Raw genomic sequence first — 57,671 nt, 5'->3', positions numbered from 1 at the left:
AGGAAGAGGGGCTGGGGGAGGTGTTCACCGCTGCAGGAGCGCAATGGCGCCAGGCAGGCTGCTCGATGTGTCTGGGAATGAATCCGGATCAGATTGCACCGGGAGAGCGCTCGGCCTCGACGTCGAACCGGAACTTCGAAGGTCGACAGGGCAAGGGGGGCCGGACGCACCTCGTCTCACCGTTGGTTGCGGCCGCCACCGCGGTTCGCGGAACTTTGTCGGCGCCGTCGGATCTGGTCTAGGTCCCGAGAACTTTAGGAGATATTTCGATGGAACCCTTCATTACGCACACAGGGATCGGTGTTCCGCTGCGACGCTCGAACGTCGATACCGACCAGATCATTCCGGCTGTCTACCTGAAAAGAGTGACACGCACCGGATTCGAGGACGGCCTGTTCGCCGCGTGGCGAGGCGATCCCGAGTTCATTCTCAACGTGGCGCCATACGACAAAGGCAGCGTTCTGGTTGCGGGCCCGGACTTCGGCACGGGGTCGTCGCGCGAGCATGCGGTGTGGGCGCTATCGGACTACGGCTTTCGGGTCGTGATCGCATCGCGGTTCGCCGACATCTTCCGTGGTAACGCAGGCAAGGCCGGTTTGCTCGCCGCGCAGGTGGACCAGTCGGACGTGGAACTGCTGTGGAAGTTGCTCGAAGAGCAGCCCGGCCTGGAATTGATTGTGAACCTCGAAGACCGGACTGTGACGGCCGGAACAACTGTGGTGCGCTTTAACATTGACGACTACACGAGGTGGCGTCTGCTGGAAGGGCTCGACGACATCGGTCTGACATTGCGCCAGGTAGACGCGATTTCCGAGTTCGAAAAGTCAAGGCCTTCTTGGAAACCAGAGACGTTGCCAGGGCGTACCACCGCGAACTGAATGGCTACACGCCATGTACCCGTGACTAATTGAGTCGATCAATTTCGCCGCGATGGCCAATGAGAATTGGCGTGGCACATAGACTCTTGACGTATACGGGTTTACCGTGGTTCGTAGTCGGTCCACAAAAGGACCATTAGTTTGCGGAGGAATTTCAATGAACAAGGCAGAGCTCATCGATGTTCTGACCGAGAAACTGGGGTCGGACAGGCGCACGGCGACGGATGCCGTCGAACACATTGTGGACACGATCGTCCGCGCGGTACATCGCGGCGACAGTGTGACGATCACCGGATTCGGTGTCTTCGAGCAGCGTCGTCGTGCTGCCCGTGTGGCCCGCAATCCGCGCACGGGTGAGACGGTGAAGGTCAAGCCGACTTCGGTACCTGCCTTCCGCCCCGGCGCACAGTTCAAGGCTGTAATCGCTGGCGGCCAGAAACTTCCGGCGTCCGGTCCTGCGGTGAAGCGTGGTGTGGCCACGCCGGCAAAGAAGGCCGCAGCCAAGAAGGCGGCGAAGAAGACTGCGGCAAAGAAGGCGCCAGCCAAGAAGACCACCGCGAAGAAGACGGCGGCCAAGGCGCCTGCCAAGAAGACCGCAACCAAGACTGCGGCAAAGAAGGCACCCGCCAAGAAGACCACCGCGAAGAAGACGGCGGCCAAGGCGCCTGCCAAGAAGACCGCAACCAAGACTGCGGCAAAGAAGGCACCCGCCAAGAAGACCACCGCGAAGAAGACGGCGGCCAAGAAGGCTCCCGCGCGGCGTAAGAAGTAGCCCGGCACCAGAGAAGATCCAGTGTCCTCGCTGGTTCGGATTTCTGTGAAGACGGTTTACGGCGTCTGTGACGAACATCGTCGCGGGCGCCGTAACCGTTCTCACGTACTGCTCGGGTGGAGCGTTGTCAGGGTGAGCGTTTCACGGGCAGCGGGCTGTCGATGTGGTCGGCTGCGCACAGTCGACCGCCGGACAGCGACAGCACCCACATGCTGGCTTTGCGGTTTCGCGCAGGTGGCAGCGTGATGCCGTCGGTTTCGGCCCACCACGCCAGCAGGTTGGGGATGACGCCACCTTGACTGGCGACGACCGGCACACCTCCGTTCGAAGCGATCTTGCGAACGAGAGTGTGGGCCCCGGTCGGGTCTTCTGCGTAGCCCTCCTCGGAAAGCCGGGAATCCGTGTGAATCTCGAGGTCTTCCGCATCTGCGAAGGGCTGCACGGTTTGGACGCAGCGGGTGCGATCGGCCGAAGTGATCGACGTGGCACCGTAGGCTTGCAAATGCCGAACCAACGACTGGGCTTGAATCAGCCCTTTGCTGTCGAGTGGTCGTTTGGTGTCGTCACCCTTGAAGCGCTTTTTCGACCCGGCCTTCGCATGTCGTACCAGGATCATGGTGGAAGTATCGGCGGGTAACGCTTCGAAGCGCCGCAGAATCTGCCGGTCCATCGGATAAGACAGGTGGTCGGCAACCTCGTCCACCGGAATCCATCGCAGAACATCCACTTCGCTGTTCGGAACGAATTGCCCCGACACCGCCTCTGCGTTCCAGTACTCGACGCGCTTCCTGAGCCGGTGCCCGGGAACAGGATAGGAAACCGAGCCGAGATGTCGGCCCATGCGTGCGTTCATTCCGGTTTCCTCGCGGACCTCGCGAACCGCTGCGACGAGTTCCGTCTCTGCGGATTCGAGTTTTCCCTTCGGAAATGTCCAGTCGTCGTACTTCGGACGGTGGACGATTGCGAGCTGCACCTCACCCGAGTTGTCCGGCGACTTACGCCACAGGACGGCACCGGCGGCGAATACATTGGCTTTGAACGGTTTATTCGTCGACATCGTCAGCGAATTCCTTCATCCCGCGTTGGTTCGACTACGCATCAGCGCTTCTTGGTGTTCGCGTACTTGCTCACCGCGCGCAGGGGCGGCGACCCATCCGCCTTCTGGCGCAAGGACCCAGCACCGCGTTGTCGGGTCGAGCGCCGAGTCGAAGATATCGGCCAGTTGCCCGGTCAATCTTCGATCTTTGACCTGCGCCATCACTTCTACGCGTCGATCGAGGTTGCGGTGCATCATATCGGCGCTGCCGATCCAGAATTCGTCGATGGCCTGGAAATGGAAAATTCGGGAATGTTCCAGGAAGCGGCCGAGAATGGAACGCACTTCGATGTTCTCACTGAGGCCTGGCACACCGGGTTTGAGTGCGCAGATGCCACGGACCACGATCTCGACCGGTACCCCGGCAATGGATGCCCGGTAAAGGGCATCGATGACTTGCTCGTCCACCAACGCGTTGGCTTTCAGTCGGATACGGGCGTCGCGACCCTCCGCCTTGGCCGCGACCTCCGACTCGATGCGTTCGATGATGCCTTTACGAACGCCGTACGGCGCAACCAGCAGGTTCCGGTAGTTCGACTTGCGGGAGTATCCGGTGAGCGAATTGAACAGATCGGTCAGGTCTGCGCCGATCTCCGGTGCGGCGGTGAGCAGGCCGACATCCTCGTACAGACGCGCTGTTTTCGGGTTGTAGTTGCCGGTTCCGATATGGCAGTACCGGCGGATCGTCGAGCCTTCCCTGCGGACGACGAGGCAAGTCTTGCAGTGAGTCTTGAGTCCCACCAGCCCGTAAACGACGTGGACACCTGCCTGTTCGAGCTTGCGTGCCCATTTGATGTTGGCCTGCTCGTCGAATCGTGCCTTGATCTCGACGAGTGCAACGACTTGCTTGCCGGCTTCGGCCGCGTCGACGAGCGCGTTGACGATCGGCGAATCGCCGGATGTTCGGTACAGAGTCTGTTTGATGGCGAGCACCTGGGGGTCGGCGGCCGCCTGCTCGATGAAGCGCTGAACGCTCGTGGAGAACGAATCGTATGGATGCTGCACGAGAACGTCTCCGTCGCGCAGAGTCGAGAACACACTCTTCGGCGTCTCCCGCTCACCGAACGCCGGGTGCGTTGCCGGGACGAACGGCGCGTCCTTGAGATTGGGGCGGTCCACCCCGTACACCTGCCAGAGGCACGACAGATCGAGTAGGCCGGACACCTGGATGACGTCGCCCGGATGCACGTCCAGTTCACGCAGGAGCAGGTCGAGCATGTGGTCGGTCATGTCGTCGGCGACCTCGAGGCGCACCGGTGAACCGAAGCGACGCCGCGCGAGCTCACGCTCGAGGGCTTGCAGAAGATCTTCGTCGCGGTCTTCCTCGACTTCGAAGTCCGCGTTGCGGGTGACTCGGAAAGCGTGGTGTTCGACGATCTCCATACCGGGAAACAAGACGTCGAGATGGGCCGAGATCAACTCTTCCATCGGCAGGAACGCGTCGATGGAAGACGGAGTGTCGTCACGTCGGACACGAACGAAGCGTCCGACGTTGTCGGGCACCTTCACCCGGGCGAAATGCTCGCCGCCCGTCGCGGCATCCTTCACCGTCACCGCGAGGTTCAGGCTCAGGCCGCTGATGTACGGAAAAGGATGCGCGTGATCGACAGCGAGTGGCGTGAGGACCGGGAACACCTGATCGATGAAATGCGCGGAAAGGCGTTCGTGGTCGTTCGAGGTCAGATCCTGCCAGCGGACGATGGAAATTCCTGCTTCCGCGAGGGCAGGGCGAACCGAGTCCATGAACACGCGGGCGTGCTTGCTCGACAGTTTCTGGGTCCGAGCAGTGATGAGTGCGAGCTGTTCGCGTGGGGACAGTCCGTCGGCAGACCGGACCGACAGCCCGGTCTCGTCGCGGCGTTTGAGTCCGGCGACGCGAACCATGAAGAATTCGTCGAGATTGGACGAGAAGATCGCGAGGAACTTCGCTCGCTCGAGCAGCGGGAGCGATGTGTCCTCGGCAAGCGCGAGCACTCGGGAATTGAAGTCCAGCCAACTCAGTTCGCGATTGAGGTATCGGCCTGGCGCCAGACTGTCGGGCACGGCGGTGACGTCGGCGGTCGCTGCAGGCGGTGCAGTGGGAATGGTTGTCGACGACTGGGAGCCGTTCGAGGACCCGACGTCGCCTGCGTCGGTGTCCGATGTTCGGTGGCTGGTGGATAGACCGAGTGCTTTGGCGTTGCTCACCACACGATCATCCCCCAAGAATTCGAACGTGGACAATCGAAGGATGAAACTCACTCGTGTCGGGTGCCGAGCGCTGCGAGGGCCGACAGCACCTGATCGGTCGCGGGTCCGACTCCCAGTGCCGCCGCTATCGTGATGTCGTCTTCGGTATCGACGTCGGTGCGCAGTCCCGGCCAGTTCCCGTCCAACAGGAAGGCGCCCGAATCGAGATGGCGTCGTGCCGAATCGGGGCCGAACGACGGTGCGAGAGAAGTGTTCGGGGCGCAGCTGAACAAGGCGGCCGTTCCGGTCCCGTGATGGTCGACGATCACCGACCGCGGATGCGACCGTGCCGCGGCGAATGCGGCAATCATTTCGTGAGTCCGCAAAGCCGGCAGGTCGGCTTGAAGTGCGAGGAGGTTCGCCGACTTGTCGGCGCGTCGCACATGCTCCGCTGCTGCGGCAAGCGCCGAGTTGAGCCCCTGCTCCGGTGCCGCAGTCCGCGTCGCCGCGGTGCGGGGAGCAGGGTCCGGGTACACACTCGCGCCGACCTCGCGTGCAACTCGCGCGACCACGTCGTCGGGGGTCACGACGGTGATACCCGCAACGGTGTCGACGGCGCGCACCACGGACAGTGTGTCCCGCAGCATGGCCAGGACGAGATCGGTACGGGCGTTGCCGCCGAGGACACCCGACAGGCGCGATTTCGCGACCGCCAGATTCTTCACCGCAACCAGCACATGGGTTGCGGTGTCGCCGGGTGTGCTCATGTTCGCAATCCTGCCAGGCGCATTTGCTGCGCTTGTACCGAGGCGGACGGCCCGCCGCTGTCGCCAACGCAGGCACAGGCCGTCGCGTTACTGTGGACGACATCAATCGGTGACGGACGAACGAGGGGACATCGTGACCAAAGCGGCGGTATTGGGGGCCGGTTCGTGGGGAACCGCATTTGCGAAGGTGCTGGCCGACGCCGGCACCGATGTCACGATGTGGGCGCGCCGCCCGGAGGTAGCCGACGCCATCAGTAGCAGACACGAGAACCCCGGCTATCTACCGGACGTCGTGCTGCCGCCGGGACTGTCCGCGACCTCTGATCACGTGGCAGCCCTCGACGGAGCAGATCTGGTGGTTCTCGCGGTTCCGTCCCAGTCGCTCCGAGCCAATCTCGAATCCTGGAAAGACGCCCTTCCTGCCGATGCGACCTTGCTGAGCCTGGCGAAGGGGATCGAGACCGAAACGCTGATGCGGATGAGTCAGGTCATCGCTCAGGTGAGCGGTGCGGATGCGAACCGGATCGCGGTCCTGTCCGGACCCAACCTCGCGCGTGAGATCGCGCTGGCGCAACCTTCGGCAACGGTGATCGCGTGCACGGACTCCACCCGGGCGTTGGCTATACAGAAGGCAAGTGCGACAGGTTACTTCCGTCCCTACACGAACTCGGACGTCATCGGTTGCGAGGTCGGCGGTGCATGCAAGAACGTCATCGCGCTGGCCTGCGGAATGGCTGCGGGTGTCGGCCTCGGTGAGAACACGATTGCCACGATCATCACCCGGGGCCTTGCCGAGGTCATCCGCCTGGGGGTCGCGCTCGGCGCGAAACCGGCGACACTGGCGGGGCTGGCAGGTGTCGGTGATCTCGTTGCCACCTGCACATCTCCGTTGTCGCGGAATCGGACATTCGGTGAACGTCTCGGCAGGGGCGGCTCACTCGAAAGCGCTCAGGCCGCGACCAACGGGCAGGTGGCCGAGGGCGTCAAGTCCTGCACATCGGTCCGCGCGCTGGCAGCCGGGTTCGATGTCGAGATGCCGCTGACCGAGGCCGTGCATCGCGTCTGCCACAACGGGCTCGAGGTGCAGGACGCGGTCGGCGAGTTGCTCGGGCGGCGGACGAAGCCGGAGTGAACGGGCTTGACATACTGTGTCGATCCCACCCGCACACGGTGTGTCCATCCCACCCTGACACACGGTGAACACATGGCCGGTACGGTCTGACTCGTGAATGAACCGCGTATCAGGGTCGCCGTCGTCTTCGGTGGACGCAGCAGTGAGCATTCCGTGTCGTGCGTTTCGGCGGGCAGTGTCCTGGCCAACCTCGATCCGGACCGCTTCGACGTGGTGCCCATCGGCATCACCCGTGACGGTGCCTGGGTGCTGGGGTCGACCGACCCGGAGTCCCTGTCCATCCGTGACCGGTCGATGCCGAGCGTGCAGCGCAGCGGCACCGAGCTCGCGCTGACGGCGGATCCGACGAAGCAAGGCGCATTGGTCGCATTGTCGGAGGGGGAAGCAGGCAAGGTTCTGGCGTCGGTCGACGTCGTCTTCCCCGTTCTGCACGGCGCGTACGGCGAGGACGGCACGGTTCAGGGTCTGCTCGAGCTCGCGGGCGTTCCCTACGTGGGGCCCGGTGTGCTCGCGAGCGCGGCAGGTATGGACAAAGAGTTCACGAAGAAGATGCTCGCTGCCGAAAACCTTCCGGTGGGTCACCAGGTTGTGCTGCGTCCCGGAACCGACACCTTGACCGACGAGGAGCGGAACGGTCTGGAATTGCCTGTGTTCGTGAAGCCTGCGAGGGGTGGCTCCTCCATCGGCATCACACGCGTGGCGGACTGGTCCGGGCTGGACAAGGCGATCGCGCATGCTCGTCGCCACGACCCCAAGGTGATCGTCGAATCGGGGATCGTGGGCCGCGAGGTGGAGTGCGGAGTGCTCGAGTTCCCCGACGGTTCGGTGCGTGCGAGTGTGGTCGCTGAAATCAGGATGCCGGAATCGGCGAGCAACGACCTCGATGCGTTCTACGACTTCGATACCAAATACCTCGACGACGTATGTGAATTCGACGTGCCGGCGAAACTCGACGAGGACGTCAGCGACGAGATTCGGCGGCTGGCCGTCGACGCTTTTCGTGCACTCGATTGTCAGGGACTGTCGCGCGTCGATTTCTTCGTCACGGACAACGGCCCGGTGATCAACGAGATCAACACGATGCCGGGATTCACCTCCATCTCGATGTACCCGCGCATGTGGGACGCCGCAGGAGTCGATTACGCCACGCTCGTGTCCACGTTGGTCGAGACGGCACTCGTCCGCGGAACCGGACTTCGGTAGCGCGTCAGGACCCAGGAACCGGCGCGGGGTCGAGGGGCCGTTGTTCGAGTGTGTTCGCGACCGTCTCGGAGATCTGTTGGATCGGAGTAGGCCCGACGGTGTCGGGCATGGTCAACGCCACGTACACGCCGCGATCCACGAGGTACCAGGTGCTCGAGTTCGATCCCATGTCCTCGCCCGAGACCTCGAACCACTGAACGCCGTCGATGACCTGCAACGGCGAAGCCTGATTGAATTCGAGTGGGCGGTCGAGTCCACACCGCAGGACAACAGGCTCGCCCTCGGCCGGTTGCCAGGCTGCGGCCGATTCGGGCGCGGGGTCCACGAGTTCGGCCCTCTCCATGTCGCCGAGGGGGTCCGGAAGAGCTTCCATCAGGGTGACGCACTCGGGTGAACCCGAGGCGGGGGCGGGTACCGCACCCAGTGACACCGGAGCAAGGACCGGATCGCGGCCCGCAAGGAAGGCTGCGACTAGGACGCCGACGACCAGCGCGACGGGAACTGCGATTGCCGTCGCGATCACCGCGGGGTGACGGTGGTGGTCGTGCTCGATCGTGGATGACTCGCCGGCGGAGGATTCGGTGTCGGGCATGCTCGGATCTTGTTTCGTCGTAGGGTCGGGGCCTGACGAATTTACCGCAGGAGGCACACCATCTCACCCACCGAGGCTCGGCCCGACCCTGTGAATCCGTCCCGACGCACCGTGGCGGAGGTGGGGGAGTTCGCGTTGATCGGACGCGCAGTAGCAGGGCGAAACCAGCCCGCGACCACCCTGCTCGGCCCGGGTGACGATGCCGCGATCGTACGGGCGTCGGACGGCCGCGTGGCCGTATCCACCGACATGTTGGTGCAGGGGCGTCACTTCCGGTTCGACTGGTCGAGCCCACATGACGTCGGAAGGAAAGCAGTGGCGCAGAACGCCGCCGATGTATTCGCGATGGGGGCGCGACCGACCGCCTTCCTGGTATCCCTCGGATGCCCGCCGGACACTCTCGTGAGTGTGGTGGAAGGGATCTCCGCCGGAATCGGCGAGGCTGCTGAGGCGCTCGGTGCGGGTGTGGTGGGTGGGGACCTCGTACAGGCCGATCACGTGATCGTGTCCGTCACCGTTCTCGGCGACCTCGAAGGACGAACCCCAGTGCTGCGGTCCGGTGCGGGCGCCGGTGACGTCGTGGCCGTCGCGGGTGAGATCGGGCGATCGGCTGCCGGGCTGGCGTTGTCGAGTGCCGGTGTCGATCACGACAACCCGCTCGTCGCAGCGCACCGAGTGCCGTCGCCGCCCTACGACAGTGCGCTGGCGGCCGCCCGAGGGTCGGACGGGCGCGCAACGTCGATGACCGACGTATCGGATGGGCTGCTGGCGGACCTCGGGCATATCTGCGAGGAATCTCGTGTCGGGATGGACCTGTCCGCAATAGCGCTCCGTGCCGACGCCGAGCTCGTCGCTGCGGCCGAGCGTATCGGTGTCGACCCGCAGGACTGGGTACTGACCGGCGGGGAGGATCATGCCTTCGCAGGAACGTTTCCTGCAGGCACCGCTCTACCGGCGGGATGGACGCAGATCGGGCTCGTGCGCGCCGGTTCCGGTATGTCGATCGACGGCACACCCGTCACGGGCGCCGTCGGCTGGCAGAGCTTCTCCGTATAGGTTGCACACATGGCTATCTATGCGCTCGGCGATCGGACCCCCGACATCCACCCCGACGCTTACGTCCATCCCGATGCCGTCGTGATAGGCGCGGTGACGCTGGCCGCAGGTGCCTCGGTGTGGCCGAACGCCGTTCTGCGTGGCGACTACGGCACCATTACGGTCGGGGAGCAGACCAACGTCCAGGACGGCACCGTGATTCACTGCACGCCCGTCGATCCCACCGTGATCGGCGCAGCCTGCGTCATCGGCCACAATGCGCACGTCGAGGGCGCCACCATCGGCGACAACTGTCTCGTTGCATCCGGCTCGGTGGTGTTGAACGGTTCTGTGATCGGGGATGGTGCGATCGTGGGGGCCGGTGCCGTCGTGCCCTTCAAGTTCGAAGTCCCGAGCCGGCGGATGGCGTTGGGTGTTCCGGCGAAGGTACGCGAGGGATACGAGGTGCCCGACGGGCACGTCGATCTCAACGTGAAGATGTATTCCGCCAACGCCGCCTACTACCGCGATGCATTGCGCAGGCTCGACTGATGCCAACTCGGGAGACCGTGATGGAAACGGGCTGGGCCGAGGCATTGGCGCCGGTGTCCGAACAGATCACGGCGATGGGCGACTTTCTCCGTGCGGAGAATGCAGCGGGGCGTGGGTATCTACCCAAGGGCGAGAACGTGCTGCGTGCGTTCACTCATCCGTTCGACGAGGTGAAAGTCCTCGTCGTGGGACAGGATCCGTACCCGACCCCGGGTCATGCAATGGGATTGAGTTTCTCGGTGGCGCCCGAGGTCGGTCCGGTTCCGCGCAGCCTGGCGAACATCTACAAGGAGTACACCGCGGACCTGGACTTGCCGACCCCCTCGAACGGAGACCTGACGCCATGGTCGCGCCAGGGAGTCATGCTGCTCAATCGTGTCCTGACGGTGTCGCCCGGTGAGGCAGCGTCGCACCGGCGCAAGGGCTGGGAAGCCGTCACCGAGCAGGCAATTCACGCGCTGGTCGCGCGCCCGAATCCGCTCGTGGCGATTCTGTGGGGACGCGATGCCGCCAGTGTGAAGCCCATGCTCGGCGACGTTCCCGTGATCGAATCGCCGCACCCGTCACCGCTGTCGGCATCCCGCGGATTCTTCGGCTCGCGGCCGTTCAGCCGTGCCAACACTCTTCTACAGGAACTGGGCGGCGAACCCGTCGACTGGCGTTTGCCGTAAGTCCAACTGCTCCGATACCTGCTGCCGATATGGTGGGACCGGCCCACCCGCGTCGGGGGCGGCGGAGGGATCGTTGCTGTGGAGGAGTGTCGATGTCGGTAGAGACAACAGTGAGATGGCACACCCGCGACGGCGCCGAGGTCGCCGATGTTCTGGGTGTCGATCTGCATCGAGGCCTCACCGACGACGAGGTCGAACAGCGTCGCGGCCGATACGGACCGAACCTCCTGGACGAGACGAAGAGCATCCCGGTCTGGCGCAAGGTTGCGTCTCTGCTCGCCGACAAGATGACACTCGTGCTGGTGGTGGCCGCCGTGGTCAGCGCGACCGTGTCACGTGAGTGGGAGACACCCGTCGTCATTTTCGCGGTCATTGCCCTCAACACCATCCTGAACTACGCGCAGGAATCTCGCGCTGAATCCAGCCTGCAGGCGCTGAAAAAGATGTCGGTGGCCACCACCGATGTGTTGCGCGACGGACGCAGTCGTGAAGTGCCGCGCGGTGACCTCGTCCCCGGCGATGTCGTGCACCTCGAAGCCGGTGACTCGGTGCCCGCGGACGGGCGTCTCGTCACCGCGGTGCGGCTGCAGGTCGCCGAGGCAGCACTGACAGGCGAGTCGCAACCCGTCGACAAATCCCTCGACACCGTCGACGATCCGCAGGCGCCGCTCGGTGACCGTCACGACATGCTCTTCATGAACACCGAGGTGACCCGTGGACGGGCCGCGATGGTCGTCACCGACACGGGCATGCGTACGGAAATGGGTGCCATCGCTGCGCTTCTGGGCGAGGCAGGTGTCGAACAGACTCCGCTGCAACGACGTATCGGTCAGCTAGCGCAAACTCTCACGATCATCGCCATCGTCGTGGTTGCGATCGTCTTTGTTCTGGGCTTGCTGCGCGGGCAGTCGTGGTCGGAGCTACTCGTCACGGCTGTGTCGCTCGCGGTGGCGACGATCCCCGAAGGTCTCACTGCCGTCGTCGCATTCACGCTGGCGATGGGGGCCTCACGGCTCGCGGCGCGCGGTGCGATCGTCAAACAACTTGCCGCTGTGGAAACGCTCGGCAGCACCACGCATATCGCCACCGACAAAACAGGCACGCTGACCCTGAACGAGATGACGGTGCAGCGGTTGCTGGCGGACAACCGCACTTTTCGCGTCTCGGGCACGGGGTACGGAACCGACGGCAAGATTCTCGTCGGCGACGGCCGGCCGGCTCCAAACCTGACCGACGCCTTGCTGGGCATGGCGCTGTGTAACGACGCGTCCGTACGCGACAGCGCGCTCGTCGGCGACCCCACCGAAGGCGCTCTCGTCGTGCTGGCCGAGAAGGGCGGCATCGACGTCGAGGGTGCGCGGGCGTCCTTGACCCGAATCGCGGAGGTCCCGTTCGACTCGGACTACAAGTACATGGCAACGTTCCACACCCAGCCGGACGGCGGCTACCGGTGCTTCGTCAAAGGGGCTCCAGGTGTGCTGCTCTCACGGGCGTCGTCGACCCGAGGTGCCGATGGCCCGGTCCCGCTCGATGACACCGCGCGTCGACGGATCGCGGCGGCCGTGGAAGATCTCGCTTCCGAGGGGTTGAGGACCCTGATGATCGCCGGCCGCGAGTTGGAGGCGGTGCCTCGCGGAGACGAGGTCGCCCTGCAGAATGCGGTGGCCGACCTGGCCGTCTACGCCGTCGTGGGCATCGTCGACCCGGCGCGTCCCGAGGCGAAGAACGCCATCGAGGTGGCTCACTCGGCCGGAATCTCGGTGCACATGATCACCGGTGACCACTTGGTGACAGCTTCGGCGATCGCAGACGAATTGGGTATCCACGGCAACGCGGCGTCGGGCACCGAGCTCGATTCGATCGACGACGACGAGCTACGAGCGCGCGCCGCGCACTTCGGAGTGCTCGCACGCGTGGCCCCCGAGCACAAGATCAGATTCGTCAAGGCGTTACAGGCCGACGGGCAGATCGTCGCAATGACCGGGGACGGCGTGAACGACGCGCCCGCCCTCGAGCAGTCGGACATCGGTGTCGCGATGGGTATCACCGGGACGGATGTGTCCAAGGGTGCTGCGAACATGATCCTCACCGACGACAACTTCGCGACCATCGTCGCGGCGGTGTCCGAGGGGCGTGGCATCTACGACAACATCATCAAGTTCGTGAAGTTCCAGCTCACCACCGCGTGGGGATTCGTGCTCATCTTCCTCAGCGCGGGTGTGCTCGGCCTCGCCGGCGGGGCACCGTTCACCGCCCTGCAGATCCTGTGGGTGAACATCATCATGGACGGGCCACCCGCCCTTGCGCTCGGCGTGGACCCGACCGAGCCGGACGCCATGAAACGTCCGCCACGCCCGGCGAGGGAAGCGCTGCTCACGCGGGCGCGGGTGCGCCGCATTCTCGGTCTCGGCGTCGTCATGACCGTGGGCACCATTGCGGTTCTGCACTTCGGCCCGGAGATATTCCCCGAGAGCGCATCGGATCCCTTGTTCGCGACGACGCTGGCATTCACCACGTTCGTGTTCTTCCAGGTGTTCAACCTGTTCAACGTGCGATCCGATCTCCGTTCGGTGTTCTCGCTGCAGACGCTCACCAACCGCACCATCTGGATCGCGATTGTGGCCGTCGTCGTCCTGCAGATCTGCGTTGTCCAGTTCGTCGCGTTGCAGGGATTCATGGACACCACCTCGCTCACCTCCGGGCAATGGCTCCTGGCCGTGGCCGTGGGTTCGACGGTGCTGTGGGTGGACGAGATCGGCAAGTTCATCGCCCGCCGCGTCGACGCTCGCGCTCGGGCATACGAGGAGGTTCCCGAGCTGACGTGAACCGATCGGCACATCGGTGTTCAGTGCTGTCGACTTGCTGGGTCGTCAGCCGCCATTGCTTCCAGGAGACGGCGCGTCGACCGGTCGGCTGGCAGGAAGCTCTCCAGAGCCAGCTCGTCCAGAGTGACGTCGCGTGGAGAGCCGAACACCGTGACCGTGTAGAGCAAAGACAGTTCACCGGCTTCGGTGCGCATGCGCATGGGAGTCACGATCTCGTCGCTTTCGCTGCGCGAGTCGTCGACGTCGTCGCAAGGCTGCGGATATGCCTCGACTTCAGCGAGCAGGTCCACCAGTTCCGGGGCACCCGTTCGGTCCAACTGGCGCCGCAGTCTCTGCAATGCGTTCGCCTGCCATCGAGCTGGATTCAGCAGCGATGGGAAGAGTCCGTCGGGGTGCAATGTTGCACGCATCATGTTCAACGGTGGCCCCGCGACAGCAGTTGGCACCTGGCTGAGAAATCGGGCCATTGCCGTGTTGGCTGCGACGACATCCCATCGAATATCCACTGCCACAGCTGGATTGGGTTCGTGTGCGCGTAGTAGGGTGTCGAGCGCCGCTCGCGCCGCTCCCAGGTCCTCGAGTGTCCGTTCACCGTGAGCGGGTGCGAATCCGGCGGCCAGATACAGCTGGTTGCGTTGACGCAGAGGTACGTCGAGCTCGTCGCACAACCTCTCGACCATCGTCCTGCTCGGTTGCGCGCGTCCGGTCTCGATACAGCTCAGGTGACGTGCCGACACGTCTGCTGCCAAAGATACGTCGAGCTGCGAACGGCGCCGGTGTTCACGCCACCAACGAACCATCGATCCAACCCGTGCGTCCGAATCCATGCCACGAATTCTGGCATGGGCCGAACGCATCGTCGATGACCTCCGAGGTCATCGACGGCCTGCATGTTCGGTGTCCACACTTGGTCATCACGTAGCCAACCAGGGTCGGCCACTGTCGGACAGGGCCGCCCGTTGCCAGAGAGGCCGAACATGATTCTGATCGAGATTGCCCATCCGACACGCACACTGAACGACCACGATCGCGACCTGATCAGCCGGTCACTTGTCGACCTGTTCACGGACGAAGGCGGACACGCAGAAGAAACGATGCGGCGAGCGCGGGCCGCCACTCACATCGCATTCCGGGAGTTGACGGGGTGGCGCACCGGCGCAGGGGCACCGTCGAAGAATGCAGCGCCACCGATGATCATCACCCTCACCATGCCGGAAGCGTGGCGCGAAGAAGCGGCACGGACGTTCATCGGATTCGTTCGCACTGCCGTCCGTCGCTTGGACGCCGAGCGCGGATGGCAGCGTGAGCGGGCAAGTTTATGGGTGCGCGTGGACGGCGTGCCGGACGGCAGTATCGGACTCGACGGACGACCGGCAACTGCCGACGACGTGCTCGACTTCCTTACCGCGGAGTATCGCGAAGCCCTAGCGAAGGGTACGGCGTCCGCCCCTCCCGACGGAAAGCTGATCGACCCGATTTGTGGGATGGCGGTGCGCGATGGCAAGGGCTCCATCGTCGTGGAGCATCGCGGGGACCGAATGGGCTTCTGTTCGCGGGGATGTCGCGACGCGTATGTGAGCCGTGCGCCGGGGATCGTGGCGTGAACGCGCGACTCCTGTAGTGGGGCAACGACTGGGCTGACGGAGGCGAACGACCGCCTCGTCAGCCCAGTCGTCGTCATCGCTTCGGCGCGGAGTCTCATCGCGGTTCGCGGATCCTTCGACGGCCTTCCGGGGGCGTATCACCGGCGATCGTCGCAGTGCCGCCGAGTCGGAATGGCGGCACGCAGGAAGCGCCTGAAACTAGCAGCGGACCGGGTGCGGCAACTCGAGGAAGAGAACCCCGACTGGTTCTCAGCCCCGCTCGACAGATCCGAAATCGGCGCGACGCTTCTCCACGAAAGCATCGACGCCCTCGATGCCGGCGGGGCTGTTGGCGGCGGCCGAGATGGATGCAGTCTCCGCATCGAGTTGATCCGAGAGAGAGTTCGTCACCGACTTCGCGAGCAGCTTCTTGATACCCCTGAACGCGTCGGTGGGCCCGGCGGCCAGCGAACGCGCGAGCCGAAATGCCTCGTCCTGGACCACATCGTCGCCGACGAGACGACTGAGAATGCCGATGCGGACCGCTTCGTCGCCGCCGAGAACCGAATCCGACAACAGGATGTCGCGTGCACGTGAAATGCCGACCACGCGGGGGAGTAGCCAGGACATGCCGCCGTCCGGCGTGAATCCGATGGAAGGATATGCCGGGCGCAGCTTTGTGGAGGGGCCACCGATGGCGATGTCGGCCAGGCATACCAGGCTCAACCCCGCACCGGCTGCCCAGCCTTGCACACCCGCAATCACGGGCACGGTGACGTCACTGAGTTCGCGGACGAACTCGTGAAGGATCTCGGCCACTTCGGCGACGTGGACGCCGCGGTCGGGGGCCGACGCGAATGCGTGCACGTTGCCGCCCGAGCAGAAGTTGTCGCCGTCACCGACCAGCAGCACGCTGCCGAGGTCGTCGCCGGCGATGCGTAATGCCCGGGTTCCTTGAGCGAGGCCGTCCGGATCGAGCGAAGCGCCGTTTTCTGAGGTGGCGATCACGATTCGCAGAACGCCTTCTTCGAACGTCACCTTGGAGAACTGATCGATGGAATTCACGGATTGCACACTACATACAACACTGCGCCCCACAGCACGCAGCTGTGGGGCGCAGTGAGTTGTCTCGAGTCTCGAACTCGGTGACGGTTCTAGCCTCGCGTAACCTTGCCGGCCTTCAGGCAGGAGGTGCACACGTTCACTCGCCGGGTGTTACCGGGAGCAACCTGGGCGCGAACCGACTGGATGTTCGGGTTCCAGCGACGGTTGGTACGCCGGTGCGAGTGCGAGACCGACTTACCGAAGCCGGGCCCCTTGGCGCATACGTCGCAGACGGCAGCCATAGTCGCGAACTCCTTATATATAGTGAACAGTACTTCTGACTCGTGAGGGTCTTCCCGCACGAGGCAACCGGTCAAGAGTAGCCCTTCGGCCGGTGATTGGCCAAACCAGCACGTGTGGCGTAGCTCGCTCTCCGAGTTCATGGCTGTCGAACCGACCGGTCCGCGACTCCGCGATACCCTGATCGCACCCATCGTATTCCCGCACTGTGTAGTCCCCGCCCATCACATTCCCGCACTGTGTAGTCCCCGCCCATCACATTCCCGCACTGTGTAGTCCCCGCCCATCACATTCCCGCCCCACCGCCGTTCCATGGAGAGGACGTTCGTGAAGCAAGAAGCCCGTCCGGCGCCGGAGGCCGGCGCGTTCGGCGCTCCAATCGACGGTCGTGTGTTGAGGCGGTGGGCGCTCGGTTGTGTCGCCGGGCTCGAGAAGCATTGCGCCGAGATCAACGATCTCAACGTGTATCCGATCCCCGACAGCGACACCGGGACGAACTTGCTGGCGACGATGCGCTCCGCGGTGGCGGGAGTCGACAAGTACGCGCTCGACGAGGCAGGCCGTGCGTCGCGTGATGTTCGCCAAGTAGCGGTGGCACTTGCGAAGGGCGCGGTCTACGGAGCGCGCGGAAATTCCGGCGTGATCCTCTCTCAGGTGCTCCGGGGGCTGGCGCAGGCAGCGGGCGGAGCGGACTTCGGCGCCGAAACTCTGCGCAACGGGCTGCTGCAAGGATCGAATCTGGCGACCGATGCGGTGAGCGATCCGGTCGAGGGGACGATCGTGACGGTATTGCGCTGTGCCGCGGATGCTGCGGCAGGCTTGCCTCGTGACGCGGGTGTCGCGTCCACCGCGCAGGCAGCGGCGGATACGGCGGCATCCGCACTGATGCGAACGACGTCTCAGCTGGACGTGCTGGATGCGGCGGGAGTCGTCGACGCAGGAGGCTTCGGGCTGGTGGTGATCCTCGACGCATTGGTCGAGGCAATCACCGGAACCGCCCCCGACCGAGTGTTGACGACCCGCAGATCTCCGCGTGGGGAAATGCCGCCAAGCGTGACCGACACGTGCGCCGGAGATTCGGGTCAGGACTACGAGGTGATGTACCTCGTCTCCGATTCCGACGACGAGCGAATGGCGAACCTCCGGTCGTCATTGGACGCGCTCGGAGATTCGGTGGTGATCGTCGGTGACGGAGACGGTGGTTGGTCTGTGCACGTGCACTGCACCGACGCCGGTGCGGCCGTCGAATTTGGACTGGTTTCGGGCACCGTTCACGGGATTCGGATCACCAACTTTCTCGTCGATGCCAGGAAGCAGGCGGTGCGGACGCCGGGCGTACGGGTGCGACCGAGCAGGCACGGTCGCGGAATCATCGCCATCGCCTCCGGTGACGGAGCTGCAGAACTGTTTGCGGCGGAGGGCGTGACGGTCCTGCGCGGTGATACTCCGGTCACGCGCGGTCAGTTGCTGGGAGTCATCAGGGAGATGGAGCGCAGCGAGGTTCTGGTGCTACCGAACGGCGGCCTCTCCGCGCAGGAACTCGTAGCGGCGAGCGCGGCGGCGCGAGACTCGAGCCACGAAGTGATCCTTCTTGCAACGTCGTCGATGGTGCAGGGGATCGCCGCCTTGGCCGTTCACGATCCGCGCCGCGACGCAGTGGACGATGCGTTCGCCATGTCCGAGGCCGCCGCCGCGACCCGATGGGGAGCGCTGAGGGTCGCGAGGGAGCGGGCTCTGACGTATGTCGGGACGTGTGAGCCGGGCGACGTACTCGGGCTGATGGGTCAGGAGGTCGTCGTCATCGAGTCGGAGCCCGCCTCGGCGGCGACGCGTCTCGTGGACCTGGCTCTCGGCGGAGGCGGCGAGCTGGTCACCGTGATCCTCGGCGCACAGGCACCGGATGGGCTCGGCGAGCGTATCGCCGACCACGTCGCCCACACACAGACAGGCGTGGAAGTGATGGTCTACTTCGGTGGTCAGGCAGGCGACCTGTTGCAGTTGGGTATCGAGTAGTAGAGCAATAGGGAAGGAACATCGATGGCGGGGCTTTCGGATCGTCTCGATCTGCTGCTCGGAAACAAGACTGCGAGCGCTTTGGCGGAGGCGTTCGAGATAGAGACGGTCGAGGACCTTCTTCGCCACTATCCGCACCGGTATGCCTCGCAGGGACGCGAACTCGCGGACAAGGAGCCGCCGGAGGGCGAGCACATCACGATCATCGCGAGGGTCGGTACCGCTGCAGTCGTGAAGATGCGCAATCGCCCGGGGCAGATGCTGCGGGTCGTGCTCACCACGGATACGCAAAACGTGGACGTGACATTCTTCAATCCACAGAAGGTGCGGCACGCGATCAAACCGGGTGTGCGGGCGATGTTCTCCGGGACCGTGAAGTACTTCCGGGGTAAGTGGAGCCTGACGCACCCGAGCTATCTGATTCTTCCGGAATCGCGTGGCGGGAATGATGATCCGATCGTCACTTCGGGGCGGATCAGGGGCTCCGGGGAGCTGGCCGGTATTGCGCGTGCGGGTGCAAACTCCGGTGCGGGCGTGGACATGTCGGTGTTCGACCGCGCACTCATTCCGTTGTATCCGGCCACCCGCGACGTGGAGTCGTGGACGATCATGCGTTGCGTACGTCAGGTTCTCGATCAGCTCGACCACGTCGACGATCCGCTGCCCGAGACCACCGTGGCCGATCGCGATCTCGTCGGCTTGGACGAAGCATTGCGGACCATCCATCTCCCCGACACCAGAGAAGACATCGAACGCGCGCAGGAGCGACTGCGCTTCGACGAGGCGGTGTCACTGCAACTCGTCCTCGCAATGCGGCGGCACGACCATGCGGAGCGGGTGGCCCCGCGATGCCCGCCGGTGAAGGACGCGATAGCGGATCGCTTCGAGGCGAGGCTTCCGTTCACCCTCACCGACGGTCAGCACAGTGTGGCCGAGGAGATTTCGGCCGATCTGTCCCGTCCGCATCCGATGAGCAGGCTGTTGCAGGGTGAGGTCGGTTCGGGAAAGACGATCGTGGCGTTGCGGGCGATGTTGCAGGTGGTCGACGCCGGATATCAATGCGCGCTGCTCGCTCCCACCGAAGTACTCGCGACGCAGCATGCCAAGTCGTTGCGAGCGATGCTCGGATCGCTCGGTACCGCCGGCGAACTCGGCTCCGAAGACAAGGCGACGCGCATCGCGTTGGTGACCGGATCGATGTCGGTGGCGGCCAAGCGTGCCGCACTCAACGAAGCAGTGGTGGGCGATGCCGGCATCGTGATCGGTACCCATGCCTTGATCCAGGACAATGTCGACTTCTTCAAGCTCGGCATGGTGGTGGTGGACGAGCAACACCGGTTCGGGGTGGAGCAACGGGACGCTCTCCGGTCTCGTGCCCGCGACGGTGTCAGCCCGCACGTTCTGGTGATGACGGCCACTCCTATTCCGCGTACGATCGCGATGACGGTCCTGGGGGACCTCGAGGTGTCGACGCTTCGTCAATTGCCGAAGGGGCGTTCGCCCATCAAGAGCAGTGTCGTCCCGGCCAGGCAGAAGCCACAGTGGGTCAGTCGTGCGTGGGAACGGATACGTGAGGACGTCGGCGAGGGCCGACAGGCGTATGTGGTGTGTTCGCGAATCGGTGAAGGCCAGGACGATCCGTCCGGAAATGGGGAGAAGGAAGCCGAGCAGCAGACCATTGCCGCGTCAGATCTTTACGACAAGCTCGGTGGAGAAGTACTCCCGGACCTGCGCATCGGTCTGTTGCACGGCCGACTCCCGTCGGACGAGAAGGATGCTGCGATGGCTGCGTTCGACGCGGGGGAGACCGACGTTCTGGTGTGCACCACGGTGGTGGAGGTCGGTGTCGATGTTCCCAATGCGACCGTCATGGTCATCGTGGACGCCGATCGGTTCGGTGTCAGCCAGCTGCATCAGCTTCGCGGACGCGTCGGCCGCGGCAAACATCAGGGGCTGTGCATCTTGATCACCGGCGCCAATCCGGGCAGCCCGACCTACGAACGGCTGGCAGCCGTTGCCGCCACGAACGACGGGTTCGAACTGGCGCAACTCGACCTCGCGACGCGCCGCGAGGGGGATATTCTGGGAAAGGCGCAATCGGGTACGACGACGACGCTGCGCCTGCTGTCGTTGCTGGGGCACGAGGACGTCATTGCGGCGGCGGCCGACTTCGCCACGGGGGTGGTCGGAGCCGATCCTGCCCTTGACGACCATCCAGGTTTGGCGGCCATGGTGGGTGCCGCTCTGGATTCGGAAAAGATCGACTTCTTGGAGAAATCCTAGAGTGTCCGTATTGCGGATCGATTCAGAACTGTTTCGACGATATTAACGACTCCGCACCTGATCGGAGGCCTATTGTGAAGTCGTTCGACGAATCTTGAATAATGGGATCCGAGTTCTCGGGGGGCCTCCGAACCAGGGTAGTTTGCAGCCATGTTCTCAAAAGTTCTTGTCGCCAACCGAGGCGAAATTGCGATCCGCGCGTTCCGCGCAGCCTACGAACTGGGCGCCGGAACCGTCGCGGTCTTCCCGTACGAGGATCGGAACTCGATCCACCGTCTGAAGGCCGACGAGAGTTATCAGATCGGTGAGGAAGGGCACCCCGTCCGGGCATATCTGTCCGTCGACGAAATCGTCTCGGCCGCCGTCCAGGCCGGAGCGGACGCCATCTACCCCGGTTACGGCTTCCTGTCCGAGAACCCGGACCTGGCTGCCGCGTGCGCCGACGCCGGTATCACGTTCGTCGGCCCGTCGTCGGACATCCTCGAGCTGACGGGCAACAAGGCGCGTGCGATTGCTGCTGCGAAGGCAGCCGGGCTGCCGGTGCTGGCATCGTCCGAGCCCTCCGCAGACGTCGACGAATTGCTCGAAGCGTCGAAGAACATGGAATTTCCGGTGTTCGTGAAGGCGGTGGCCGGTGGCGGTGGCCGCGGTATGCGCCGCGTCGCCGAGCCGGCGCAACTGCGCGAGTCGATCGAGGCGGCGTCCCGCGAGGCAGAATCCGCGTTCGGTGACCCCACGGTGTTTCTCGAGCAGGCGGTCATCGATCCGCGGCACATCGAGGTGCAGATCCTGGCCGACGGCGACGGCAACGTCATTCACCTGTTCGAGCGCGACTGCTCGTTGCAGCGCCGGCACCAGAAGGTGATCGAACTCGCCCCGGCACCGAACCTGTCCGACGAGCTGCGTGAGCGGATCTGCTCCGACGCGGTGGCGTTCGCGAAGCAGATCGGTTATTCGTGCGCCGGCACCGTCGAGTTCCTTCTCGACGCCCGCGGCAATCACGTGTTCATCGAGATGAACCCGCGCATCCAGGTCGAGCACACGGTGACCGAGGAGGTCACCGATGTGGACCTGGTCCAATCGCAGCTCCGCATCGCGTCCGGCGCGACCCTCGCCGATCTCGGTCTGAGCCAGGACAAGATCAAGCTGCGCGGTGCCGCCCTGCAGTGCCGCATCACCACCGAGGACCCCGCCAACGGATTCCGGCCCGACACCGGCCGGATCACCGCCTACCGCACCCCTGGTGGTGCCGGCGTCCGACTCGACGGCGGCGCGACCCTCGGTGCCGAGGTCGGCGCCTACTTCGATTCCATGCTCGTCAAACTGACGTGCCGTGGCCGCGACTTCGAGACGGCGGTCGGCCGCGCCCGCCGTGCCGTCACCGAGTTCCGTATTCGTGGCGTATCCACGAACATTCCGTTCCTGCAGGCCGTGCTGGACGACCCCGATTTCCGGGCCGGTCGCGTGACCACGTCCTTCATCGAAGAGCGCCCGCAGCTGCTGACGCTGCGTTCGTCCGCAGACCGCGGAACCAAGATCCTCACCTACCTCGCCGACGTGACCGTCAACAAGCCGCACGGCGAGCGGCCGTCAGCGGTGTACCCGCACGACAAGCTGCCCAAGATCGACCTTTCGCAGCCCGCGCCGGAAGGCAGCCGTCAGAAGCTGTTGACTCTCGGGCCCGAAGGGTTCGCGAAGTCTCTTCGCGAGCAGAAGGCGCTCGCCATCACCGAAACCACGTTCCGTGACGCGCATCAGTCGCTGCTCGCGACTCGCGTCCGCACCAGCGGTCTCCTGGCAGTGGCACCGCACGTCGCCCGCACCACGCCGGAGTTGCTCTCCATCGAGGCGTGGGGCGGTGCCACCTACGATGTCGCGCTGCGATTCCTGCACGAAGACCCCTGGTACCGGCTGGCGGCGCTTCGTGAAGCGATCCCGAACATCTGTCTGCAGATGCTCTTGCGTGGCCGCAACACCGTTGGCTACACCCCGTACCCGGAGAAGGTGACCCGGGCTTTCGTCCAGGAGGCCACCGACACCGGTATCGACATCTTCCGCATCTTCGACGCCCTGAACAACGTCGATCAGATGCGGCCGGCGATCGACGCCGTGCGCGAGACGGGAACGGCACTCGCGGAGGTGGCGCTCTCGTACACGGGTGACTTGTCGGACCCGAACGAGAATCTGTACACGCTCGACTACTACCTGAAGTTGGCCGAAGAGATCGTCGAGGCCGGTGCGCACATCATCGCGATCAAGGACATGGCAGGCCTGCTACGCGCACCTGCCGCGGCCACGCTCGTCGGTGCGCTCCGCAAGAACTTCGACCTGCCGGTGCACGTCCACACGCACGACACCCCGGGTGGACAATTGGCGACCTACCTCGCCGCATGGCAGGCCGGCGCCGATGCCGTCGACGGTGCGTCCGCCGCGCTGGCAGGCACCACCAGCCAGCCTGCGCTGTCCGCCATCGTTGCGGCAGCAGCGCGCACCGAGCACGACACCGGTCTGGACTTGCAGGCCGTGTGCGATCTCGAGCCCTACTGGGAGGCGCTGCGCAAGGTGTACGCGCCGTTCGAATCCGGTATCCCGGCCCCGACCGGACGTGTGTACACCCACGAGATTCCGGGTGGTCAGCTGTCGAACCTGCGTACGCAGGCCGTGGCATTGGGCCTCGGCGACCGGTTCGAAGAGGTCGAGGCCAACTACGCTGCCGCGGACAGGATGCTGGGCCGTTTGGTGAAGGTGACGCCGTCGTCGAAGGTCGTCGGTGACCTCGCGCTGCACCTCGTCGGTGCAGGGGCCTCCTCCGAGGACTTCGCAGCGGACCCGTCACGGTTCGACATCCCGGACTCCGTGGTCGGTTTCCTGCGCGGCGAACTCGGCACACCTCCCGGCGGATGGCCGGAGCCGTTCCGGTCCAAGGCACTCGAGGGGCGCGCCGCAGCGAAGCCCGAGGTGGAGCTGAGCGCCGAGGACGAGAAAGCGCTCTCGGGTACGTCGGCGGAACGCCGAAGCACTCTGAACCGGTTGCTGTTCCCCGGCCCGGCCAAGGAGTTCCTCGAGCACTACGAAAAGTTCGGCGACACATCGCAGTTGTCGGCCAACCAGTTCTTCTACGGACTGCGCCGCGGTGAAGAGCACCGTGTGAAGCTGGCGCAGGGCGTGGAGCTGCTCATCGGTCTCGAGGCCATCTCGGAGCCCGACGAGCGTGGCTACCGCACCGTGATGTGCATCCTCAACGGGCAGTTGCGTCCGGTGTCGGTGCGCGACCGGTCGATCGCCAGTGACGTGCCCGCTGCGGAGAAGGCGGACAAGAACAACCCCGGTCACGTCCCGGCTCCGTTCGCCGGTGTGGTCACCCTCGCTGTCGCGGAGGGGCAGAAGGTCGAAGCCGGGGACACCATTGCCACCATCGAGGCCATGAAGATGGAAGCTGCCATCACAGCGCCGCGCGGTGGCGTCGTGTCGCGCCTCGCCATCGCCGGTGTAGCGCAGGTCGAGGGTGGAGACCTGCTGATCGAGGTCGCGACGGGGGAGTCGACCGACGTGTGAGCAGTGGTCGCGACGGGGGAGTCGACCGACGTGTGAGCAGTGGTCGCGACGGGGGAGTCGACCGACGTGTGAGCAGTGGTCGCGACGGGGGAGTCGACCGACGCCTGATTGCCTGATTAGGCTGCATCGGTGACTCGGATCATCGCGGGACTCGCAGGCGGACGCCGCCTGCGAGTCCCACCAACAGGTACCCGCCCCACGTCCGATCGTGTGCGCGAAGCACTGTTCAGCATGCTCGACGCACGGATGGATCTCGAGGGTGCCTCGGTTCTCGACCTGTACGCCGGGTCGGGTGCGCTCGGGCTGGAAGCTCTGTCTCGGGGTGCGTCGCACGTGGTTCTCGTCGAATCCGACGCTGCGGCGGCGCGCGTCGTGAGTGCCAACATCGAGGCCACTGCGCTGCCCGGTGCCTCGGTTCGGCGGGCGCAGGTCGAGTCGGTCGTCGTCGGTGTGGCAGAGCGTGAATACGATCTCGTCCTCGCCGATCCGCCGTACGCAGTCGACGACGACACCGTCACGGCGATGTTGACATCACTGCGGGACAACCGGTGGGTGGGCGACGGCTCGATCGTCGTACTCGAAAGGTCTTCTCGCTCACCCGCAACGTCCTGGCCGGACGGCTTCGACGGACGTAAGGGCAAGAAGTACGGCGAGACCAGAATCGAGCTGGCAACCTGCTACGGTCTGGACTCATGACTGGAGCTGTGTGCCCGGGATCCTTCGACCCTGTGACCAACGGCCACCTGGATGTGATCTCCAGGGCCGCGGCGCAGTTCGACGAGGTGATCGTCACCGTGATGATCAACAAGAGCAAGCGGGGGCTGTTCTCCGTGGACGAGCGCATTCGGATGCTCGAGGATTCCACGAGTGATCTACCCAATGTGCGTGTCAGCTCGTGGCACGGACTGCTGGTCGACTATGCGAAACAAGAAGGCATCACCGCGATCGTGAAGGGGCTGCGCGGGGCCAACGACTTCGATTACGAACTCCAGATGGCGCAGATGAACCAGAAGCTGTCCGGTGTGGACACTCTCTTCATCCCCACGAACCCCAGTTACAGCTACCTGTCGAGTTCTCTCGTCAAGGAAGTGGCGACATTCGGGGGTGAGGTTGCCGACATGCTCCCGGCGAAGGTGCATGCTCAGCTGCTCGAACGCATAGCCGAAAGGGCCGCCGAGAAGAGCTGAACGCCCGACACACCCGCGCAGGCTGCGCATCGTGACATTCGATCCGGCAGACTTGCACCAGTAGTTGTCACCGACGAATGGGGTTGCTTGTGTACCGAGTATTCGAGGCGCTGGACGAACTCGTCGCGATCGTCGAAGAGGCACGCGGAGTGCCTATGACCGCGGGCTGCGTCGTCCCGCGCGGTGACGTCCTCGAACTGCTCGACGACGTACGCGATGCGATTCCCGGTGAACTCGACGACGCGCAGGATGTGCTCGATCACCGGGACCAGTTGGTCGGCGACGCACGTAGCAGTGCAGAAAAGGCCGTGTCGGCTGCCAACAGCGAGGCCACGTCCACGGTCGAGAACGCCCGCGATGACGCCGATCGCATTCTCGCCGACGCCAAGTCGCAGGCCGATCGCATGGTGTCCGAGGCGCGTACGCATGCCGAACAGATGGTGGCAGATGCCGAAGAGTTGGCCGCGCGAACCGTCGACGAAGGGCGCCACGAGTACGAGTCGGTCACCGGCCGCGCCCGCTCGGAAGCCGACCGAATGATCGAGTCCGGTAAGGCGACCTACGAGAGGTCGGTTGCGGACGGCACGGCCGAACAGCAGCGGCTGGTGTCCCAGACCGAAGTGGTGCAGACGGCACACGCCGAATCCGCGCGTGTCATCGACTCCGCGCATGCCGAGTCGGACCGGCTACGTTCCGACTGTGACGTGTATGTCGACACCAAGCTTGCGGAGTTCGAGGACTTCCTCAGCGGAACCATCCGATCGGTCGGTCGCGGACGTCAGCAGTTGCGCACCGGTTCGGGGGTGCCCGACTACGGTCAGGACTACGAGGGCACCGGCCGCCGCCGCTGAGGCGGTCTTCGACCGCGTGCCTGTGAGTTTGAGTGAGTGGGCCACACTCGCGTATCGTGGTGTGGTTGCCCCCTGCAGGTTTGCTGCCGCAGGTTCCAGTACGTCGAGTCGAAAGCGAATCTCGTGAGTTCCCGTCATCACCGTCCGTCGCATCCGAGTGAGGATGCCGATTTCGTGCTGGGCACGGCCTCGCTGGGCCGGCGCGCAGGTTCGATGCGCACGGTGGAGCGAGTCGTCACAGCGCCGCGCCGTATCGGCCTCGACCTGGCGGCGATCCCCGAGGGATCGGAGATCGACCTCGATCTTCGTCTGGAGTCGGTATCCGAGGGTGTGCTGGTGACCGGCACGCTCTCCGCGCCCGTCGCCGCCGAATGCTCGCGGTGCCTCGAACCGTTCACGGACGAGATCGAACTGCGATTGACCGAGCTGTTCGCTTACCCGGACAGCATCACGGACGAAACCACCGAGGAAGACGAGGTGTACCTCGTCGAGGACGAGCAGATCGACCTCGAGCCGCTCGTGATCGACTCCGTGGGACTGGCCCTTCCGCTGCAGCCGCTGTGCTCCGAGGACTGCCTCGGATTGTGCTCGGAATGTGGCGTTCGCCTGGCGATTGCAGAATCCGGGCATGGGCATGACATACTTGATCCTCGCTGGGCTGGTCTTGCAGCCAAATTTGGCGTGGATTCAGAACCGAGCACGAATCTTGTGAACACCGAAGCCGAGGAGAAGTAGAAGTGGCTGTCCCCAAGCGCAGAATGTCGCGATCGAACACGAGGTCGCGTCGCAGCCAGTGGAAGACCACTGCGCCCACCCTCGTCACCTGCCCGAACCGCGGTTGCGGTGAGAAGACGCTGCCCCACGTGGCGTGCCCGTCCTGCGGCACCTACAAGGGCCGCCAGGTGACCGCCGCCGTTTAGGTCTCCAGGTAGACCGTGACGAGCGACAACAACGCTGCACCCACCGGCGGCGAGGAGGACCATCAGTCCCTCCTCGCCGCCCTCGGCGTCGATATCGAGCCCGAACTGCTCGTTCTCGCGTTGACCCACCGGTCGTACGCATACGAGAACGGTGGGTTGCCGACCAACGAGCGACTCGAGTTCCTCGGCGATTCGGTTCTCGGCGTCACCGTCACGGAACAGCTCTATCGTTCGCACCCCGACAAGTCGGAGGGCGATCTCGCCAAGATCCGCGCAAGCGTGGTCAACATGCATGCCCTGGCGGAGGTTGCCCGAGGACTCGGTGAGGGCGGACTGGGCGCGCATCTTCTGCTCGGTAAGGGCGAGGAGATGACCGGCGGGCGAGGTAAGCCGAGCATCCTCGCGGACGGTATGGAATCGATACTCGGCGCAATTCACCTCGAACACGGAATCGAGACCGCTCGCCGCGTTGTTCTCGACTTGTTCGCAGACCTCCTCGACCGCGCCCCACGACTGGGTGCCGGATTGGACTGGAAGACGAGTCTGCAGGAACTCACGGCCGAACGCGGGTCCGGCGTCCCCGTCTACGAGATCACCGCCACCGGACCGGACCACGACAAGGAGTTCACCGCCACGGTGCTCGTCGGTGGCGACGCGATGGGTGTCGGGATCGGCCGCTCGAAGAAGGAAGCCGAACAGAAGGCCGCAAGCACGGCCTGGAATGCACTGTCGGAATCGGACGGCGCTGGTTCGGATGGCGCTGAGTCGGACAGCGCAGGGTCGGACGGTAGCGCGTCGGGCGTCGGTGCCTGAACTTCCCGAGGTCGAGGTCGTCCGCCGCGGGCTCGAAAAGTTCGTCGTCGGTTCCACCGTCGAATCGGTGGACATCCTGCATCCGCGCGCCATTCGTCGTCACGTACCAGGCCCCGCAGATCTTGCCGGACGGGTCGTCGGCCAGCGCATCTGCGCTGCCGAGCGTCGTGGAAAGTATTTGTGGCTCGTACTCGAGCCGTCGGAGACTGCGATCGTCGTACATCTCGGGATGAGCGGGCAGATGCTCGTGCAGCCGGCCGATGCGCCGGACGAGAAGCACCTTCGGATTCGCGCGCATCTCGGAGACGACACAGACCTACGGTTCGTAGATCAACGCACCTTCGGCGGTTGGGCGATCGCCGAGATGGTGGAAGTGGGCGGCACAACGGTTCCCGACTCGGTGGCGCACATCGCGCGTGACCCGATGGATCCGCAGTTCGATGCCGAATCGGTTGTGAAGGTGTTGCGGGGCAAGCACACCGAGATCAAGCGTGCCCTGCTGGACCAGACGGTGGTGTCCGGGGTCGGCAACATCTATGCCGACGAGGCGTTGTGGCGCGCGGGTATTCACGGTGCTCGTATCACGGACAAACTCACGCGTCCCCAATTGCGTCTGGTTCTCGCATCGGCTCGGGAAGTCATGGACGCGGCCCTCGACCAGGGCGGGACGTCGTTCGACGCCCTGTACGTAAACGTCAACGGCGCGTCCGGCTGGTTTTCCCGGAGCCTGAACGTCTATGGGCGTGAGGGACTTCCGTGCCAGCGCTGCGGCACCCTGATCGTGCGCGAGCGTTTCATGAACCGCTCGAGCCACTCTTGCCCTGTCTGCCAGCGAAAACGCTAGCTGACCAGTCGTATCCCGCGTGATCTTTGTGCGCGCACGAGACCGTCGCTGTGCGGGCGTAGATTCGAGCCGCTGCACGTCAACACAGTAGCCCAGGGTGGACGGTACTCGATGTGGGCACCGGCACCGGGCTATGCCACCCCATCCTGGGGTCCCTCCCGCTTGCGGGGGCGTACGCTGCCCGAGCACCTGCACCCACCCGCCCGTGGGGTGCGAGATCGACCAAATTCCGAATCAACCAGGAACCGGCTCTACTACCGTGTGGACTCGGATACGGGAACCTGCCACTTACATGAAGACACCAGACAGCGAAGGGAAGAGTATGACTGAGTTTGCAGTCGGCGATGCCGTCACCGTCACCGATGGGCCGATGAAGGGACTCTACGGGACGGTGATCGGGTTCTACGCACAAAAGGAGGCGTACCTGGTGCGGTTCACCGGCTCGCAGCAAATGTTCTACAACGAAGGACAAATCGTCCATTGGAAGACCGCAAAGATGTAACGGAAGCTCAGATGTCGATAGGCACACCCTTCGTAGGATGGCCATCAACCTGACAGCTTGGCCGGTACGCAATTACGTCTACCCAATGTGAGGAGGCGCCACATGATTGACCCAGCACGGGGCGGTCCACGCACATTGCGCCTGCTATGGCCACAATGGCAAGGAGCCGATCGCGACAATGTCGCGGAACTTCTGCCCGTCGGCGAAGTGGAGTAGGCCCGCCGGGGCCTACCGGTCCGAGCTGATCTGGACCGTCTTCGATGGTCCGACGCCGGCGACATCGCAAACGCCGGCCTGGCAGCCGGACTTTCCCTTCACCTGCGCCCCTTCCACATTGAAGTCCGGAGGTCGTGGTCTGGGATATGGCGCAGAGCGCGTCGCGGCGACATTCCGGGCTGAAACAGCCGATGAACAGGAGAAGTGCGTTCCTCGGCGCGAACCAGTGTTCAGTGCACCTAACGTGGGAGGTGGCGGTACTTCGACCGCTCACTGCACGTCTACGGCCGTGAAGGCGAACCGTGCGACCGTTGTGGTGCGCCGATCAGCCGCGAGAAGTTCATGAACCGCTCGTCCTACAACTGTCCGGTGTGCCAGCCACCACCTCGTCGTAGGTCGCCGCGCACGTCAGGATGAGGCGAATGGCACGATTGTCACATGACTGATCAGAACGCCGCGCCCGCCACCGAGCTGTGGGTCGAGCGCACCGGTACCCGCCTCTACACGGGCCGCAGTTCCCGCGGCGCCGAGGTTCGCATCGGCTCCGACGGTGTGGAAGGTGTGTTCACACCCGGCGAATTGCTGAAGATCGCGCTCGCCGCATGCAGTGGGATGAGCTCGGACTTCCCGCTCGCACGCAGACTCGGTGACAACTACGACGCCACCATCCGGGTGTCCGGTGCGGCCGATCGCGAGAACGAGACGTACCCACAGCTCGACGAGGTTCTCGAGCTCGACCTCAGCGAACTGGACGCCGATGCCCAGGAACGGTTGGTGGCACTCGTGGAGCGTTCGATCGACAAGGTCTGCACCGTGGGACGCACCCTCAAAGCCGGTACGAACGTCACGCTGACGGTGGCCAAGGACAGCTGATGGAGCGGTTGACGGCCTGGGTGCACGGACACGTTCAGGGTGTCGGATTCCGGTGGTGGACCCGCGCGCGTGCACTCGAGCTGGGGCTCGTCGGGTTTGCCTCCAACCAGCCGGGCCGCCGCGTTCTCGTCGTCGCGGAAGGCGAACGCGAAGCACTGGAGGCCTTGGTCGGTCTGTTGCGGTCGGGGGACACCCCGGGGCGGGTCGATCTGGTGGTCGAGAGCTTCGATCCGGCGCGCGGCGAGCTTTCCGGGTTCGTCGAACGGTGAACCGTAGGTAAACTCGACGGCCATGCATCTGAAGAGTCTGACGCTCAAGGGGTTCAAGTCCTTTGCGTCCGCAACGACTCTGCGTTTCGAGCCCGGAATCACCTGCGTGGTGGGGCCGAACGGTTCCGGCAAATCCAATGTCGTGGACGCTCTGACCTGGGTGATGGGGGAGCAGGGCGCCAAGGCGTTGCGTGGCGGCAAGATGGAGGACGTCATCTTCGCCGGTACCGCCGGGCGTGCCCCGCTCGGTCGTGCCGAGGTCACGTTGACCATCGACAATTCCGACGGCGCCCTCCCGATCGACTATTCCGAGGTCTCGGTGACGCGCCGGATGTTCCGCGACGGTGCAGGTGAGTACGAGATCAACGGATCGTCCTGCCGGTTGATGGACGTGCAGGAGTTGCTCAGCGACTCGGGCATCGGCCGCGAGATGCACGTGATCGTGGGGCAGGGGCGCCTGTCCGCCATTCTCGAATCGCGCCCCGAGGATCGGCGTGCGTTCATCGAGGAAGCAGCCGGTGTGCTCAAACATCGCAAGCGCAAAGAAAAGGCCGTTCGCAAACTCGATTCCATGCAGGCCAATCTGGCCCGATTGACCGACCTCACGGCCGAGCTCCGGCGCCAGCTCAAGCCGCTGGGACGTCAGGCCGAGGTGGCCCGGCGCGCTCAGACCGTACAGGCGGACCTGCGGGATGCTCGTCTACGGCTCGCTGCCGACGATCTCGTCACACGGCGGTCCGAGTTGGAGAGTCAGGCGCAGGACGAAAAGGTTGCCCGCGAGCAGTACGACCAGGTCACCGTGGAACTCGACGAGGCGAATCTCGAGCTCGGACGGCACGAGCAGGCGCTGGCGCGGCTGACTCCGGGAGCGGAGGCCGCCGCGCAGACGTGGTTCCAGTTGTCGGCTCTCGCGGAACGGGTCAACTCGACGATCCGGATTGCCAGTGAGCGGGCGCGTCACCTCGATGCGGAACCGATGACGAACCGCGGTGAAGATCCCGATGCCATGGAGGCGCGCGCGGACCGTGTTGCCCTCGAAGAGGCCGAACTGATCGAGGCCACCGAGATGGCCCGGGCGGCGCTCGACGCGGCCAAGGAACAACTCGCGATCAACGAGGAGGCTGCCGCAGCAGCGGAACGTGCGCATATGGCGGAGGTGCGCGCCATCGCGGACCGTCGTGAAGGGCTGGCCCGGCTCTCCGGCCGGGTCGATACCCTGCGCACCCGTGCCGAGTCGGTGGATTCCGAGGTCGCGCGTCTGAGCGCCTCGATCGACGAAGCGCGCAAACGTGGTGACCGAGCGCAGGCAGAGTTCGAGTCGGTGCAAGACGAGATCGGGGATCTCGATGCAGGCGAGTTGGGGCTCGACTCCAACCACGAGCGTGCCGTCGAGGCACTGAAGTACGCCACCGAACGAGTCGACGAACTGCAAGAACAAGAGCGCACCGCCGGGCAGCAGGTGGCGTCGCTGAAGGCCCGTATCGATGCGTTGTCGATGGGGCTCGAGCGCCGCGACGGCGGTGCCTGGTTGCTCGAAAACCGCGGAGACAAGGGTGTTCTCGGCGCGCTGTCCGAGCACATCACCGTCGAGAAGGGTTACGAGGTTGCCGTGGCGACGGCGCTGGGGCCGGCCGCAGACGCGGTGGTCGCCGAATCCTTGGACGCGGCGAAACAGGCCGTCACAGCTCTGAAGGACGGTGACGGCGGTCGCGCGTCGATCATCGTCGGGTCGGGTGTTTCGCCGACATCCGAGCGTGCACCCGGCAGCGGTCGCTGGGTGCGTGACGTGGTCGACTGTCCGGACGAATTGCGCGCCGGACTGTCGGCCATGCTGTTCGGGATCGTGGTCGTGGACAGCCTCGACGCCGCCGACGACGTGATTTCGGCGAGTCCGACAGTGCGGGCCGTGACGAAGGACGGAGACCTACTCGGCTGCGGGTGGGTGAGCGGTGGTTCCGACCGCGCACCCAGCACACTCGAAGTTCAGGCCGCGGTCGACGACTCCACACGTGAATTGACGTCGGCGAAGCGCCGGGCCGAAGAGCTGACCGCCGCCCTGGCCGGTGCACGCGAGGAACAGGACGCGCGCCGCGAGAACGCGGAACAGTCGCTGGCTGCACTCAACGAATCGGATGCCGCGATGTCCGCGATCTACGAGAAACTCGGCCGATTGGGGCAAGCCGCCAGGGCGGCTCATGCAGAATCCGATCGTCTCGCCCAGCAACGAGAGCGGGCCGAGAGCGGACGAGGCGACACGCTGACCGAGCTTGCCGAACTCGAGGAACGGCTCCGGCTGGCCGAGCAGGAAGACGGCGGCGACGCCGACTATGCCGCATCCGCAGACACCAGTTCCGACCGCGAACTCGCGGCCGCCGCGCTCGCCGAGTCGAGGTCTGTGGAGGTGGAAGCCCGCCTTGCGGTGCGCACCGCCGAGGAGCGCTCGGAGTCCGTCCGAGGTAAGGCGGATTCGTTGCGACGGGCCGCCCGCGCAGAACGGGAGGCCCGTGCCCGCGCCGAGCGTGCAATGAAGGCGCGGCAGAATGCCGCCGCTGTGGCTGCGGCGGTTGCCGCATCGGGGCAGCGGGTGGCCGACCATCTCGACGAGGTGGTGACCGCGGCAATGACGCATCGCGACGAGTTGGCCCGGAACAAGGCAGAGCGCACCGAACAACTCGAACAGGTCAAGGAGCGAGTGCGGGCCCTGTCGGCCCAGATGGCGTCGCTGACCGACGCCGTCCACCGCGACGAGGTGGCCAGGGCGCAAGCGGCCCTGCGCATCGAACAGCTCGAGGAGTCCATTCTCGAACAGCACGGCATCGGGTTGGACGACCTGATCGCCGAATACGGGCCCGATGTGCCGTTGCCGCCGTCCGCGCTCGAACTCGAGGAGTACGAGCAGGCCAAGGAGCGGGGCGAACAGGTCAGCAAACCGGCACCCGTTCCCTACGACCGCGCAACCCAGGAACGGCGTGCGAAAAGGGCGCAGAAGGATCTGGCGACACTGGGCAAGGTGAATCCGTTGGCACTCGAGGAGTTCGCCGCGCTCGAAGAGCGGTACAACTTCCTCTCGACCCAACTCGAGGACGTCAAGTCGGCACGTAAAGATCTTCTCGGCGTCGTGGCCGATGTCGATGCACGCATACTGCAGGTGTTCACCGAGGCGTACGCGGACGTCGAGCGTGAGTTCGTGCAGGTGTTTGCGAAGCTGTTCCCTGGCGGCGAGGGCCGCCTGGTGCTCACCGACCCCTCGGACATGCTGACCACCGGTATCGAGGTGGAGGCGAGGCCGCCGGGCAAGAAGGTCAAGCGGTTGTCTCTTCTTTCGGGTGGTGAGAAGTCGTTGACCGCTGTCGCCATGTTGGTCGCGATCTTCCGTGCCAGGCCGTCCCCGTTCTACGTGATGGACGAGGTCGAGGCCGCGCTCGACGACACCAACTTGCGGCGACTCATCGGACTCTTCGAACAGCTGCGCGAAAAGTCTCAACTCATCGTCATCACGCACCAGAAGCCCACCATGGAGGTGGCGGATGCGCTGTACGGGGTGAGCATGCGGGGCGACGGCATCACGACGGTGATCTCGCAACGCTTGCGCGGTCAGGACATGGTCACCGCAGACGCCTGACCGGCCGAAGTGGGCGCGGGTGCGCCTCGCCTGAAACAATGGCCGCGTGACTACCGGAGCCTGGATTGCCCTCGCGGCCGTATTGGCCGTCCTTCTCGTCGTCCTCGTCGTCGGAACGGTGCTCTACCGCCGTCGACGTATTTCGCTCACAGAGCCGGAGAAGCCTCAGGTCGACGCGGGGGAGAAGGACCGATCAGGCGGCTATCGCGCCGGCGGCGGATTCGATTTCAGTCAGGGTGCCACGACAACGGCACCGCCGCGGGAGGCGGTGCCCGAGCCGCGAGAACCGGTTCGCGCTCCCGAGCCGGAAGCTGTGGTCGAGCGGGAGAAAGTGGCCGAGCCGGAACCGGTAACGGAACCCCAGCCGGGGGAGCAGCCGGAGAAGCCCACGCCCGAGCCGGAACCCGAGGTCGTCGCGGAGCCGGAGCCCGAACCGGAAGCCAAGCCCGAACCCGAGCCCAAGCCCGAACCCGAGCCCGGGCCCGAGCCGGAACCCACGCCCAAGCCCGAACCCGAACCGGAGCCGGAAGCGCCCGCTCTCGACGAGATCGCGCCGACGGAAGGCCGCTTGGATCGGCTGCGGGGTCGTCTGTCGCGGTCTCAGTCGGCGGTGGGAAAGAGTCTGCTCGGCATCCTCGGCGGCGGCGACCTCGATGAGGATTCCTGGGAAGACATCGAGGACACCCTGCTGATCGCCGATCTGGGGTCGGCCACCACCACCAAGATTGTGGACACACTGCGTGAGCAGATGGCCGCGCGCAGTGTGCGTACCGAAGCCGATGCGCGGGCATTGCTGCGCGAGGTCATGATCGCGGAGCTGAAGCCGGAGTTGGATCGTTCGATCAAGGCTCTGCCGCACGCGGATCATCCGTCGGTATTGCTGGTCGTCGGTGTGAACGGCACCGGTAAGACCACCACGACCGGCAAGCTGGCGCGAGTACTGGTGGGCGATGGCCGCCGAGTGGTGCTCGGTGCAGCGGACACGTTCCGTGCGGCGGCGGCAGATCAGCTTCAGACGTGGGCAGAGCGCGTCGGTGCCGAAGTGGTGCGCGGGAAGGAAGGGGCGGACCCTGCCGCGATCGCATTCGATGCCGTCGTCAAGGGCACCGAACACGGTGTCGACGCCGTTCTGATCGACACCGCCGGCCGACTGCACACCAAGACCGGACTGATGGACGAGTTGGGCAAGGTGAAGCGGGTCGTCGAGAAGAAGGCGTCCGTCGACGACGTCCTTCTCGTCCTCGATGCCACCATCGGACAGAACGGTCTCGCTCAGGCTCGGGTGTTCGCCGAGGTCGTAGACATCACCGGCGTGGTATTGACCAAGCTCGACGGCACCGCAAAGGGCGGGATCGTGTTCCAAGTGCAGCACGAACTCGGAGTGCCCGTGAAGCTGGTGGGTCTCGGTGAAGGTGCGGACGATCTGGCTCCGTTCGAGCCGGGCGCATTCGTCGACGCGCTCCTGGGGTGAGTCCGCAGCTTCCGATGCGAACTGTGAACCTCACACCGCTCTCGGGACGGCAAAAGGCCTGGCGAAACGTAGCTGCAACATAATTCGCCCATCCGTTCACACCCACGAAACGGTGGAGTGCCACAGCGGAAACACCACGAAACCACGCTTCTCCTTACAACGTGCTGTCCCCCGGCGCGCGACTAGGAGGTAGTAAGTGAGTCCCGACGAAGTGTTGGCAAACTCCGGTAATGCCGCGTGGATGCTGATGGCAGCATCCCTGGTGCTGTTGATGACCCCCGGCCTGGCGTTCTTCTACGGAGGCATGTCCCGGTCGAAGTCCGTCCTGAACATGATGATGATGTCGTTCGGGTCGATGGCCGTCATCGCCGTCGTATACGTGCTGTGGGGCTGGTCGATGTCCTACGGAACGCAGGACATCGGCGGGATCTTCGCGAACCCGTTCGAGTTCTTCGGGTTGCAGGACAGCATCACCGATGCGGACGGCAACTTCATCGCCGGTGCGTTCGGGTACCCGAACGTCATCGACATCGCCTTCCAGGTGACGTTCGCGATCATCACCACCGCACTGATCAGCGGTGCACTCGCCGAGCGGGTGAAGTTCGGTACCTGGATGCTGTTCTCGGCCATCTGGGTCACGGTCGTCTACTTCCCCCTCGCACACATGGTGTGGGGCGGCGGACTGCTCTCCCACGCCGAGGACGGCCTGGCGGCGATGATGTTCGGCACGGTCGACGACGGCGAGGGTGGCCTCACCGCCGCGGTCGCGCCGATCGACTTCGCCGGTGGCACCGTTGTGCACATCAACGCCGGTATCGCGGCATTCGTTCTCGCTGTGATCGTCGGAAAGCGCGCGGGATTCGGCAAGACCGCGTTCCGCCCCCACAACCTGCCCTTCGTGATGCTCGGCGCCGCACTGCTGTGGTTCGGCTGGTTCGGATTCAACGCCGGTTCGGCCTTCGCCGCCGACGGCTCCGCCGGACTTGCGTGGGTCAACACCACCTCTGCTACCGCAGCTGCGATTCTCGGCTGGCTTCTCACGGAACGCATCCGTGACGGCCGCGCCACCAGCCTGGGTGCCGCGTCGGGTGCTGTTGCCGGTCTCGTGGCCATCACCCCGGCAGCCGGCTCGCTCAGCCCGGTCGGCTCGCTGGCACTCGGCGTGGTCGCCGGTATCCTGTCCGCACTCGCCGTGGGTCTGAAGTTCCGCTTCGGCTACGACGACTCGCTCGATGTGGTCGGCGTGCACCTCGTTTCCGGATTGTGGGGCACGGTCGCGATCGGCTTCCTCGGGACCGAGACCGGTTTGTTCTACGGTGGTGACTACAAGCAGTTGGTCGTCCAAACGGTGATCGCTGTGGTCGCGCTCGTCTTCACCGCGGTACTGACCGCCGTCATCGCGCTGGCCCTGAAGCCGCTCGGCTGGCGGGTCTCGCCCGAGGCGGAAGCCCGCGGGATCGACGAGTCCGAACACGCTGAGACCGCGTACGACCTTGTGTAACTCGCTGAATGCACCGTCCGATCCGCTGATGACGCTGGTCAGCTCGGACAATGGCTCTACTGTGAACCGCAGGACATTGGAAGGAATCACGAAATGAAGCTGATCACGGCAATCGTCAAGCCGTTTACCCTCGAGGACGTGAAGACCGGGCTCGAGCAGGCCGGTGTGGTCGGCATGACCGTCAGCGAGGTTCAGGGCTACGGCCGGCAGAAGGGCCACACCGAGGTCTACCGGGGTGCCGAGTACTCCGTCGACTTCGTCCCCAAGGTGCGCGTAGAGGTCGTCGTGGACGACTCGGCGGTGGACAAGGTGGTCGAACTGATCGTCGAGGCCGCTCGTACCGGCAAGATCGGTGACGGCAAGGTATGGGTGTCGCCGGTCGAATCGGTGATCCGCGTGCGTACCGGCGAGCGCGGCTCGGATGCGCTCTGACCCGAACGGGTCCGGATCGTTCGGCCCTGGTTCTGCTGCTTCGGCTGCAGAACCAGGGCCGTCCGTGTCTACGGGCTCCAGCGGTTCCAGTGCGGCGGCGGACCTTGTCCGTGCCCGCAAGCAACTCCTGAGCGGTGGCCGTAGAGGGCATGTTTCGGGGCAGGCAACTGCTGCCCGGCGCCTCGACGCACCCGGATTGCGTAACGCTCTGGTCGATCTCCACGAGTTCTGGCTGACCACCAAGGGTGCCGAACTGGGTATGGGTGCGCACGGTGGTTTCGCACTGATGGCCGTGGGTGGACTGGGTCGGCGTGAGCTGTTGCCGCATTCAGACTTGGATCTGATCCTGTTGCACGACAACCTCGAGCCCGCAGTCGTGTCGCAGATAGCAGACCAACTCTGGTACCCACTGTGGGACGCACACATCAAGCTCGACCACAGTGTGCGGACCATCCCGGAGGCGTTGCAGGTGGCGGCCACCGACATGACGGCCGCGCTCGGGATGCTCGAGGCCCGTCACATCGTCGGCGACGGGGAACTGAGCAATCTCCTGATCGGCGGTGTTCGGCGTCAGTGGCGTAACGACATTCGGCACCGCTTCGACGAGCTGATCGACCAGACCCGCAACCGTTGGGAACGCAGTGGTGAGATCGCTCATCGTGCCGAGCCCGATCTGAAGAGCGGTCGTGGGGGGCTGCGCGACGTGCAACTGTTGAACGCGTTGGCGATAGCGCAGTTGACCGACGGCATGCCGGGGCTCGGGGTGCGGGCACCGGGAGGGGGACTGTCCGCCGCGCACGGTCGCCTCCTCGACGTTCGAACCGAACTTCATCGGGTCGCAGGTAGGGCCCGTGATCAACTGCTTGCTCAGGACGCGGACGAAATCGGTGCAGCCCTGCGAATAGGTGACCGATTCGATCTGGCGAGAACGCTGAGCGATTCGGCTCGGACGATCGGCTACTCCGTCGATGTCGGTATCCGTACTGCTGCCAACTCCCTGCCACGCCGAGGTCTGTCGACGGTGCGTCGGGTGCCGGTGCGCAGACCCCTGGACGAGGGTGTTGTCGAGCATGCGGGCGAGGTCGTGCTGGCGCGAGATGCGCAGCCGAAAAAGGACCCGGCGTTGATCACGCGCGTCGCGGCTGCGTCGGCACAGACGGGGATGCCGATGTCGGCGTCGACGCTGCGTCGGCTCGCGGACAGCGCACCCGAGCTGCGCGAGCCGTGGCCGAAGGAGGCACTGAACGATCTTCTCGTGCTTCTGGGCTGCGGCACACGCATGATCCCGGCCATCGAGGCGCTCGACCGGACGGGCCTGTGGGGCCGGTTGCTGCCCGAATGGGGAGCGGTCCGAGATCTCCCACCACGCGATGCGGTGCACACGTGGACCGTGGATCGCCACCTGGTCGAGACCGTGGCGTATGCCAGCGGATTCACGACCCGTGTCTCCCGTCCCGACCTTCTGGTGCTCGGCGCCCTGTTGCATGACATAGGAAAGGGGCGTGGCGGTGACCACAGCGTCGTCGGTGCGGACCTGGCCACCCAGATCGGGAACCGGCTCGGGCTGTGGCCGTCGGATGTTGCACTGCTGACTGCCATGGTGCGACACCATCTCCTGCTGCCTCAAACGGCGACCCGCCGCGACCTCGATGATCCGGCCACTGTGCAGAGCGTGGTCGACGCACTGGGCGGCAACACGATCCTCCTCGAACTGCTCCACGCGTTGGCAGAGGCCGATTCACGGGCAACCGGCCCAGGGGTGTGGGGTGACTGGAAGTCGTCGCTCATCGGCGAACTGGTACGCCGGTGCCGGATGGTGATGGCGGGAGACGCACTACCCACGCCCGACCCGTTGGGTCCCGAAGTTGTCGCCTTGGCCGAAAGAGGCGGCGTGCATGTGACCCTGAGTGGCACCGATACAGCACACACCTTCGTCGTCACAGTCGTGGCGCCCGATACGAAGGGTCTGCTGGCGAAGGCTGCGGGAGTAATGGCCCTGAACTCGTTGCGCGTGTATTCCGCCTCGTTGGGCGCGCACGACGGCACGGCTGTGAACTCGTTCGTCGTCTCGCCCAGCTTCGGCACACCGCCCCAGGCCGGATTGCTTCGTCAGGAACTGGTCCGGGCTCTGGCCGGGGAACTCGATCTGCTGAAGACTCTCGACGAGCGGGATGCCCAGGCGCGCGAGCAGAGGAGCAGTGAGCGGTTCGAGGGGGCGGGGGTGCCCGTGCTGTGGGCGCAGTCGCCGCCACGCATCATCTGGTTCGACGCCCCGGCGAACGGCGAAGCCATCTTGGAGTTGCGGGCCGAAGACCGGGTCGGGTTGTTGTGCCGGTTGGCCTTCGCGCTCGAGGCCAGTGGAGCTGACGTGCGGTGGGCTCGGGTGAGTACTCTCGGATCGTCCGTCATCGACGCTTTCTGTATCGACCTCGGTGACGGGGACACCCGTGCGGTGCGTGAAGAACTCGAGGCCGCGGTCCTGTCGGTGGTTCCCCTCGCACGGCCCGACAAGCCCGCAGCCGAACAGGCCGATGGTGGAAGGGGCCAGTGATCGACCGAACCGCAACGGCTACCCTGGTGTCCGAGACTGTCCACGCAGTCGGTGCATTCGCCTCGGCCCATTCGTACGAACTCAGGAGCGCACTCGGTGTTCGAATCCCTTTCCGACAGATTGACCGGATCCCTCAAGGATCTGCGTGGCAAGGGTCGACTCTCCGGAGCTGACATCGACGCGACGTGTCGTGAGATCAGGCTTGCTCTGCTCGAGGCCGACGTCGCCCTGCCGGTCGTGCGGACCTTCATCGCGAAGATCAAGGAACGCGCGAAGGGCGTCGAGGTGTCCGGCGCGCTCAATCCTGCGCAGCAGGTCGTCAAGATCGTCAACGAGGAACTCGTCGGCATCCTCGGTGGCGAGACCCGACGCCTGGTGTACGCGAAGACCCCGCCGACGGTCATCATGCTGGCCGGCCTGCAGGGGTCCGGTAAGACGACCCTGGCAGGGAAGCTGGCCAAGTGGCTGAAGGACCAGGGGCACACCCCACTTCTGGTTGCGTGTGACCTTCAGCGGCCCGGCGCCGTCACGCAGTTGCAGATCGTCGGTGAGCGGGCAGGGGCAGCCGTCTTCGCCCCGCACCCGGGCACCTCGGTCGGCGGTGGCGACAACGAGCTCGGCATCACCGCCGCGGACCCGGTCGAGGTTGCGCGGGCGGGTGTCGAAGAAGCCCGCAACAAGCAGTACGACGTCGTCGTGGTGGACACCGCAGGTCGGCTCGGTATCGATTCCGAACTGATGGCACAGGCCGCGGGTATCCGCGACGCTGTCGATCCGGACGAGACCATCTTCGTGCTCGACGCGATGATCGGTCAGGACGCCGTCAGCACTGCCGAAGCGTTCCGCGAAGGTGTCGGTTTCACCGGTGTGGTGCTTACCAAGCTCGACGGCGATGCCCGTGGTGGTGCGGCGCTGAGCGTCCGCGAGGTGACGGGACAGCCCATTCTGTTCGCGTCGACCGGTGAGAAGCTCGAGGACTTCGACGTCTTCCACCCGGATCGCATGGCGAGCCGCATCCTCGGTATGGGTGACGTACTCAGCCTCATCGAGGCTGCCGAACAGCATTTCGATGCCGAACAGGCAGAGGCGACCGCGGGCAAGATCGGCTCCGGTCAGCTCACCCTCGAAGACTTCCTCGAGCAGATGATGGCCGTCCGCAAGATGGGTCCCATCGGCAACCTGCTCGGCATGCTGCCGGGTGCCGCCCAGATGAAGGACCAGCTCGCGAACGTCGACGAAAAGCAACTCGACCGCGTTCAGGCCATCATCCGCGGTATGACCCCGGCCGAACGTGCCGATCCGAAGATCATCAACGCTTCTCGACGTTTGCGTATCGCCAACGGATCCGGTGTGAAGGTGTCCGACGTCAATCAGTTGGTCGACCGCTTCTTCGAGGCGCGGAAGATGATGGCGGCGATGGCGGGCCGCATGGGCATGCCGGGATCGCGTAAGCCGCAACGCGGTAAGAAGGGCAAGAAGGGCAAGAAGGGCAAGGGCAGGGGACCGACCCCGCCGAAGATGAAGGGCGGCTTCCCGGGCGGAATGCCCGGTGGATTCCCGGGCATGCCCGGCGGCGGTATGCCGGATCTGTCCCAGATGCCGAAGGGTCTCGACGAGTTGCCTCCGGGGCTCGAAGGGCTCGATCTGTCGCAGCTGAAGCTTCCGAAGAAGTAGGCCGATGAGCGCCCTGCATCTGCGCGGAACGCTCCTGCCCGGTGAGCAGGAGACCGACCTGTGGGTCGACGGCGATGTGATCTCGTTCGAGCCGGTCGCCGGGGCAGAAACCGTGTCCGACACAGGATGGATCGTGCCTGGACTCGTCGACGCGCACTGCCACGTCGGCATCAAATTCGGTGGTGGTGGCGGTGAAAGCAGAGAGGGCCTGTTGGCGCAGGCGGTCACCGAGCGCGACGCCGGCGTCCTGCTGCTGCGAGATGCGGGTTCACCCGTCGACACTCGCATCGTCGACGATCGTCCGGATCTGCCGAGGATCATCCGGGCCGGTCAGCACATCGCGGCTCCCAAACGCTATATACCGGGGCTGCCCGTCGACCTCGACGACGAATCGCAGCTACCCGACGAGGTCGTGCGTCAGGCCCGGGCAGGCGATGGTTGGGTCAAACTCGTCGGCGACTGGATCGACCGCTCGATCGGCGATCTGGCACCGCTGTGGAGTGACGACATTCTGGTCGAGGCGATCGCGGCGGCACACCGTGAGGGTGCCCGTGTGACCGCACACGTGTTCGCCGAGGATGCGCTGCCCGGCCTGATCAACGCCGGTATCGACTGCATCGAGCACGGCACCGGGCTCACGGACGAGACCATCGATCTGATGGTGGCGTCCGGCGCGGCCCTCGTTCCGACGCTCGTGAACATTGCCACCTTCCCGGAGATCGCCGACTCCGCGGGCAAGTACCCGATCTATGCCGCGCACATGCGCGACCTCCATTCACGGGTGAAGGCGACGATCGGCGCAGCGCACGAGGCCGGAATTCCGATCTATGCGGGCACGGATGCGGGTGGCTCGATCAGGCACGGCCGAATCGCCGACGAGGTCGAGGAGCTGAAGTCGGTCGGCATGTCGCCGACCGACGCGCTGGGCGCGGCCAGTTGGAACGCGCGGACGTGGCTGGGGCACGAGAGTCTGAGCGCGGGCGCGTCGGCAGACCTGGTCGTGTTTCGCGGCGATCCGCGCTCGAGTATCGACGTCCTGCGTGAACCAGATCTGGTGATACTCCGCGGTGCGGTCGTAAAGGCGAGATGACCTGGTTTTCGCTGGGCTACGCGCGTCTGGCAGAATGGTCCGCTGTCGTCGCATCCGGTTACGTACCGCGCGGCGGTCACAGGTAAGAGGCAAAACCGGGCCCGCTATCCCTGCGGGTCGCTGAATTGCACGTGACACGTGCGCACTCGTGCGCGCTGAAGGAGAACACACAGCAATGGCTGTCAAGATCAAGCTCACCCGGCTCGGCAAGATCCGCAACCCGCAGTACCGCATCGTCGTCGCCGACTCCCGTACGCGCCGCAACGGTCGCGTGATCGAGACCATCGGCAAGTACCAGCCCAAGGAAGAGCCCTCGTTCATCGAGGTCGATTCCGAGCGCGCGCAGTACTGGCTGGGTGTGGGCGCACAGCCCACCGAACCCGTCGAGGCCATCCTCAAGGTCACCGGTGACTGGCAGAAGTTCAAGGGCCTGCCCGGCGCCGAGGGAACTCTCAAGAAGGCAGAGGCCAAGCCCACCAAGCTCGAGCTGTTCCAGGCCGCGCTCGCGCAGGCCGAGAACGAGCCCGTTGCCGAGGCCGTCACCCCCAAGAAGAAGAAGGCGAAGGCCGATGATGCCGACGCTCCGGCAGAAGACGCCGCAGCCGATGACGCCGAGGCTGCGCAGAAGTGAGTGACCTCGTCGCCGATGCCGTTGAGCACCTCGTTCGGGGCATCGTCGCCAATCCCGACGACGTTCGTGTCGAGCTGATCACCGGGCGTCGGGGACGCACCGTCGAGGTTCACGTGAACCCCGACGACCTGGGCAAGGTCATCGGCCGTGGCGGGCGCACCGCCACCGCGCTGCGGACTCTGGTCTCCGGAGTCGGCGGCCGCGGCATCCGTGTCGATGTCGTCGACACCGACCAGTAGACGGCTCAGGTAGTGGAGCTCGTAGTCGGCCGAGTGGTCAAATCGCACGGCATCAAAGGCGAACTGGTCGTCGAGGTTCGTACGGACGAACCCGACGAGCGTTTCGCTGTCGGTGCGGAACTGCGTGGACATAAGCCGCGCGAGCGCACATTCGAAACATACGAGGTGGAAGCCGCCCGGGAGCACTCCGGGCGGCTTCTGCTGCGCCTGGTCGGGGTGGCCGACCGCAACGCAGCCGACGCGCTGCGCGGAACGCTGTTCGTGATCGACAGCTCCCAACTCGAATCGCCGGAAGATCCGGACGAGTTCTACGACCACGAACTCGAGGGTCTGTCCGTGCGCTTGGCGGACGGTTCCGAGGTGGGAACGGTGGGTGAGGTGCTCCATTCGGCGGCAGGTGAGCTGTTGTCGATCCGGCCCGCCGGAGAAGATCGGGAGATTCTCGTTCCCTTCGTTGCCGCCATCGTCACATCGGTGTCGGTAGCGGACGGTGTGGTCGAGATCGATCCGCCCGAGGGTCTGCTCGATCCCGATTTCGGCGAACCGGCCGACGGCAAGTAGGCGATTCTCGTGCGCCTCGACGTCGTCACCATCTTTCCCGAGTATCTGGAACCGCTCCGAGCTGCCTTGCTGGGCAAGGCCATCGACAAGGGACTGATCTCGGTCGGTGTGCACGACCTCCGCGACTGGACGCACGACGTTCACAAGGCGGTGGACGATTCGCCGTACGGGGGCGGCCCGGGCATGGTCATGAAACCGAGCGTGTGGGGTCCTGCGCTGGACGACGTGTTGACGTCACGGGACGCGGATGCCGACCCGATTCTCGTGGTACCGACCCCGGCCGGAGTTCCATTCACCCAGTCGACGGCGCATCGGTGGGCCGAGGAGAAGCACCTCGTTTTCGCGTGTGGGCGCTACGAGGGAATCGACCAGCGCGTGTTCGACGACGCGGCACGCCGTGTGCGCGTCGAAGAGGTCAGCATCGGTGACTATGTGCTCATCGGTGGTGAGGCCGCTGTGCTGGTGATGGCGGAGGCCGTCGTTCGTCTCCTCCCTGGTGTGCTGGGAAATCAGCAGTCGCACCGAGAAGATTCGTTCTCCGACGGACTCCTCGAAGGTCCGAGCTATACGCGGCCGGCCAGTTGGCGCGACCTCGAGGTACCACCCGTTCTGCTGTCCGGTGACCACGCCAAGGTTGCCGCGTGGCGCCGAGAGCAGTCGCTCGCCCGGACGGCGCAGCGGCGCCCGGATCTTTTGCCTTAGAGGGTCGCCGCTCACCGACGAAATCGGTGTCTCAGAGGGACTGTAGGGTCAGTTTTCGTGACTCTCAAGACCGTGAATCAGCGCATTGCCGAGGAACTCGACGTTCGTGAAGGGCAGGTGGCCGCTGCCGTAGACCTTCTCGACGGCGGGTCGACAGTCCCATTCATCGCCCGGTACCGCAAGGAAGTCACGGGCATGCTCGACGACGCGCAACTACGCCAGCTCGAAGAACGTCTGCGGTACTTGCGCGAGCTCGACGAACGCCGCGAGGCGATTCTCGAATCCATCGACGGACAGGGGAAACTCGACGACCAGCTGCGCGGCCAGATCATGCTCGCGGAGACGAAGGCCAGGCTCGAGGACATCTACCTGCCGTTCAAACCGAAGCGGCGCACCAAGGCGCAGATCGCCCGTGAAGCCGGGCACGAGCCGGTGGCAGACACACTGATCGGCGATCCGTCCACCGACCCGGCCACGTTCACCGACGACCAACTCGGCGGCGCCCGGGCGATTCTGGTCGAGCGATTCGCCGAGGACGCCGACCTGGTCGGCGAATTGCGCGAGTTGATGTGGACCCGCGGACGGCTCGTGACATCGGTCAAAAAGGGCAAGGAAACCGAGGGCGCGAAGTTCGCCGACTATTTCGAGTTCTCCGAACCCTTCACGAACCTGCCGTCGCACCGGATCCTGGCCGCACTCCGAGGCGAGAAGGAAGGCGTGCTGACACTGACCCTCGCCCCCGACGAGGACGAGCCCACACCGGGTGCTCCCACCGTGTTCGAGGGCCGGATCGCGAACCGGTTCGACATTGCGGACCGCGGGCGCGCGGGCGACAAGTGGCTGCTCGACACGGTCCGTTGGGCGTGGCGCACCAAGTTGCTCGTCACCATGGGGATCGACATCCGCATGCGGTTGCGCCAGTCGGCGGAGTCGGACGCAGTGGAAGTATTCGCGAACAACCTGCGTGATCTGCTCCTGGCCGCACCGGCGGGAACGCGGCCGACGATGGGCCTCGACCCGGGGTTTCGGACGGGAACGAAGGTCGCGGTGGTGGATGCGACCGGCAAGGTCGTCGCCCACGAGACCATCTACCCGCACCAGCCGCACGGCAAGTGGGACGCTTCGCTGGCCACCCTTGCGAGTCTGGTCGCACAGTACGGTGTCGAACTTATCGCGATCGGAAACGGCACAGCGTCACGCGAAACCGACGGCCTGGCCGGCGAACTGATCAAGAAGTCCGGGTCGCCGAACCTGACCAAGATCGTCGTCTCGGAGGCCGGAGCATCGGTGTACTCGGCATCGGCGTACGCGTCCAGGGAGTTGCCGGACCTCGATGTGTCGATCCGAGGTGCCGTGTCCATCGCACGCAGACTTCAGGATCCCTTGGCCGAGTTGGTGAAGATCGAACCCAAGTCGATCGGTGTCGGGCAGTACCAGCACGACATTTCAGAAACCTTGCTGGCCCGATCCCTGGGCGCGGTGGTCGAAGACGCCGTGAACGCGGTGGGCGTCGACGTCAACACCGCTTCGGTGCCCCTGCTCTCGCGCGTCTCCGGCATCGCCGGGTCGTTGGCGGAGAGCATCGTGACGCACCGTGACGAGAACGGCCCGTTCCGCAGCAGGAAGGGACTGAAAGACGTCGCTCGGCTCGGCCCGAAGGCGTTCGAGCAGTGTGCCGGCTTCCTCCGTATCCCGAACGGTGACGATCCGCTCGACGCGTCCAGCGTGCACCCCGAGGCGTACCCCGTGGTGCGCAAGATCGTGGACGCCACCGGTACCGGGGTCGGGGAGATCATCGGAAATGAACGGGCACTGCGGGCGCTGAATGCCGCCGACTACGCCGACGCGCGCTTCGGTTTGCCGACGGTCACCGACATCATCGCCGAACTCGAGAAGCCCGGCCGCGACCCGCGACCCGAATTCAAGACCGCCACGTTCGCGGAGGGAATCGAGAAGGTTGCGCATCTCGAACCCGGAATGGTGCTCGAAGGTGTCGTCACCAACGTGGCTGCCTTCGGCGCATTCGTCGACGTGGGTGTGCATCAGGACGGACTCGTCCACGTCTCGGCGATGTCGCGCAACTTCGTGAAGGATCCGCACGACGTCGTGAAGTCGGGCGAGGTCGTGAAGGTCAAGGTTCTCGAGGTCGACGAGGCACGGCAACGTATCGGACTGACGCTGCGTCTCGACGACGAGCCCGGTGCCGGACCGGCGAAGAAGGATCGGCAGGGTAAGCCGAACGGGGGTCGGCAGGGTGCCGGGCGTCCGGGCCGCGAGCAGCGGGACCGGAGGGGTGGCCGTGGGAACTCGGCACCTCCCGGTGGTTCCATGGCCGATGCCTTGAAGAAGGCCGGATTCGGGCGCTAGGACGGGCGCGAGGGTGGAATGCTCGGAGCTGGGTCGATTTGAGAGGCGTCGATGCGGGACTGGCTGGAGCGGGAGATCGTCGGCAACGGCAGGCTGCCGTTGCTGTTCTTCCTCCTGGGCTTTCTGGTGTCGTTCCTGCTCATTCGGCTCAGTGTCCGGCTGATCCGTGCCGAGGTGAAATGGTGGCCGGGCAACGTCACACCGGCCGGCTATCACGTACATCACGTCGTGTTCGGCGTCGTCACCATGCTGGTGTCCGGCGGCGCGATCATCGCCGTGTACGAGGACGGATCGCAGACCACCGGTGCCGTGCTCGCCACCTTCTTCGGGATCGGCGCAGCCCTGGTGCTCGACGAGTTCGCGCTGATCTTCTATCTACAAGACGTCTATTGGTCCGAGCAGGGGAGGGCGTCGGTCGATGCGGTGTTCGTGGCGGTGGCCGTGACAGGGTTCGTGCTTCTCGGTTTTCGCCCCTTGGAACTGTTCGACGTTGCCGGTTTTCGTGACGATCCCGGCCCGTGGATTCGAGTTGCCATCAGCGTCGCTTCCCTGGTCAACCTACTGCTGGCGGCGATCGTGTTGACGAAAGGCAAGATCTGGACCGGCCTGGTCGGGCTGTTCGTGTTCCCGTTCCTGATCGTGGGTGCGCTGCGCCTCAGCAGGCCCGGTGCACCGTGGGCGCGATGGCGATACACCGAGAAGCCGAAGCGGATGCGCCGCGCGCTCGAGAGGGAGCGCCGGTGGCGTCGCCCGGTGATCCGGGTCAAGATCTACGTGCAGGACCTGATTGCGGGAACCCCCGACGTCGAGCACGCTCGGGTGGCGGCCGAGGCCGAACTCGAGCATGCCGTGCACGCTGCGCCTGCGCCGATTTCCTCGAGAGCATCTCGGTCTGGCACAATTGACGGGTTGCCTGGACCAGGCGACGCCACTTGAACCTGGGCACGAACCAGACGAGCGCCGGCAACATGAGTTGCCGAGTGCCGCTCGGTTCCTCTGCTCCTGCGAAAACGCAAGGATGGAACACCGATGAACACCCTCGATTTCCTGGACAAGAAGTCCCTCCGCGACGACGTCCCCGACTTCCGCCCCGGCGATACCCTCAACGTGCACGTGAAGGTCATCGAGGGCTCCAAGGAGCGTGTGCAGGTCTTCAAGGGCGTTGTCATCCGCCGTCAGGGTGGCGGTGTTCGTGAGACCTTCACCGTGCGCAAGGTGTCCTTCGGTGTCGGCGTCGAGCGCACCTTCCCTGTTCACAGCCCCAACCTCGCCCAGATCGAGGTCGTGACCCGCGGTGACGTCCGTCGCGCGAAGCTGTACTACCTCCGCGAACTGCGTGGCAAGGCTGCCAAGATCAAGGAAAAGCGCTGACCTTTCCGATGAGCCCGGCGTCGCAGGATTGCGGTGCCGGGCTAATCTGTTTTTGTGACTGATTCGCCGAAGGAGCAGGCCTTGTCGTTCGAGTCGCGGTCGTCCGTGTCGCAGCCGTCCGATTCGCATTCGTCCGAGAACGGCAAAGATGCAGCCGACGAGGCCGTCGAGCGTTTTGCCAAGACCGGCAAGGAGAAGAAGCAGCGCTCCTTCTGGCGCGAGCTGCCCATTCTCATTCTCGTGGCGCTCGTTCTGAGCTTTCTCCTGCAGACCTTCATTGCGCGGGTGTACCTGATCCCGTCTGCGTCGATGGAGCCGACTCTGCACGGCTGCCCCGGCTGTACCGGTGATCGCATCGTCGTGGAGAAGATCGGATACCGCTTCGGTGATCCCCAACCCGGCGACGTCATCGTGTTCCGCGGCCCGGAATCGTGGTCGGAAGGATACGTCTCGACCCGCTCCGACAATCCGATCGTGCGTGGCCTCGAAGAGGTCGGTTCCTGGGTGGGTCTCGTCCCGCCGGACGAAAATGATCTGGTCAAGCGAGTGATCGCCACCGGCGGACAAACTGTCGAGTGCTGTGACGAACAAGGTCGCATCCTCGTCGACGGAAAGCCGTTGGACGAGCCGTACGTCACCATGGACTTTCCGTTCGTTCCCGGTGAACTGACCTGCGAGACCGAACGAAAATCCGGACGGTGCTTCGGGCCTGTCACGGTGCCCGAAGGCAACTTGTGGATGATGGGCGACAACCGAAGCAACTCCGCTGATTCGCGTTATCACGTCGGCGACGAACGGCAGGGCACCATTCCCGAGGAGAACGTGATCGGCAAGGCACAGTTCATCGTGCTTCCCCCGGGGCGCATGGGCGGCATCAGCTCGCCGGACATTCAGGGCGACTGACTCTCGCAAAGGCAGGCACAACCCCGTGAGCGACAGGTGGCCACCTCGTACCGTCATCCGCAGATCGTCGGGTCTGCGGACCATGGAGTCTGCTCTGGCCCGTAGCGGGCTCGGTCCGGTTGCGGGGGTCGACGAGGCAGGACGAGGGGCGTGCGCCGGCCCGTTGATGGTGGCGGCGTGCATTCTCGCCCCGCGGCCACATCCCGCCCTCGCGCGGCTGAACGACTCGAAGAAGCTCACCGAGAAGGCCCGCGAGGAACTGTTCCCGGCCATCACCAGATTGGCCGTGTCGTGGAGCGTCGTGGCAGTGCCCGCCTGGGAAGTCGATGCAATCGGTGTTCATGTCGCCAACATCGAAGGGATGCGACGCGCTGTCGCCGGACTGGCGTCGGCGCCCGGCTACGTCCTCACCGACGGGTTCCGGGTGCCAGGCTTGCCGATGCCGTCGTTGCCGGTGATCGGTGGTGACGGAGCGGCGGCGTGTATTGCTGCTGCGAGTGTCCTCGCGAAGGTGACCCGGGACCGCGTGATGGTCGACCTCGACGATGGCCTGCCGGGATACGGGTTCGCGATCCACAAGGGGTACAGCACTCCGGCACATATGGCAGCGTTGGAAAGGCTGGGACCGAGCGACGAGCACCGTCATTCGTATGCGAATGTGGCAGCTGCACGGAACCGAGTGGGCGCCGCCGTCGGTGGTGCACGATGATGACAGTTCACACCAGACCAGGAGGGCTTTCAGTCCGATGAGTGCCGAGGATCTCGAGAAGTACGAAACCGAGATGGAGCTGTCGCTCTACCGCGAATACCGCGACATCGTCGGGCAGTTCTCGTATGTGGTGGAGACCGAGAGGCGCTTCTACCTGGCAAATTCGGTGGAACTGTTGCCCCACAACGCGGACGGCGAAATCTACTTCGAGCTGCGTATGTCGGATGCGTGGGTGTGGGACATGTACCGGCCGGCCCGGTTCGTGAAGTACGTCCGCGTGATCACGTTCAAGGACGTCAACATCGAAGAGCTTGACAAGCCCGATCTGCGCCTTCCCGACAACGGTCTGTCCTGACCACAGAGATTGTCCACAGTTTCCCGCGTGTCCACAGGGCAGTTGTTCGCCCAGTTCGCCGATACCGCACGATCGACCTCCGGCTGCACTCTGTGTGCAGGAGCGACCCCTTCGGGAGCGGGTCGCGGGGTGATCATGGAGGTCGTCGGTGGTGCACAATCTCGCGCTCGGAGCGCATGGCGAACAACTGGCGGCCGAGTACCTGGCCGGTGCGGGAATGGAGATCGTCGAACGCAACTGGCGCTCTCGCAACGGTGAGATAGACCTGATCGCCGCTGATGGAGACGGACTCGTCTTCGTCGAGGTGAAAACGCGAACGGGAACAGCGTTCGGACTTCCTGCGGAAGCGGTGACGGCCACCAAGCAACGCCGAATCAGGTTGCTGGGTCTGGAGTGGCTGAGAGAGTCGGAACGGCATTGGGGCCGGGTTCGATTCGACGTGGTGTCGATCCTTCTGGTGCGCGGCACTGCGCCCCGGATCGAGCACATCGAAGGCGCATTCTGATGCCGCTCGGGCGCGCGCATTCGGTGGCCGTGACCGGAGTCGACGGACAGGTTGTCGAGATCGAGGCAGACATCGGGCGTGGATTGCCCGCGATCCATCTCGTAGGGCTCCCGGACACGGCGCTGCAGGAAGCACGAGACCGAATTCGCGCTGCTGTCACCAACTCCGAGGAGCAGTGGCCCGACTCCAAGGTGATTCTGGCCCTGTCTCCTGCAACATTGCCCAAAGTGGGGTCCGTTTACGATTTGGCATTGGTTGCGGCAGTCATGGACGCTGCCGACAAGGTTCGAAGAGACCGGCTGCGGAAGACCGTATTGCTCGGTGAGTTGGCGCTCGACGGTCGGCTCCGTAGCGTTCGTGGAATTCTGCCGGCAGTGCTGGCTGCGAAGAACGCGGGATGGGCCACGGTGGTGGTCCCCGAATCCGCACTACCCGAGGCGGGTCTCGTGGGCGGGATCGAGATACTCGGCGCGACCACACTGCGGTCCGTGCTTGGATGGCTTCGTGGCGAGCGGCAGCTGACGTCGCCCGATCAGCCGGTACCGCGCGTGCGAGATGCCGGCGCCGATCTCAGTGAGGTGGCGGGACAGTCGGAGGCGCGGTGGGCGATCGAGGTCGCGGCGGCGGGAGCACATCACCTGATGCTCACCGGCCCACCCGGTATCGGAAAGACGATGCTCGCCCAGCGACTCCCCGGAGTATTGCCGCCGCTCACGGAGCGGGAATCCTTGGAAGTGACGGCGATTCATTCCGTTGCGGGAACGCTGCCGGTGGACCGGCCGATGATCGATCTCCCGCCGTTCATCGCGCCACACCACACCGCGTCGGTCAGTTCGCTCGTCGGTGGTGGTAGTGGAATGGCGAAGCCGGGCGCCGTGAGTAGGGCCCACCGCGGGGTGTTGTTTCTCGACGAGTGCGCTGAAATAGGAACCAAAGTGCTCGAGGCTCTCCGCACACCACTCGAGGACGGGGAAGTTCGGATCTCGAGACGAGATGGTGTGGCGCGGTACCCGGCTCGGTTTCAGATGATTCTCGCTGCGAATCCCTGTCCGTGTGCGCCGGCACGCGAAGCGGACTGTGTATGCGCCCCGACCGCGCGACGGAAATACCTCGGAAAGCTGTCCGGTCCGCTGATCGATCGAGTGGATCTGCGAGTGCGCATGCAATCCGTTGCTGCCGGTGCGTTGATCGACGAAGTGGGGGAGAGCACCGAAACGGTTCGCGACCGTGTCGCGCAGGCGCGGGCTGCGGCAACGGAGCGATGGAGTGAGTTCGGTTGGATCACCAACGCAGAAGTGCCCGGTCCGGCACTGCGTCAACGGTTTCGCCTCTCGAAAGCGGCTCTCGACCCGCTGGAACGGGCGCTGCGACGGGGTGTGATCACGGCGCGAGGTGCCGACAGGGCTCTCCGAGTCGCCTGGTCGGTCGCGGATCTCGCCGGGGTGAGCACGCCGGGTGCAGAACAGGTTGCCACGGCCTTGGGGTTTCGGGACAGGGGATTTCAGGACGGGGGACTGCAGTGACGACGGTGCAGGTGTGGCGAGACCCGCGAGTCCTGGCGTGGGCGTACTTGTCGAGGGTGGTGCAGGGGCCGTGTGCGCCGCTGACGAAACTGGTGGAGGAGGTCGGTCCGGAGGAAGCAGCGAGAGCGGTGCGTGAGCGTGATCTGTCCGAGTACCTCGGGGAACGAACGGTTGCCAGGGCCCATGTGAACACGGCCGCTCGGGATATCGAACTCGTGGCGCAGATGGGCGGTCGCCTCGTCACTCCCGACGACGACGAGTGGCCCGCGTGGCGGATGCTCGCGTTCGACGGGCTCGGCCACGCCAGGACCGATGGTCCGCCACTTGCATTATGGGTAGTGGGCGCTCGATCGTTGGCGGATCTGACCGATCGAGCGGTGTCCGTGGTGGGCACCCGGGCTGCGAGTGGCTACGGCGAGCACGTGACGGGAGAGATCGCAGGTGACCTCGCGGTCGACGGCTGGACCATCATCTCCGGTGCCGCGTTCGGGATCGACGGCGCAGCGCATCGCGCTGCCCTCGGTGTGGGTGGCCGGACCGTCGCGGTGCTCGCCTGTGGTGTCGATCGTGCCTATCCGGCGGGCCACGCACGACTCCTTCGGCAGATTTCGCGCAATGGTGCCGTCATCAGCGAATACGCTCCCGGAACCACTCCCGCCAAGCACAGGTTCCTGGCGCGTAACCGTCTCGTGGCAGCACTGTCGGACGGTCTTGTCGTCGTGGAAGCAGGATGGCGCAGCGGTGCCCGCAACACCGCGACCTGGGGACGACGTATGGGCCGCTCGGTGATGGCTGTCCCCGGCCCCGTGACGTCGGCGTCGTCGACCGGCTGCAACCGCATGATCAGAGAAGGCGAAGCCCGGTTGGTGGCGCGGGCGGTCGATGTGGTCGAAGAGGCAGGTCCGGTCGGATCTGGAGCCTGCGATGACGACGTGGTGCGTGAGACCGACTCGCTCGAAGGAAACGCCTTGCTGGTGTACGAGGCGCTGCCGGCGCGTGGCTCGCAATCGGTGCCGGGCCTGTCCGAGGAGTCCGGGGTGCCGATCGGGACGGTCCGGGCAGTGTTGGCCCAGTTGGAACTCGATGGATTCATCGTTCCCACCGATCAAGGATGGGCCCGTTCGCGATAACCCAGGTGTCACGGCGTGAAGCACATACACAGTGAGGAGGGCGAAAATACGGTGAGAGGTTGTGTCGCTGTGAAACGATAGTCCCTGTGCGCCCTGTTCGTGGCGAAGCGGTGTGGGGCGAGTCGCGGTGACATCGGGCGACTCGGCGAAGCCCGTTGTACCAGTGTCGGAGGCAGCGTGTTTCCCGCTGTCGTCCGCGCAGCGCGCGATGTGGTTCGCGCAGCAACTCGACCCCACGGTGCCGATGTCGATAGCCCATTACGTGGAGCTGTACGGTGAGCTCGACGTCGATCTGCTGCGGCAGGAATCCGTCGTGGTCGCGCGCGAGTTCCAGTCACCGCTTCTGAAAGTGGTCGAGATCGATGGCCGGCCGATGCAGTACGTGGACGACGAGACCGATATCTCGACCCCCTTGGTCGACTTTCGTGGCGAAGACGACCCTGTTGCTGCGGCACTCGAATGGATCGACCGGGACTGTCGAACCATCCTCGACCTCAGCATGGATCAGCTCGTCGAAACATCGATATTGCAGGTGGGGGACAGGCATTACCTGTGGTACGGCCGGATTCACCATGCCGCGCTGGACGGCCACGGGGCGATGACCTTGATCAACCGCATCGCGCACAGGTACTCGGCAGCAATGGCCGGTCGCCAACCGGAACCGAGCCGCAGCGTGCCCCTGCGTGAGCTCTACGCAGTGGACGCTCGCTACCGATCCTCCAACCGGTATATCGCTGATCAGAAGTATTGGAGCACCAAAGTCGAGGCTGTGAACGGATCGACTCTCGCTGAGCGGCCCGCACCCACATCGGCTGAGAGCCGAACCGTCAGTGGCGTGCTGTCCCCGTCCGGCAGCGTCGACATCGCGCACGCCGGAGGCCGGGCAGCGGTCCCCGCCGCGGTCACGATCATCGCGGCCTTCGCGTGTTACCTCTCGCGTGCCACCGCGAAAAATACCGTTCTCGTCCTTGTGCCGGTGTCCGGACGGACAACGGCGGCATTGCGCAACTCCGGCGGCATGATGGCAGGCGTCGCGCCTCTGCCGATCTCGATCGTGGAGTCGGACACGGTCCGGGATCTCGAACGGCGGGTTCATCGTGAATTGGTGGGCGCGTTGCGGCATCAGCGGTGCGGAATCGACGACATTCGCCGCGGTATCAACGGTGGCTCGAACACCGGACTGCACGGCCCGCTGATCAATGTGATGCTCTTCAAGCAGGACCTCCAACTGGGTCCGACGGTTGGCGCTTACAACATCGTCACCGCGGGTCCGGTGGAGGATCTTCTCGTCAACGTGTATCCGCGCGGCAGTCCCGCCCGAATCGTCGTCGCCTTCACGGCCAATCCCCAGCGGTACGAGGTGACACGGCTGCACGAGCATCACCGGGCCTTCGTCGAGCTGTTGGAAGAGTTCATCGCGGCGGACCCGGATGACCCGGTCTGGGCGGTTCATCGAGAATCGGCCCGTGCGGGCGTGCGGCTGCGTCGTCGGGAACAGCGACGCGAGTATTGGCGGGAACGACTGTCCGGCCTGCCCGAGTTGCTGAATCTGCCCACCGACCGTGCCCGGCCTCCCGTGCAATCGGGGGCGATGGACCGGATCAGCCTCTCGATCGGTGCGCAGGCACACCGCGATATACGTGCATTCGCCACGGAGCACGACACCTCTGTGTTCACCGTCCTGCACACCGCGTTGGCAGCGCTGCTGAGCAGACTCGGCGACACCGCCGATGTGGTCGTCGGTACCGGTGTCCTGGTCGGCGCGGACACGAACACAGTCGTGCTGCGAAGCCACGTCCGCCCTGGCTGGTCGTTCGCTCAACTGCTTCACGAGGTGCACAGCGACGACCAGGCGGCTTTCGAGTGTGGTGACGTCCCTTTCGAGGAGGTGGTGTGCAGTACCGGGGTACGCGATCGCCTGGACTATGCGCCGATAATCCAGGTGTTGTTTGCGTGCGGTGCCCCGTCGGCCTCCGCCATGGATGCGGTATCGCCTCATGGCGTTCGAGACCGAGTGGACCTACGGATATCGGCAGAGGAAGTCCTCGACGCCGAGGGGTGTCCAACCGGCATCGACATGACCTTCGAATTCGCGACCGACCTGTTCGATCCCGGGACGATACGTGGCGTCGGTGCACGACTCCACCGGGTTCTCGAGACCGGAATCGGCGATCCGGAGGTGGTCGTCGGCGATATCGAGATCTTGTCCGACCCAGAACGCGCCACCCTCGTGCCCGTCGCAGGTGCACCGGGGGAGTTCACCGGCACTTTTCCCGACCTGTTCTCGGCGGCGGTGCGGGCCAACCCCCACGGAGTTGCCCTGTCATCCGATGGTATCGATGTGACGTACCAAGAATTGGACGAGCGCTCGAATCAGCTTGCCCGGATCGTGCTCGACCGCGGAATCGGGCCGGACGACTTCGTGGCCCTGGGGCTGGTGCGCTCGATCGAGTCGGTGCTGTCGATGCTGGCGGTGGCGAAGTCGGGCGCTGCGTTCGTTCCCGTGGATCCCAGCTATCCCTCCGAGCGGATCGCTCACATGCTCGACGATTCGGGTGCGGCCTTGGGGATGACCGTCTCCGCCGTGTGTTCGCGACTGCCGGACTCGATTCCGTGGTTGACGCTCGATGACGAGCAGTTCCGGGCCGTGTGCGCGGCCCAGTCGGCCTCCACGGTGACGGACTCGCATCGGGTCCGGCGACTTCGCGCGGCGAACGCGTCCTACCTGATCTACACGTCAGGTTCCACCGGAACTCCGAAAGGTGTCGTGGTCACACACCGTGGCCTGAGCAGCTTCGCGGCTGAACAGCGGGCACGATTCCGGGCGAGCCGAACATCTCGGATTCTGCATTTCGCCACGCCGAGTTTCGATGGGTCCCTCTTCGAGTACCTGCAAGCATTCGGTGCCGGAGCGACCATGGTGATCGTGCCCCCCACCGTCTACGGCGGCAGCGAGTTGTCCCGGATCATCAGGTCCCAAGGCGTCACCCACGCATTCATGACCGCCGCCGCGCTCGGGACGATCGAACCGGACGACCTCGACCGGTTTCTGGATGTGGTGGTCGGCGGTGAAGCATGTCCACCGGAATTGGTGACGCGGTGGGCGCCCGGCCGGAGGCTGTGCAATGGATACGGTCCCACCGAAGCAACCATCATGACGAACATCAGCGAGCCGATGACTGCGAGCGGTCCGGTCACATTGGGGGGACCGCTGCGCGGATTCCGCGAGGTTGTTCTCGATTCTCGACTGCACCCGGTGCCGGCCGGGGTGGTCGGAGAGCTCTATCTTTCGGGTGAGGCATTGGCGCGTGGATACCACGGCAAACCCGATTGGACTGCGGAAAGGTTCGTGGCCAACCCCTTCGGTGATCCAGGTGACCGACTGTACA

At 64.9% G+C, this 57,671-nt stretch carries 51 protein-coding genes and 1 pseudogene (2 of these 52 only partly in view); 45 read left to right on the top strand and 7 right to left on the bottom strand.

Annotated elements, in window-relative coordinates:
- The 3 genes from leuC to ACZI8Q_RS08770 form a co-directional block, all read left to right on the top strand.
- Positions 1-242: the 3' portion of a 3-isopropylmalate dehydratase large subunit gene (leuC, locus tag ACZI8Q_RS08780; protein ID WP_463373114.1), read on the top strand. The gene continues 1,180 nt to the left of window position 1, outside the view; 242 of the gene's 1,422 nt are visible here — the last part of the coding sequence; the start codon falls outside the window, past its left edge; the stop codon is at positions 240-242.
- A 27-nt stretch (positions 243-269) separates the two neighbouring features.
- On the top strand, positions 270-878 hold the full coding sequence (leuD, locus tag ACZI8Q_RS08775) for a 3-isopropylmalate dehydratase small subunit (RefSeq protein WP_463373113.1): 609 nt from the start codon (positions 270-272) through the stop codon (positions 876-878).
- 157 nt (positions 879-1,035) lie between these two features.
- Positions 1,036-1,650: an HU family DNA-binding protein gene (locus ACZI8Q_RS08770; protein ID WP_463373112.1), complete on the top strand. Its 615-nt coding sequence runs from the start codon at positions 1,036-1,038 to the stop codon at positions 1,648-1,650.
- A 127-nt stretch (positions 1,651-1,777) separates the two neighbouring features.
- On the opposite strand, the gene ACZI8Q_RS08765 is transcribed toward ACZI8Q_RS08770, so the two are convergent.
- From ACZI8Q_RS08765 to cofC, 3 genes are read right to left on the bottom strand one after another with little or no spacing between them, the layout of a single operon-like run.
- A complete protein-coding gene (locus tag ACZI8Q_RS08765; RefSeq protein ID WP_463373111.1) occupies positions 1,778-2,707 on the bottom strand; it encodes an NUDIX hydrolase in 930 nt (309 codons plus the stop codon).
- A gap of 15 nt (positions 2,708-2,722) precedes the next feature.
- Entirely contained in the window at positions 2,723-4,933 is a 2,211-nt protein-coding gene (locus tag ACZI8Q_RS08760) for an RNA degradosome polyphosphate kinase (RefSeq protein WP_463373110.1), read from the bottom strand.
- A 50-nt stretch (positions 4,934-4,983) separates the two neighbouring features.
- The gene (cofC, locus tag ACZI8Q_RS08755) at positions 4,984-5,682 is read right to left on the bottom strand and encodes a 2-phospho-L-lactate guanylyltransferase (RefSeq protein WP_463373109.1); all 699 of its coding nucleotides are present in this window, start codon (positions 5,680-5,682) and stop codon (positions 4,984-4,986) included.
- A gap of 133 nt (positions 5,683-5,815) precedes the next feature.
- Between cofC and ACZI8Q_RS08750 the strand changes: the two genes are divergently transcribed.
- Together ACZI8Q_RS08750 and ACZI8Q_RS08745 are read left to right on the top strand one after the other, a co-directional pair.
- Positions 5,816-6,814: an NAD(P)H-dependent glycerol-3-phosphate dehydrogenase gene (locus tag ACZI8Q_RS08750; RefSeq protein WP_463373108.1), complete on the top strand. Its 999-nt coding sequence runs from the start codon at positions 5,816-5,818 to the stop codon at positions 6,812-6,814.
- Positions 6,815-6,907: 93 nt separating this feature from the next.
- Positions 6,908-8,017 (top strand): D-alanine--D-alanine ligase family protein, encoded by a 1,110-nt coding sequence (locus ACZI8Q_RS08745; protein WP_463373107.1) that lies wholly within the window; start codon positions 6,908-6,910, stop codon positions 8,015-8,017.
- 4 nt (positions 8,018-8,021) lie between these two features.
- Here the strand turns inward: ACZI8Q_RS08745 and ACZI8Q_RS08740 are convergent, their stop codons facing one another.
- Positions 8,022-8,609 carry a DUF3515 domain-containing protein gene (locus ACZI8Q_RS08740; protein ID WP_463373106.1) on the bottom strand — a complete coding sequence of 196 codons (588 nt, stop codon included), beginning with the start codon at positions 8,607-8,609 and terminating at the stop codon, positions 8,022-8,024.
- A gap of 111 nt (positions 8,610-8,720) precedes the next feature.
- On the opposite strand from ACZI8Q_RS08740, the gene ACZI8Q_RS08735 reads away from it, so the two are divergent.
- From ACZI8Q_RS08735 to ACZI8Q_RS08720, 4 genes are all read left to right on the top strand, one after another.
- Positions 8,721-9,665: a thiamine-phosphate kinase gene (locus ACZI8Q_RS08735; protein WP_463373178.1), complete on the top strand. Its 945-nt coding sequence runs from the start codon at positions 8,721-8,723 to the stop codon at positions 9,663-9,665.
- Positions 9,666-9,674: 9 nt separating this feature from the next.
- Positions 9,675-10,196, top strand: a complete 522-nt coding sequence (locus tag ACZI8Q_RS08730; protein ID WP_463373105.1) for a gamma carbonic anhydrase family protein — start codon at positions 9,675-9,677, stop codon at positions 10,194-10,196.
- Positions 10,196-10,867, top strand: a complete 672-nt coding sequence (locus tag ACZI8Q_RS08725; RefSeq protein WP_463373104.1) for a uracil-DNA glycosylase — start codon at positions 10,196-10,198, stop codon at positions 10,865-10,867. Before ACZI8Q_RS08730 ends, ACZI8Q_RS08725 begins: the two co-directional genes overlap by 1 nt.
- 92 nt (positions 10,868-10,959) lie before the next feature.
- Positions 10,960-13,692: a calcium-translocating P-type ATPase, PMCA-type gene (locus ACZI8Q_RS08720; protein ID WP_463373103.1), complete on the top strand. Its 2,733-nt coding sequence runs from the start codon at positions 10,960-10,962 to the stop codon at positions 13,690-13,692.
- Positions 13,693-13,712: 20 nt separating this feature from the next.
- On the opposite strand, the gene ACZI8Q_RS08715 is transcribed toward ACZI8Q_RS08720, so the two are convergent.
- Positions 13,713-14,519, bottom strand: a complete 807-nt coding sequence (locus tag ACZI8Q_RS08715) for a helix-turn-helix domain-containing protein (RefSeq protein ID WP_463373102.1) — start codon at positions 14,517-14,519, stop codon at positions 13,713-13,715.
- Positions 14,520-14,669: 150 nt separating this feature from the next.
- Here ACZI8Q_RS08715 and ACZI8Q_RS08710 point away from each other — a divergent pair, with 150 nt between their 5' ends.
- Complete coding sequence (locus ACZI8Q_RS08710) at positions 14,670-15,296, top strand: hypothetical protein (protein ID WP_463373101.1); 627 nt, start codon at positions 14,670-14,672, stop codon at positions 15,294-15,296.
- Positions 15,297-15,545: 249 nt separating this feature from the next.
- Here ACZI8Q_RS08710 and ACZI8Q_RS08705 read toward each other — a convergent pair whose 3' ends face one another.
- Positions 15,546-16,340, bottom strand: a complete 795-nt coding sequence (locus tag ACZI8Q_RS08705; RefSeq protein ID WP_463373100.1) for an enoyl-CoA hydratase/isomerase family protein — start codon at positions 16,338-16,340, stop codon at positions 15,546-15,548.
- 89 nt (positions 16,341-16,429) lie between these two features.
- On the bottom strand, positions 16,430-16,621 hold the full coding sequence (rpmB, locus tag ACZI8Q_RS08700; RefSeq protein WP_463373099.1) for a 50S ribosomal protein L28: 192 nt from the start codon (positions 16,619-16,621) through the stop codon (positions 16,430-16,432).
- A gap of 325 nt (positions 16,622-16,946) precedes the next feature.
- Between rpmB and ACZI8Q_RS08695 the strand changes: the two genes are divergently transcribed.
- The 35 genes and pseudogenes from ACZI8Q_RS08695 to ACZI8Q_RS08525 form a co-directional block, all read left to right on the top strand.
- Positions 16,947-18,632 carry a DAK2 domain-containing protein gene (locus ACZI8Q_RS08695; protein WP_463373098.1) on the top strand — a complete coding sequence of 562 codons (1,686 nt, stop codon included), beginning with the start codon at positions 16,947-16,949 and terminating at the stop codon, positions 18,630-18,632.
- 24 nt (positions 18,633-18,656) lie between these two features.
- Positions 18,657-20,915, top strand: a complete 2,259-nt coding sequence (recG, locus tag ACZI8Q_RS08690) for an ATP-dependent DNA helicase RecG (protein ID WP_463373097.1) — start codon at positions 18,657-18,659, stop codon at positions 20,913-20,915.
- Positions 20,916-21,065: 150 nt separating this feature from the next.
- Entirely contained in the window at positions 21,066-24,470 is a 3,405-nt protein-coding gene (locus ACZI8Q_RS08685; RefSeq protein WP_463373096.1) for a pyruvate carboxylase, read from the top strand.
- Between the two features lie 129 nt (positions 24,471-24,599).
- On the top strand, positions 24,600-25,166 hold the full coding sequence (rsmD, locus tag ACZI8Q_RS08680) for a 16S rRNA (guanine(966)-N(2))-methyltransferase RsmD (protein WP_463373095.1): 567 nt from the start codon (positions 24,600-24,602) through the stop codon (positions 25,164-25,166).
- Positions 25,163-25,657: a pantetheine-phosphate adenylyltransferase gene (gene coaD / locus ACZI8Q_RS08675; protein WP_463373094.1), complete on the top strand. Its 495-nt coding sequence runs from the start codon at positions 25,163-25,165 to the stop codon at positions 25,655-25,657. The genes rsmD and coaD overlap by 4 nt, the downstream gene beginning before the upstream one ends.
- An 89-nt stretch (positions 25,658-25,746) precedes the next feature.
- Positions 25,747-26,508, top strand: coding sequence for a DivIVA domain-containing protein (locus tag ACZI8Q_RS08670; protein ID WP_463373093.1), 762 nt, complete (start codon positions 25,747-25,749; stop codon positions 26,506-26,508).
- A gap of 174 nt (positions 26,509-26,682) precedes the next feature.
- On the top strand, positions 26,683-27,243 hold the full coding sequence (locus ACZI8Q_RS08665; protein ID WP_463373092.1) for a YceD family protein: 561 nt from the start codon (positions 26,683-26,685) through the stop codon (positions 27,241-27,243).
- A 2-nt stretch (positions 27,244-27,245) separates the two neighbouring features.
- Positions 27,246-27,428 carry a 50S ribosomal protein L32 gene (gene rpmF, locus ACZI8Q_RS08660; RefSeq protein WP_463373091.1) on the top strand — a complete coding sequence of 61 codons (183 nt, stop codon included), beginning with the start codon at positions 27,246-27,248 and terminating at the stop codon, positions 27,426-27,428.
- A gap of 15 nt (positions 27,429-27,443) precedes the next feature.
- Positions 27,444-28,241, top strand: coding sequence for a ribonuclease III (gene rnc, locus ACZI8Q_RS08655; RefSeq protein WP_463373090.1), 798 nt, complete (start codon positions 27,444-27,446; stop codon positions 28,239-28,241).
- Positions 28,234-29,085, top strand: coding sequence for a bifunctional DNA-formamidopyrimidine glycosylase/DNA-(apurinic or apyrimidinic site) lyase (gene mutM, locus ACZI8Q_RS08650; RefSeq protein ID WP_463373089.1), 852 nt, complete (start codon positions 28,234-28,236; stop codon positions 29,083-29,085). The genes rnc and mutM overlap by 8 nt, the downstream gene beginning before the upstream one ends.
- Before the next feature lie 322 nt (positions 29,086-29,407).
- Complete coding sequence (locus ACZI8Q_RS08645) at positions 29,408-29,587, top strand: KOW motif-containing protein (protein WP_463373088.1); 180 nt, start codon at positions 29,408-29,410, stop codon at positions 29,585-29,587.
- A 462-nt stretch (positions 29,588-30,049) separates the two neighbouring features.
- Positions 30,050-30,220, top strand: a pseudogene (locus ACZI8Q_RS08640) (zinc finger domain-containing protein); the annotation flags it as partial.
- Between the two features lie 21 nt (positions 30,221-30,241).
- Positions 30,242-30,676, top strand: coding sequence for an OsmC family protein (locus ACZI8Q_RS08635; protein WP_463373087.1), 435 nt, complete (start codon positions 30,242-30,244; stop codon positions 30,674-30,676).
- A complete protein-coding gene (locus tag ACZI8Q_RS08630; protein ID WP_463373086.1) occupies positions 30,676-30,945 on the top strand; it encodes an acylphosphatase in 270 nt (89 codons plus the stop codon). The genes ACZI8Q_RS08635 and ACZI8Q_RS08630 overlap by 1 nt, the downstream gene beginning before the upstream one ends.
- A gap of 22 nt (positions 30,946-30,967) precedes the next feature.
- Positions 30,968-34,567, top strand: a complete 3,600-nt coding sequence (gene smc / locus ACZI8Q_RS08625; protein WP_463373085.1) for a chromosome segregation protein SMC — start codon at positions 30,968-30,970, stop codon at positions 34,565-34,567.
- A 46-nt stretch (positions 34,568-34,613) separates the two neighbouring features.
- Entirely contained in the window at positions 34,614-36,038 is a 1,425-nt protein-coding gene (gene ftsY / locus ACZI8Q_RS08620) for a signal recognition particle-docking protein FtsY (protein ID WP_463373084.1), read from the top strand.
- A gap of 241 nt (positions 36,039-36,279) precedes the next feature.
- On the top strand, positions 36,280-37,539 hold the full coding sequence (locus tag ACZI8Q_RS08615; RefSeq protein ID WP_463373177.1) for an ammonium transporter: 1,260 nt from the start codon (positions 36,280-36,282) through the stop codon (positions 37,537-37,539).
- A gap of 93 nt (positions 37,540-37,632) precedes the next feature.
- Complete coding sequence (locus ACZI8Q_RS08610; protein ID WP_463373083.1) at positions 37,633-37,971, top strand: P-II family nitrogen regulator; 339 nt, start codon at positions 37,633-37,635, stop codon at positions 37,969-37,971.
- The gene (locus ACZI8Q_RS08605; protein WP_463373082.1) at positions 37,961-40,522 is read left to right on the top strand and encodes a [protein-PII] uridylyltransferase; all 2,562 of its coding nucleotides are present in this window, start codon (positions 37,961-37,963) and stop codon (positions 40,520-40,522) included. The genes ACZI8Q_RS08610 and ACZI8Q_RS08605 overlap by 11 nt, the downstream gene beginning before the upstream one ends.
- 96 nt (positions 40,523-40,618) lie before the next feature.
- Positions 40,619-42,196: a signal recognition particle protein gene (gene ffh / locus ACZI8Q_RS08600; protein ID WP_463373081.1), complete on the top strand. Its 1,578-nt coding sequence runs from the start codon at positions 40,619-40,621 to the stop codon at positions 42,194-42,196.
- Positions 42,197-42,200: 4 nt separating this feature from the next.
- A complete protein-coding gene (locus ACZI8Q_RS08595; protein ID WP_463373080.1) occupies positions 42,201-43,286 on the top strand; it encodes an amidohydrolase family protein in 1,086 nt (361 codons plus the stop codon).
- Positions 43,287-43,461: 175 nt separating this feature from the next.
- Positions 43,462-43,917, top strand: coding sequence for a 30S ribosomal protein S16 (rpsP, locus tag ACZI8Q_RS08590; RefSeq protein WP_463373079.1), 456 nt, complete (start codon positions 43,462-43,464; stop codon positions 43,915-43,917).
- Positions 43,914-44,156: an RNA-binding protein gene (locus ACZI8Q_RS08585; RefSeq protein ID WP_463373078.1), complete on the top strand. Its 243-nt coding sequence runs from the start codon at positions 43,914-43,916 to the stop codon at positions 44,154-44,156. Before rpsP ends, ACZI8Q_RS08585 begins: the two co-directional genes overlap by 4 nt.
- Positions 44,157-44,168: 12 nt before the next feature.
- The gene (rimM, locus tag ACZI8Q_RS08580) at positions 44,169-44,717 is read left to right on the top strand and encodes a ribosome maturation factor RimM (protein ID WP_463373077.1); all 549 of its coding nucleotides are present in this window, start codon (positions 44,169-44,171) and stop codon (positions 44,715-44,717) included.
- 9 nt (positions 44,718-44,726) lie between these two features.
- On the top strand, positions 44,727-45,419 hold the full coding sequence (gene trmD, locus ACZI8Q_RS08575) for a tRNA (guanosine(37)-N1)-methyltransferase TrmD (RefSeq protein ID WP_463373076.1): 693 nt from the start codon (positions 44,727-44,729) through the stop codon (positions 45,417-45,419).
- 57 nt (positions 45,420-45,476) lie between these two features.
- The gene (locus ACZI8Q_RS08570) at positions 45,477-47,786 is read left to right on the top strand and encodes a Tex family protein (RefSeq protein ID WP_463373075.1); all 2,310 of its coding nucleotides are present in this window, start codon (positions 45,477-45,479) and stop codon (positions 47,784-47,786) included.
- A 51-nt stretch (positions 47,787-47,837) separates the two neighbouring features.
- The gene (locus tag ACZI8Q_RS08565; protein WP_463373074.1) at positions 47,838-48,722 is read left to right on the top strand and encodes a hypothetical protein; all 885 of its coding nucleotides are present in this window, start codon (positions 47,838-47,840) and stop codon (positions 48,720-48,722) included.
- A 93-nt stretch (positions 48,723-48,815) separates the two neighbouring features.
- On the top strand, positions 48,816-49,157 hold the full coding sequence (gene rplS / locus ACZI8Q_RS08560) for a 50S ribosomal protein L19 (protein WP_463373073.1): 342 nt from the start codon (positions 48,816-48,818) through the stop codon (positions 49,155-49,157).
- Positions 49,158-49,262: 105 nt separating this feature from the next.
- A complete protein-coding gene (gene lepB, locus ACZI8Q_RS08555) occupies positions 49,263-50,060 on the top strand; it encodes a signal peptidase I (protein WP_463373176.1) in 798 nt (265 codons plus the stop codon).
- A 25-nt stretch (positions 50,061-50,085) separates the two neighbouring features.
- On the top strand, positions 50,086-50,769 hold the full coding sequence (locus tag ACZI8Q_RS08550) for a ribonuclease HII (protein WP_463373072.1): 684 nt from the start codon (positions 50,086-50,088) through the stop codon (positions 50,767-50,769).
- 37 nt (positions 50,770-50,806) lie between these two features.
- Positions 50,807-51,124 carry a DUF2469 domain-containing protein gene (locus ACZI8Q_RS08545; protein ID WP_005240496.1) on the top strand — a complete coding sequence of 106 codons (318 nt, stop codon included), beginning with the start codon at positions 50,807-50,809 and terminating at the stop codon, positions 51,122-51,124.
- 148 nt (positions 51,125-51,272) lie between these two features.
- Positions 51,273-51,629, top strand: a complete 357-nt coding sequence (locus ACZI8Q_RS08540) for a YraN family protein (protein WP_463373071.1) — start codon at positions 51,273-51,275, stop codon at positions 51,627-51,629.
- Entirely contained in the window at positions 51,629-53,152 is a 1,524-nt protein-coding gene (locus tag ACZI8Q_RS08535) for a YifB family Mg chelatase-like AAA ATPase (RefSeq protein WP_463373070.1), read from the top strand. The genes ACZI8Q_RS08540 and ACZI8Q_RS08535 overlap by 1 nt, the downstream gene beginning before the upstream one ends.
- A 32-nt stretch (positions 53,153-53,184) precedes the next feature.
- The gene (gene dprA, locus ACZI8Q_RS08530) at positions 53,185-54,282 is read left to right on the top strand and encodes a DNA-processing protein DprA (RefSeq protein ID WP_463373175.1); all 1,098 of its coding nucleotides are present in this window, start codon (positions 53,185-53,187) and stop codon (positions 54,280-54,282) included.
- A 127-nt stretch (positions 54,283-54,409) separates the two neighbouring features.
- Positions 54,410-57,671, top strand: the start of a protein-coding gene (locus ACZI8Q_RS08525) for a non-ribosomal peptide synthase/polyketide synthase (protein ID WP_463373069.1). 23,402 nt of this gene lie beyond the right edge of the window; only the first 3,262 of its 26,664 coding nucleotides appear in the window; it begins with the start codon at positions 54,410-54,412; the stop codon falls past the right edge of the window.

The sequence above is a fragment of the Rhodococcus quanlei genome, assembly GCF_055231015.1.
This window is presented reverse-complemented; position numbering and strand designations above follow the sequence as displayed.

Coding starts and splice junctions, on each gene's coding strand:
- ACZI8Q_RS08545 (WP_005240496.1), top strand. CDS start 50,807: ATGAGTGCCGAGGATCTCGAGAAGTACGAAACCGAGATGGAGCTGTCG.
- ACZI8Q_RS08565 (WP_463373074.1), top strand. CDS start 47,838: ATGCGGGACTGGCTGGAGCGGGAGATCGTCGGCAACGGCAGGCTGCCG.
- ACZI8Q_RS08630 (WP_463373086.1), top strand. CDS start 30,676: ATGGAGCGGTTGACGGCCTGGGTGCACGGACACGTTCAGGGTGTCGGA.
- ACZI8Q_RS08765 (WP_463373111.1), bottom strand. CDS start 2,707: ATGTCGACGAATAAACCGTTCAAAGCCAATGTATTCGCCGCCGGTGCC.
- ACZI8Q_RS08740 (WP_463373106.1), bottom strand. CDS start 8,609: ATGCCCGACACCGAATCCTCCGCCGGCGAGTCATCCACGATCGAGCAC.
- rplS (WP_463373073.1), top strand. CDS start 48,816: ATGAACACCCTCGATTTCCTGGACAAGAAGTCCCTCCGCGACGACGTC.
- ACZI8Q_RS08635 (WP_463373087.1), top strand. CDS start 30,242: ATGACTGATCAGAACGCCGCGCCCGCCACCGAGCTGTGGGTCGAGCGC.
- cofC (WP_463373109.1), bottom strand. CDS start 5,682: ATGAGCACACCCGGCGACACCGCAACCCATGTGCTGGTTGCGGTGAAG.
- ACZI8Q_RS08730 (WP_463373105.1), top strand. CDS start 9,675: ATGGCTATCTATGCGCTCGGCGATCGGACCCCCGACATCCACCCCGAC.
- ACZI8Q_RS08595 (WP_463373080.1), top strand. CDS start 42,201: ATGAGCGCCCTGCATCTGCGCGGAACGCTCCTGCCCGGTGAGCAGGAG.
- ACZI8Q_RS08685 (WP_463373096.1), top strand. CDS start 21,066: ATGTTCTCAAAAGTTCTTGTCGCCAACCGAGGCGAAATTGCGATCCGC.
- ACZI8Q_RS08725 (WP_463373104.1), top strand. CDS start 10,196: ATGCCAACTCGGGAGACCGTGATGGAAACGGGCTGGGCCGAGGCATTG.
- rpmB (WP_463373099.1), bottom strand. CDS start 16,621: ATGGCTGCCGTCTGCGACGTATGCGCCAAGGGGCCCGGCTTCGGTAAG.
- ACZI8Q_RS08615 (WP_463373177.1), top strand. CDS start 36,280: ATGCTGATGGCAGCATCCCTGGTGCTGTTGATGACCCCCGGCCTGGCG.
- ACZI8Q_RS08645 (WP_463373088.1), top strand. CDS start 29,408: ATGACTGAGTTTGCAGTCGGCGATGCCGTCACCGTCACCGATGGGCCG.
- ACZI8Q_RS08605 (WP_463373082.1), top strand. CDS start 37,961: ATGCGCTCTGACCCGAACGGGTCCGGATCGTTCGGCCCTGGTTCTGCT.
- ACZI8Q_RS08770 (WP_463373112.1), top strand. CDS start 1,036: ATGAACAAGGCAGAGCTCATCGATGTTCTGACCGAGAAACTGGGGTCG.
- ACZI8Q_RS08720 (WP_463373103.1), top strand. CDS start 10,960: ATGTCGGTAGAGACAACAGTGAGATGGCACACCCGCGACGGCGCCGAG.
- ACZI8Q_RS08610 (WP_463373083.1), top strand. CDS start 37,633: ATGAAGCTGATCACGGCAATCGTCAAGCCGTTTACCCTCGAGGACGTG.
- leuD (WP_463373113.1), top strand. CDS start 270: ATGGAACCCTTCATTACGCACACAGGGATCGGTGTTCCGCTGCGACGC.
- smc (WP_463373085.1), top strand. CDS start 30,968: ATGCATCTGAAGAGTCTGACGCTCAAGGGGTTCAAGTCCTTTGCGTCC.
- ACZI8Q_RS08535 (WP_463373070.1), top strand. CDS start 51,629: ATGCCGCTCGGGCGCGCGCATTCGGTGGCCGTGACCGGAGTCGACGGA.
- ACZI8Q_RS08715 (WP_463373102.1), bottom strand. CDS start 14,519: ATGGATTCGGACGCACGGGTTGGATCGATGGTTCGTTGGTGGCGTGAA.
- rpsP (WP_463373079.1), top strand. CDS start 43,462: ATGGCTGTCAAGATCAAGCTCACCCGGCTCGGCAAGATCCGCAACCCG.
- ACZI8Q_RS08710 (WP_463373101.1), top strand. CDS start 14,670: ATGATTCTGATCGAGATTGCCCATCCGACACGCACACTGAACGACCAC.
- coaD (WP_463373094.1), top strand. CDS start 25,163: ATGACTGGAGCTGTGTGCCCGGGATCCTTCGACCCTGTGACCAACGGC.
- recG (WP_463373097.1), top strand. CDS start 18,657: ATGGCGGGGCTTTCGGATCGTCTCGATCTGCTGCTCGGAAACAAGACT.